At 42.7% G+C, this 57,671-nt stretch carries 44 protein-coding genes (1 of these 44 running past the window's edge); 21 read left to right on the forward strand and 23 right to left on the reverse strand.

Features of this window, described 5'->3' with window-relative positions:
• From AC4IFO_RS14485 to AC4IFO_RS14520, 8 genes are all read right to left on the reverse strand, one after another.
• Nucleotides 1-467, reverse strand: a 467-nt coding sequence (locus tag AC4IFO_RS14485; RefSeq protein WP_490735367.1) for a UDP-glucose 6-dehydrogenase family protein, incomplete at its 3' end; no start/stop codon positions are given.
• 44 nt (nt 468-511) lie between these two features.
• Complete coding sequence (locus tag AC4IFO_RS14490; RefSeq protein ID WP_490735369.1) at nt 512-1,513, reverse strand: NAD-dependent epimerase; 1,002 nt, start codon at nt 1,511-1,513, stop codon at nt 512-514.
• Nucleotides 1,514-1,733: 220 nt separating this feature from the next.
• Nucleotides 1,734-3,392, reverse strand: coding sequence for an LTA synthase family protein (locus tag AC4IFO_RS14495; protein WP_490735371.1), 1,659 nt, complete (start codon nt 3,390-3,392; stop codon nt 1,734-1,736).
• Between the two features lie 70 nt (nt 3,393-3,462).
• Complete coding sequence (gene selB / locus AC4IFO_RS14500; RefSeq protein ID WP_490735373.1) at nt 3,463-5,331, reverse strand: selenocysteine-specific translation elongation factor; 1,869 nt, start codon at nt 5,329-5,331, stop codon at nt 3,463-3,465.
• The gene (gene selA, locus AC4IFO_RS14505) at nt 5,328-6,719 is read right to left on the reverse strand and encodes an L-seryl-tRNA(Sec) selenium transferase (RefSeq protein ID WP_490735375.1); all 1,392 of its coding nucleotides are present in this window, start codon (nt 6,717-6,719) and stop codon (nt 5,328-5,330) included. Before selA ends, selB begins: the two co-directional genes overlap by 4 nt.
• A 22-nt stretch (nt 6,720-6,741) precedes the next feature.
• A complete protein-coding gene (fdhE, locus tag AC4IFO_RS14510; RefSeq protein ID WP_490735377.1) occupies nt 6,742-7,677 on the reverse strand; it encodes a formate dehydrogenase accessory protein FdhE in 936 nt (311 codons plus the stop codon).
• Nucleotides 7,678-8,558: 881 nt separating this feature from the next.
• A complete protein-coding gene (gene uxuA / locus AC4IFO_RS14515; protein WP_490735379.1) occupies nt 8,559-9,752 on the reverse strand; it encodes a mannonate dehydratase in 1,194 nt (397 codons plus the stop codon).
• A 17-nt stretch (nt 9,753-9,769) separates the two neighbouring features.
• Nucleotides 9,770-10,516: an FCD domain-containing protein gene (locus AC4IFO_RS14520; protein WP_490735381.1), complete on the reverse strand. Its 747-nt coding sequence runs from the start codon at nt 10,514-10,516 to the stop codon at nt 9,770-9,772.
• Nucleotides 10,517-10,797: 281 nt separating this feature from the next.
• Between AC4IFO_RS14520 and manD the strand changes: the two genes are divergently transcribed.
• From manD to AC4IFO_RS14545, 5 genes are all read left to right on the forward strand, one after another.
• Nucleotides 10,798-12,012 carry a D-mannonate dehydratase ManD gene (gene manD / locus AC4IFO_RS14525; protein WP_219245158.1) on the forward strand — a complete coding sequence of 405 codons (1,215 nt, stop codon included), beginning with the start codon at nt 10,798-10,800 and terminating at the stop codon, nt 12,010-12,012.
• A gap of 24 nt (nt 12,013-12,036) precedes the next feature.
• Nucleotides 12,037-13,050, forward strand: a complete 1,014-nt coding sequence (locus tag AC4IFO_RS14530) for a Zn-dependent oxidoreductase (RefSeq protein ID WP_273838802.1) — start codon at nt 12,037-12,039, stop codon at nt 13,048-13,050.
• 60 nt (nt 13,051-13,110) lie between these two features.
• A complete protein-coding gene (locus AC4IFO_RS14535; RefSeq protein ID WP_490735384.1) occupies nt 13,111-14,526 on the forward strand; it encodes an MFS transporter in 1,416 nt (471 codons plus the stop codon).
• Nucleotides 14,507-15,994, forward strand: coding sequence for a mannitol dehydrogenase family protein (locus AC4IFO_RS14540; protein ID WP_490735386.1), 1,488 nt, complete (start codon nt 14,507-14,509; stop codon nt 15,992-15,994). The genes AC4IFO_RS14535 and AC4IFO_RS14540 overlap by 20 nt, the downstream gene beginning before the upstream one ends.
• Before the next feature lie 124 nt (nt 15,995-16,118).
• Nucleotides 16,119-16,769 (forward strand): YoaK family protein, encoded by a 651-nt coding sequence (locus AC4IFO_RS14545; RefSeq protein WP_490735388.1) that lies wholly within the window; start codon nt 16,119-16,121, stop codon nt 16,767-16,769.
• Between the two features lie 52 nt (nt 16,770-16,821).
• Here AC4IFO_RS14545 and fdoI read toward each other — a convergent pair whose 3' ends face one another.
• From fdoI to fdnG, 3 genes are read right to left on the reverse strand one after another with little or no spacing between them, the layout of a single operon-like run.
• Complete coding sequence (gene fdoI, locus AC4IFO_RS14550; protein WP_219245163.1) at nt 16,822-17,478, reverse strand: formate dehydrogenase cytochrome b556 subunit; 657 nt, start codon at nt 17,476-17,478, stop codon at nt 16,822-16,824.
• Nucleotides 17,475-18,422, reverse strand: a complete 948-nt coding sequence (gene fdxH / locus AC4IFO_RS14555; protein WP_490735390.1) for a formate dehydrogenase subunit beta — start codon at nt 18,420-18,422, stop codon at nt 17,475-17,477. Before fdxH ends, fdoI begins: the two co-directional genes overlap by 4 nt.
• Before the next feature lie 11 nt (nt 18,423-18,433).
• On the reverse strand, nt 18,434-21,481 hold the full coding sequence (fdnG, locus tag AC4IFO_RS14560; RefSeq protein WP_490735392.1) for a formate dehydrogenase-N subunit alpha: 3,048 nt from the start codon (nt 21,479-21,481) through the stop codon (nt 18,434-18,436).
• Nucleotides 21,482-21,655: 174 nt separating this feature from the next.
• Between fdnG and fdhD the strand changes: the two genes are divergently transcribed.
• Entirely contained in the window at nt 21,656-22,486 is an 831-nt protein-coding gene (gene fdhD / locus AC4IFO_RS14565) for a formate dehydrogenase accessory sulfurtransferase FdhD (RefSeq protein WP_490735394.1), read from the forward strand.
• On the opposite strand, the gene AC4IFO_RS14570 is transcribed toward fdhD, so the two are convergent.
• From AC4IFO_RS14570 to rpmH, 7 genes are all read right to left on the reverse strand, one after another.
• Nucleotides 22,483-23,250 carry a GNAT family N-acetyltransferase gene (locus tag AC4IFO_RS14570; RefSeq protein ID WP_490735396.1) on the reverse strand — a complete coding sequence of 256 codons (768 nt, stop codon included), beginning with the start codon at nt 23,248-23,250 and terminating at the stop codon, nt 22,483-22,485. The genes fdhD and AC4IFO_RS14570 overlap by 4 nt on opposite strands.
• 216 nt (nt 23,251-23,466) lie before the next feature.
• Nucleotides 23,467-25,137, reverse strand: coding sequence for a trypsin-like serine peptidase (locus AC4IFO_RS14575; RefSeq protein ID WP_490735398.1), 1,671 nt, complete (start codon nt 25,135-25,137; stop codon nt 23,467-23,469).
• A gap of 463 nt (nt 25,138-25,600) precedes the next feature.
• A complete protein-coding gene (gene mnmE / locus AC4IFO_RS14580) occupies nt 25,601-26,965 on the reverse strand; it encodes a tRNA uridine-5-carboxymethylaminomethyl(34) synthesis GTPase MnmE (protein WP_219245169.1) in 1,365 nt (454 codons plus the stop codon).
• A 123-nt stretch (nt 26,966-27,088) separates the two neighbouring features.
• Nucleotides 27,089-28,738, reverse strand: a complete 1,650-nt coding sequence (yidC, locus tag AC4IFO_RS14585; protein WP_490735400.1) for a membrane protein insertase YidC — start codon at nt 28,736-28,738, stop codon at nt 27,089-27,091.
• A 2-nt stretch (nt 28,739-28,740) separates the two neighbouring features.
• Nucleotides 28,741-29,001: a membrane protein insertion efficiency factor YidD gene (gene yidD, locus AC4IFO_RS14590; protein ID WP_102140049.1), complete on the reverse strand. Its 261-nt coding sequence runs from the start codon at nt 28,999-29,001 to the stop codon at nt 28,741-28,743.
• The gene (gene rnpA / locus AC4IFO_RS14595; protein ID WP_004906229.1) at nt 28,965-29,324 is read right to left on the reverse strand and encodes a ribonuclease P protein component; all 360 of its coding nucleotides are present in this window, start codon (nt 29,322-29,324) and stop codon (nt 28,965-28,967) included. The genes yidD and rnpA overlap by 37 nt, the downstream gene beginning before the upstream one ends.
• A gap of 21 nt (nt 29,325-29,345) precedes the next feature.
• Nucleotides 29,346-29,489, reverse strand: a complete 144-nt coding sequence (rpmH, locus tag AC4IFO_RS14600; protein WP_004906236.1) for a 50S ribosomal protein L34 — start codon at nt 29,487-29,489, stop codon at nt 29,346-29,348.
• Between the two features lie 758 nt (nt 29,490-30,247).
• On the opposite strand from rpmH, the gene dnaA reads away from it, so the two are divergent.
• From dnaA to AC4IFO_RS14635, 7 genes are all read left to right on the forward strand, one after another.
• Nucleotides 30,248-31,639, forward strand: coding sequence for a chromosomal replication initiator protein DnaA (dnaA, locus tag AC4IFO_RS14605; protein WP_490735403.1), 1,392 nt, complete (start codon nt 30,248-30,250; stop codon nt 31,637-31,639).
• A gap of 5 nt (nt 31,640-31,644) precedes the next feature.
• The gene (gene dnaN / locus AC4IFO_RS14610) at nt 31,645-32,745 is read left to right on the forward strand and encodes a DNA polymerase III subunit beta (RefSeq protein ID WP_490735405.1); all 1,101 of its coding nucleotides are present in this window, start codon (nt 31,645-31,647) and stop codon (nt 32,743-32,745) included.
• A 9-nt stretch (nt 32,746-32,754) separates the two neighbouring features.
• Nucleotides 32,755-33,849, forward strand: a complete 1,095-nt coding sequence (recF, locus tag AC4IFO_RS14615) for a DNA replication/repair protein RecF (RefSeq protein WP_490735407.1) — start codon at nt 32,755-32,757, stop codon at nt 33,847-33,849.
• Nucleotides 33,850-33,867: 18 nt separating this feature from the next.
• Nucleotides 33,868-36,282, forward strand: a complete 2,415-nt coding sequence (gene gyrB, locus AC4IFO_RS14620; RefSeq protein ID WP_219245173.1) for a DNA topoisomerase (ATP-hydrolyzing) subunit B — start codon at nt 33,868-33,870, stop codon at nt 36,280-36,282.
• A gap of 382 nt (nt 36,283-36,664) precedes the next feature.
• Entirely contained in the window at nt 36,665-39,559 is a 2,895-nt protein-coding gene (locus AC4IFO_RS14625; RefSeq protein ID WP_490735410.1) for an autotransporter domain-containing protein, read from the forward strand.
• A gap of 299 nt (nt 39,560-39,858) precedes the next feature.
• Complete coding sequence (locus AC4IFO_RS14630) at nt 39,859-41,370, forward strand: phosphoethanolamine transferase (RefSeq protein WP_490735411.1); 1,512 nt, start codon at nt 39,859-39,861, stop codon at nt 41,368-41,370.
• A gap of 68 nt (nt 41,371-41,438) precedes the next feature.
• A complete protein-coding gene (locus tag AC4IFO_RS14635) occupies nt 41,439-41,786 on the forward strand; it encodes a DUF1622 domain-containing protein (RefSeq protein WP_219245175.1) in 348 nt (115 codons plus the stop codon).
• 78 nt (nt 41,787-41,864) lie between these two features.
• Here AC4IFO_RS14635 and asd read toward each other — a convergent pair whose 3' ends face one another.
• Entirely contained in the window at nt 41,865-42,971 is a 1,107-nt protein-coding gene (gene asd, locus AC4IFO_RS14640) for an aspartate-semialdehyde dehydrogenase (protein ID WP_490735413.1), read from the reverse strand.
• 331 nt (nt 42,972-43,302) lie between these two features.
• On the opposite strand from asd, the gene AC4IFO_RS14645 reads away from it, so the two are divergent.
• Nucleotides 43,303-44,475, forward strand: coding sequence for an MdtL family multidrug efflux MFS transporter (locus tag AC4IFO_RS14645; RefSeq protein ID WP_490735415.1), 1,173 nt, complete (start codon nt 43,303-43,305; stop codon nt 44,473-44,475).
• Nucleotides 44,468-45,436, forward strand: coding sequence for an HTH-type transcriptional regulator YidZ (gene yidZ / locus AC4IFO_RS14650; RefSeq protein ID WP_490735417.1), 969 nt, complete (start codon nt 44,468-44,470; stop codon nt 45,434-45,436). Before AC4IFO_RS14645 ends, yidZ begins: the two co-directional genes overlap by 8 nt.
• Nucleotides 45,437-45,520: 84 nt before the next feature.
• Here yidZ and ykgO read toward each other — a convergent pair whose 3' ends face one another.
• The 3 genes from ykgO to AC4IFO_RS14665 form a co-directional block, all read right to left on the reverse strand.
• Nucleotides 45,521-45,661 carry a type B 50S ribosomal protein L36 gene (gene ykgO / locus AC4IFO_RS14655; protein WP_004906789.1) on the reverse strand — a complete coding sequence of 47 codons (141 nt, stop codon included), beginning with the start codon at nt 45,659-45,661 and terminating at the stop codon, nt 45,521-45,523.
• Between the two features lie 2 nt (nt 45,662-45,663).
• Nucleotides 45,664-45,924 carry a type B 50S ribosomal protein L31 gene (locus AC4IFO_RS14660; protein ID WP_219245179.1) on the reverse strand — a complete coding sequence of 87 codons (261 nt, stop codon included), beginning with the start codon at nt 45,922-45,924 and terminating at the stop codon, nt 45,664-45,666.
• 147 nt (nt 45,925-46,071) lie between these two features.
• A complete protein-coding gene (locus AC4IFO_RS14665) occupies nt 46,072-46,695 on the reverse strand; it encodes a YagU family protein (RefSeq protein ID WP_219245180.1) in 624 nt (207 codons plus the stop codon).
• 275 nt (nt 46,696-46,970) lie between these two features.
• Between AC4IFO_RS14665 and nagK the strand changes: the two genes are divergently transcribed.
• The 5 genes from nagK to AC4IFO_RS14690 all read left to right on the forward strand — a co-directional run bounded on the left by nagK (nt 46,971) and on the right by AC4IFO_RS14690 (nt 56,690).
• Nucleotides 46,971-47,882, forward strand: coding sequence for an N-acetylglucosamine kinase (gene nagK, locus AC4IFO_RS14670; RefSeq protein WP_490735420.1), 912 nt, complete (start codon nt 46,971-46,973; stop codon nt 47,880-47,882).
• 312 nt (nt 47,883-48,194) lie between these two features.
• Nucleotides 48,195-48,830: a ubiquinone biosynthesis protein UbiH gene (locus AC4IFO_RS14675; protein WP_490735422.1), complete on the forward strand. Its 636-nt coding sequence runs from the start codon at nt 48,195-48,197 to the stop codon at nt 48,828-48,830.
• A gap of 76 nt (nt 48,831-48,906) precedes the next feature.
• Nucleotides 48,907-51,108 (forward strand): hypothetical protein, encoded by a 2,202-nt coding sequence (locus tag AC4IFO_RS14680; RefSeq protein ID WP_490735424.1) that lies wholly within the window; start codon nt 48,907-48,909, stop codon nt 51,106-51,108.
• Between the two features lie 78 nt (nt 51,109-51,186).
• On the forward strand, nt 51,187-56,127 hold the full coding sequence (locus AC4IFO_RS14685; RefSeq protein WP_490735426.1) for a DNA repair ATPase: 4,941 nt from the start codon (nt 51,187-51,189) through the stop codon (nt 56,125-56,127).
• The gene (locus AC4IFO_RS14690) at nt 56,124-56,690 is read left to right on the forward strand and encodes a rhomboid family intramembrane serine protease (protein WP_490735428.1); all 567 of its coding nucleotides are present in this window, start codon (nt 56,124-56,126) and stop codon (nt 56,688-56,690) included. Before AC4IFO_RS14685 ends, AC4IFO_RS14690 begins: the two co-directional genes overlap by 4 nt.
• On the opposite strand, the gene AC4IFO_RS14695 is transcribed toward AC4IFO_RS14690, so the two are convergent.
• Nucleotides 56,669-57,328, reverse strand: a complete 660-nt coding sequence (locus AC4IFO_RS14695) for a helix-turn-helix transcriptional regulator (protein WP_490735430.1) — start codon at nt 57,326-57,328, stop codon at nt 56,669-56,671. The genes AC4IFO_RS14690 and AC4IFO_RS14695 overlap by 22 nt on opposite strands.
• Before the next feature lie 74 nt (nt 57,329-57,402).
• On the opposite strand from AC4IFO_RS14695, the gene AC4IFO_RS14700 reads away from it, so the two are divergent.
• Nucleotides 57,403-57,671: the 5' end (the start) of an MFS transporter gene (locus tag AC4IFO_RS14700; protein WP_490735432.1), read on the forward strand. The gene runs 1,141 nt beyond the window's last position; the window shows 269 of its 1,410 coding nt (coding positions 1-269); the start codon lies at nt 57,403-57,405; its stop codon lies beyond the right edge, outside the window.

Consider the following 57,671-nt stretch of genomic DNA (forward strand, 5'->3'; position numbering starts at 1 on the left):
GACGGGTGCAGGTTATCCCACAATGCGCGGCCTTCACGTAGAAATTCTGGGGAGAAAATCACGTTGGTGTAACCAAATTCTTCCCGTAAACGTGCGGTAAAACCAACAGGGATAGTCGATTTGACGATAATCGTCGCAGTTGGGTTAATTTCATTCACATCGTGAATGACCGATTCCACTGACTTGGTATTGAAATAGTTAGTTTTTGGGTCGTAGTCTGTCGGCGTCGCAACAATGACGTACTGTGCGCCTGTATAGGCTTCCACTTTATCTTCCGTAGCACGGAAATTCAGTGTTTTTTCCGTTAAAAACTGTTCAATCTCCGTATCAACAATCGGCGATTGGTGGTTGTTTAACATCGCCACTTTTTCAGGAATGATATCCACAGCGACCACTTCGTGATTCTGTGACAGTAACATGGCGTTAGATAGACCGACGTAGCCAGTCCCTGCGATTGCTATTTTCAAACTTGCCTCTCAAATTCGGCTAAGGATATTACAGGTTATTGATATTATTGGTGGTAATATGAACGATACCAATCAACAAACGCCTGAACACCCTGTTCAATAGAAACTTGCGGGCGATAGCCTATTACGTTAAATAGGTCTTCAGTATCTGCCCAAGTTGTGTATACATCTCCAGCTTGCATCGGTAAAAAGTTTTTAATTGCTTCTTTTCCAAGGGCTTTTTCCAATGCGGAAATAAACTCAATCAATTTTACAGGTTGCCCATTACCAATATTATAAATGCGATATGGCGCACTGCTTTGTGCTGGTGATGTCGAATGGTTGCTCAGGTCTGCCTGAGGGATTATATCGGAAATTCGGATCACCCCTTCAACAATATCATCAACAAACGTGAAATCACGGCTCAGATTGCCGTTATTATAAACATCAATAGGTTCACCCGCTAAAATGGCTTTGGTGAATTTGAATAGCGCCATATCAGGTCGACCCCACGGACCATACACGGTAAAAAACCGCAGACCCGTTGTCGGGAGCTGGTAGAGGTGTGAATAGGAGTGGGACATTAATTCATTAGCTTTTTTTGTCGCTGCGTATAATGAAATCGGGTGATCTGTCGGCATGTCAGTGGTAAATGGCGCGTTATCTGTCACCCCATAAACAGAACTGGAAGAGGCGTACACTAAATGCTTCACTTTGGCTTGGCGGCAGCCTTCAAGAATCGATAAATGCCCCGTTAAATTACTGTCTGCGTAAGCAAATGGGTTCTCTAGTGAGTAACGTACACCCGCTTGCGCAGCAAGGTGGATGACCCTATCGAACTGTTCCTGAGTACATAACACCCTGACCGTTTCACGATCTGTCAAATCAAGATGAATAAACCGGAACAGTGAGTACTGTTCTAATAAATGTAGGCGAGATTGTTTAAGCCCCTGATCGTAATAGGCATTTAGGTTATCAATCCCAACAACTTCATGCCCATTTTCCAATAAACGCTGACACAATCTAAAACCAATAAAACCCGCACTTCCCGTCACCAAGTATTTCATATTTATCGTCTTCTAGCGTTAAACCATCTACAAAGCTCAAAAGAGCGCCGAATTTCACAGAAAAATCAACTTCATTTAAGACAAAAAAAACAAAGAATGGTTTTATTATTAAAACAATAATGCATAAAAAAGTAGGGAATTTTAAGGAAGAGTTAAGATTTTAAGCATCGATATAAGAAAAGCCGCAAGCTTTTTAAAACTTACGGCTAATAATCATAACTTACTGAGCACCTTTTTTATCTGCCGCTTCCAATGTGCGGTAAACATAATTACGGTAGCTATCTAACAGTTTTTGGTCTTCGCAATCATTGAGTTTGCCATCACATAGATGGCGCATTTTAATATTTGCCTCATAGAATGGGGAAACTTTTAAGTTTGCTCTTTCTAATAAAATACCGCCCAAAAATGAAATATCCGTTAACGCGCCTGTTTTAATTGCGGTGCCTGATTTTAAATTATCCCGCAACGTAAATTGCGTTAAATACGCAGGTGATGAGAATGGCGAGTCATACTGATTTAAGCTAATACCGGGTTGGTGGTCACCAAAATATAAAAACATTAGCGGGCGGTCGCGCTTATCAATAAACTCAGCAAAATCTCGCATTGCCCCATCGGATGCGATAATTTTTTCCATATAATGGCTAAATTCACCCGCTGCATCTTGATGCTTAATTTTATCTTTTATACCGAAATCATCGCTATGTGTTTCTTTATAAGGCCCATGTTCATACATAGTTAAAGAGAAAATAAAGACGGGTTTATCCGTTTCTTTTGCTAAGATTTCTTTGACATATTTCAGCATGTCATCTGTGCTAATAGTCCATAAGTTATCTTGTAATTTACCTGGGTAACCTAGCTCCTGCGGCTGAATAATCCTGTCTACGCCTAATGTCTCATATGCATGGCCTGAATGATAAGCCCCTTTATTAAACGGAGTCAGCACAACGGTATAGTAACCATTCGCTTTCATTTCCTTAAATAAGCTATTTTTTAAATTGTCGACGATAAAGTAAAACACACCACTTTTTTGTGCCCCAAAATCGTCACTATTTAATCCAGTTAAGGCCGAAAACTCAGATAACCAAGTGCCGCCACCAAAAGTTTGGACTCGCATTTGGCTATGGGCAATAACGCCTTCATCTTGTTGGAACATAAATAAATTAGGGAGTTTTGTGCCTTCTGGTAGATCGTAAATATGTGGGTCAACCGTAGACTCTTGCAGTAATAAAACAATATCTGGCTTTTCTGACGAGGTGCTATTGTTTAATGAGACTGTCGATGCTTTTTCGATAAAGTAGTCAGCGGTGCCCGCAAACTCAGGAGATTGGTAACTGGCGTTTTTTGCGGACATAATGATATTAGTCACTGTCCCGCGGCCTTTTGGCAACGTTTGCGACCATCGGTCATAATAGTGAGAGCTCACAAAATTAGTTCCAAAATACCCCACAACAACCAGTAGCACACCTAAAATGCGTGAAACACGTGATTTGCTCGGCTTAATTAAACGCCAGCTAATGACACCATTAACCACCAGTAAAATGAATAGCCCAACTAACGCAACACCAGCTAACCAATAATGGCTTAACGTGCCCATATTGGATGTGTCTGTCATGATATTAATATCGGTAAAGAAAAGCTGTTCTTTGTAGTAATGGACTTTTAACTGATTTAGAAATTTTATGATAATAAACAGAGTGCTGGTGATGATAGCTGAAAATAACCAACGCGCGGTTAGTACCATTAAAATACCAAATAACACAGCATATACACTGAGCGATATGAGTGCAGGATAAATTACGCTACCTTTCTCAAACACCAAGAAAAGAGAGCCAATAAAGATCAATGCCAGATAAAAGCCTGCAAATAACTTTTTCTTCATCAGTTTTACCACAAGTTTAATATGAGAGGTTTGCTATGAGGTACCACTATAGCGGATCAAAACACTCAATTTATTCAACGAAAATGCCTTTATCTCGCAAATAGTGACCATCGCCTTTACGACGAGTAAAACCGCTTTTGTCAAAAAACTCAAGAATTTGTATGGCAAGTTTTCGCCCAATGCCTAATTCATTGCGAAAATCAGCAGCAAAAATAACGTCATTATCGAGACAATAACGATGGATCAGGGATGCGAAATAATTAATTTGCTCATGGCTATAATAACGGTCGCGGACAATCGCGGTGATCAACCCCATCTGCGCTGCTTTTTTGAGTACTCGGCGCATTGTCTCTTCTTCGTGACCGATTTCTATCGCTAAATCACGTACCCACCATGCTTCATTGCGAGTCAATAACGGGGAAATTTGTTGCCAAATCACTGCCTGCTGAGCATCAAAAATCAGCCCATGTTGTGGCATATGCAACCAACCACGAGTTTGCTTAATCGCCCCATCTTCAATCAAATCATTGATAAGTTTAAAAACTAACGCATCACTCATTGAAGGCAGTGCCATACGTTTTAAACGTGCTTTTCCAACACCTATCTGGTCGCTATGTACTTCGTTGAATTTTTCAAGGACTTGAATTAATCGGTCTTTCGCAGCTTGCGCTTTAAAAGCAGAGAGAACGCTATTACCAACATGCTCTGCATCTGTTTGCGTTAATACGTTTTCAAGTGCATCAACCGTTAACTGCCGAGCCCAACCATAGTCGTGTAGGTTCAGTTCACCTTGGGGGAGCTGCAATTTGAAATGCGTGAGCTCATCACTTTCTGTAGACAGTAAAGCTAACCAGTCTAAAAATTCGGGAAGGCGCTTTCCTCGGCGCGGAGAAGTTAAACGAATCACTCTCGCTCCCCCTAGTGTTTGGCGGGCACTAATATCACGAATAATCAATCGGTCATTATCGGCTAGCCATAATGGGGTATCTAAGATTAACTCGGCAAGAATGGGGGTTTCCCCGTGCTCAACCAATAAAGAAACTCGCCCAGTGATATGACTTGCGCCATGGTATAAATGAACAGGTTGCCAATGCTTAATCAGCGAATCACACTCCAGTTCAACAATTACGCGATTAGCAATAAATGCAGGTTGTTCAGCGAGCAACCAATCACCTCGGGTGATATCTTCTTTATCAATATCACCCGAAAGGTTTAATGCAACACGGTCACCTGCTTGTGCAAAATCCGCAGGTTGGTTCTGCCGGTGGATCCCTCTGATGCGAACTTGCTTATCTGCACCAGTCACCCATAACGAGCCGCCAACTTGTACTTGGCCAGCAAGAGCCGTTCCTGTCACAACAATCCCCGCGCCTTTAACATGAAAAACACGGTCAATGGCTAAACGAAAACGACGCTGTAAATTTTCATGTAATTCGCTTTGCTGATGTAGCTGCTGCAAGTATTGGCGTAATTCATCAATACCACGCCCATCTTGGGTTGACGTGATAAACAAAGCGGTATCAGTCCAACCTTGTCGAGACAGCTCCGCTTTAACCTCTTTAGCCACCTGCTCGATGCGTAAATCATCAACGCGGTCCGCTTTCGTTAAAATGGCCGTAATATCTTGGCAACCCGCAAGCCTTAAAATAGACAAGTGTTCAAGGGTTTGCGCCATCACGCCGTCATCACACGCCACCACGAGAAGCGCATGGTTGATCCCGCCAATTCCCGCCAACATGTTGGCTAAAAATTTTTCATGCCCTGGAACATCAATAAAACCAACTGCGCTGCCATCAAGTTGCGGCCAATACGCGTAGCCCAGATCGATGGTCATTCCGCGTTTTTTCTCTTCAGGAAGATGCGCGGTATTTACACCTGTAATGGCTTGAATAAGTGATGTTTTACCATGGTCAACATGGCCTGCGGTTGCAAAAATCATGAAAGTAAAACCTGTAATAATGCATGTTCATCATCGAGGCAGCGTAAATCTAGCCACAGTTTTCCATCTTTCATGCGCCCAATCACGGGTTGAGGCAACTGACGCCAATGAGACGCTAATTGTTCCAATACACCGCCTTTACCATTTAAGGGCGCAAAGGTAATCGCAAAGCTTGGCAACCTATCAATGGGTAATGAGCCACTGCCAATTTGTGACAAGCAAGGCTCAATTTCAACGATAAACTTGTCCCCATAAAATGCCTGCAAAGCCACTAACACATTGTCAGCGCTACGGCGGATTGTTTCAGGCTCACGGGTTAACCAGCGCAGTGTCGGTAAATCACTGGTCAGTTTTTCAGGGGTAAGATAAAGCGTTAATGTGGCTTCTAACGCCGCTAGGGTCATTTTGTCGACCCGTAACGCACGTTTTAGTGGGTGTTTTTGAATGGCATCAATCCATTTTTTCTTACCAAGAATGATCCCTGCTTGTGGACCACCAAGCAGTTTATCACCTGAGATAGACACTAAATCAATACCTTTGGACAGATAGGTATGTGGCATCGGCTCAGCTGGTAAACCATACTCTGTCATGTCAATCATCGAGCCACTGCCTAAATCAATGGCGGTGGGAAGTTGATATTTTTTGCCTAGCGCAGCTAACTCATGGCCTTCGACCTCTGCCGTGAAGCCTTCAATGCTATAATTGCTGGTGTGCACCTTCATTAATAATGCAGTGTGCTCATTAATCGCATTTTCATAATCACGTAAATGAGTACGGTTCGTTGTCCCCACTTCAACAAGTTGGCATCCCGCTTGGGACATCACATCAGGCACACGAAAAGCACCGCCAATTTCAACTAACTCGCCCCGAGAAACAATCACTTGCTGGCCATTTGCCACCGTTGCAAGCAACAGTAAAACCGCTGCGGCATTATTATTAACAATACATGCATCCTCTGCGCCCGTTAGTTCGCAGAGTAAATCAGCAATCGCGCGGTCACGGTGACCACGCATTGCACCATCCAGAGAATATTCTAATGTGACAGGTGAACTCATCACTTTGCTAACTGCGTCAATCGCAGTTTTGGACATCACCGCTCGCCCAAGATTGGTATGCAACACCGTTCCCGTTAGGTTAAAGACATTTTTTAATGCGCTTTGGCCTAATTCATCGTGGCGTTTTGCTAGCTCTTTTAGCCAGTCAGTGTGCCAATCAGGTAACTTCCCTTGCTGTGAGATACACTCTCGCGCTTGCTCCTGCATTTCACGCAAGCACGCAGTAACCCAGTGCAACCCTGACTGCTCAACCAATATTTGCACTTCATCAAGCTGTAATAACTTATCAACCGAAGGTAATTGCCGATATAACGCTAAGTTTGCTTCCACCATAATCGCAATTCTCTGTTACCGCTTATTTTTCGCCGGGAAAAAGGAACGGGTTAATGCTGCTACGAGCAAAACCTTCTTCTTCCATACGTGCATCAAGAATAATTGAGGCTAAGTCATCTGCAACGGCTTCTACTTTGGCTTCTTTTTCTTGGTAAAGGATTTTGAGGTAGCTGCCACAATCACCACAGCTTTCGGCTTTAACCGCCGCATTTTCATCATCGAGTGACCAGTAATTCAATTTACCTGTTTGTTCACAGTTGCTACATTTCACACGTACCATGTGCCACTCAGTTTCACATAAGTTACAGTGTAAATAGCGCAGGCCTTGTGATGTCCCGATTTGCACAATACTGGAAACTGGCATGCTGTTACAAACAGGGCAAAAGTGGCGATGATCACCATGCTCTGCGCGAGCTTTACCCGGAATGCTTGCTGCCATTTGAGCCCAATAAACAGAAAGCGCCGCCCAGATAAACATGGATTTATCCGCTGGAACTTTTTCAAACTCTTCGTTTAATAACGCGGATGCCATGGCTTCTAATTCATTTTCAGATGCTTTATCTAAATTTTCGAGTGCAGGACGGACGGATTCAGGCACGACAGGCATTAATTCAGCAATAATCGATTTTAATAATTTATGCCAATGCGTTGTACGAGGCAGCGTTTTAGCATCCAATGGTGAATGATTGGTGTTAACTGAACGCGCTAAAATGTCAGTCATATCAACATCTAATGGATTATCATACTGCGCATTATGCTGCGCTGTCGCGACTTCAGCAGCAAAATTAAGGTAATTTGCAAAAGGATGCTCACCAATACCAAGCTCTTTCAACCTTTCAGCTCGACGTTGATATAAGCTTTTTAAGTTAGGGAACAGTACTGGCGGAATAAAACCAATGCCTTTTTCTTTTAATCTTTCTTGTCCTAACTCTTCTTTAGGAACGATACGAATACCCATTGCATTCTCACTTTTCTATTTTCTGAACGATTTTTTTGCATATAGGGTAAGCCTATACACAAATTTATCATTCCTATTTTATGCCATCAGCGTAAATTGCTGCTATATAGTGCTCAGGATAAAACAAAAATGGCTAGGTCGCTACCTTGATGCCCCTGTATCAAGACCGCTGTTTGATCTGATAAGGGTTTTGTGAGCAGCGAGAGGAAAAATGCCGACAAATTTACCTTAAGAAAACAATAATTATGATGTGCAATCACAGATAAAAAGGCATTTTCACAGATGTAAATTACCCTATTTCAGGGTCATAAATTGCTGATTATGGCGGCCTTAACATAACCTATTATTGTTAAAACCTGTGAGGTTAATCACTTTTGACAATCTAAGAATAATGAATAAGCCAATAAGTACAGCTAAATAAAGTTTTTATTGGTAGTTTAAAAGAAAGAATGACGTAGATTCGTTGGAGCAAAAATCAACTTATATTTAAGAATGCGGATTAGATTACATAATAAATGATATTTTGAATCCAACAGCAATGTATATATTAAAATTGAAAATGGTAAATAGCTGAATAAATCTCCCTATTCCAAAGCTGCCCCGTAGCAATAAAAAGATTATCGTTAAATCTTCAGCAGATTATAATAGTAAACTCATTGGTGATAGCTATGAGCTTGTTCTTAAGTCTAGAGATATATTATCTATGGCATCAAAACATGATAGGCAGGTTGTTAAGAGATAGATTTTAAGTAATCTAAAACTTATTTAATTAAATATTTATATACGCGACCAATTTATTTTGGTCGCGTATTTTCAAGCATACTTAATTCTTTGATATTTAATTCATACCAAATAGTAGAAGCAAATATGATGAAGTTAATTTATGCTTTTAATAATTCTGGATAATACATCCGTTTCAGTGCTAATTCTAACCCTCTTACTTCCGCCAGCCCTTTTAAACGGCCAATCGCGGAATAACCTGGGTTTGTCACTTTTTTCAAGTCATCCAAAATTTGGTGACCATGGTCTGGCCGCATAGGGATCGGGGCTAAGCCCGCTTCATGCCGTTTTTGTTCTATCGCTAAAATTGCTTTAACGACTTCAAACATGTCGACATCACCCGCAATGTGGTTGCCTTCATGAAAAGTATTTGGATTTTCTTCTCTCACCGTTGAACGCAAATGCGTAAAGTGAATACGGTCACCAAATGTATTAATCATTTTCACAAGGTCGTTATCTGCGCGCACACCATATGAGCCTGTACACATGGTAAAACCATTATGGATGCTATCGCAGCTTTCTTTAATAAACTGCATGTCTTCAATCGTTGAAACAATACGTGGCAGACCTAAAATAGGGCGTGGAGGATCGTCAGGATGAATCGCTAATACGACATTTTCTTCTTCACAGACAGGAACGATTTTCTGCAAAAAATAACGCAAGTTTTCACGTAATTGGTTTTTATCAATATCATTATATATCGCTAAGCGTTCACGGAACTGGTCTAGAGTATAGCCTTCTTCAGCACCGGGTAACCCTGCAATAATCGTTTTAATTAGATTATCAATATCATCAGAGGACATTGCTGCATAATATTCCGCCGCCTCTTTCACTTCTTTTTCTGAATAACTCGCAGCGGCATTTTTACGTTTTAAGATATGAATTTCAAACGCCGCAAACGCGATATTATCAAAACGTAATGCTTTAGAACCATCAGGCAACGTATAACCAAGGTCGGTACGTGTCCAATCAAGAATTGGCATGAAGTTATAGCAAATTGTTTTAATTCCACACGATGCTAAGTTGCGAATACTTTGCTGGTAGTTCTGAATGTAAGTTTCAAAATCACCCTGCTGAGTTTTAATATCTTCGTGAACAGGAATACTTTCAACGACAGACCAAACTAAACCAGCTTCCTCTATGATAGCCTTACGCTTTAATATTTCCTCAACACTCCAAACGACACCGTTTGGAATATGATGGAGAGCAGAGACGATCCCTGTCGCCTCAGCTTGTCTTGCATCACTTAAAGAAACTGGGTCATTAGGTCCATACCAACGCCACGTATGCTCCATGAGTACATCTCCTTCGCTTATTCAAAAATAGTCTGATAAGGAATTGTTTCAAATAAATAACCATCAAAATTGGGGTCATCAAAATCCGAAAGCTGCATTAGAGTATTTTTGACATTCTCTAAGTGTTGCCACATCTCTTTTTTCGCCAATTCAGGGTCACGCTTTTGTAGTGCATTTAAAATATTTTCATGATCAATCAACCACTTCTTCCGGTAAGTCGTGTTATCGATATGCTCATGTAACTTATCCCACATAGGGCTATTTCGTCTGACAGACCAAATATCATCAATAATCTTTGCCATCATGTCGTTTTTGCTTGCGCGGGCAATTAACACGTGGAATTTATGATCATTTTCATCATCACTTTCATTCTGAGCGACCTTCATCCGCTCATCTTCAAGCAAAGCACGAATTTCTTGAATATCGGCTTTTGTTGCAGATAGCGCAGCACAAGCCGCAATCGCACTTTCAATCACTTGCCGTGCTTGCAAGATTTCAAAAGGGCCGTGATCGATGTTTTTCACTTCCTCAATCAGCGAATCTGGGTGATTAATCACATAAACGCCAGACCCCTTCTTGATAGATACCAATTTTTCAATTTCTAGCATGATGAGCGCTTCACGTACCAATGAGCGGCTAACATCATATTTTTTAGCGATCTCACGTTCTGGCATTAAACGACTTCCTATCGGATATTCACCAGAAGCAATGAGCTCTTTTAACTGCTGACCTAGGTACTGGTACGAGCGGTATTGAGTTTTCATATATATGTACAACGCGTTGTCGAATTAAATTTAGTTCTTCCATTGTAGATTATCGTCACTCTCGATAATGGTCAACCAATTTATCCATTATTTTGTGCGAATTAGTTAACCAATTTGTGATCACCTTCACTTATTGTCGGCTTTTTAGTCATTGTCTTTTAATTTTATGGTTGATAGAGTGAAAAAAAGCAAATTTGGTCAACCAATAAGAAAACCAGTTAGTCAGTTTATGGCAAATTTGGTTGATCAGTTGGTTAGCATGAATAGGGATATGGGCAAAAATGAAAATCGTAAACGCAGAAGTATTTGTATGTAGCCCCGGTCGTAACTTTGTCACATTAAAGATTACGACCGATGAAGGTGTGTATGGCCTTGGTGATGCGACCCTTAATGGTCGTGAACTACCCGTGGTTTCTTACCTAAGAGATCATTTATGCCCTCAGCTAATTGGTCGCGACCCACACAAAATTGAAGACATCTATCAATTTTTCTACAAGGGAGCTTACTGGCGTAGGGGCCCTGTTACCATGTCCGCCATTTCCGCTATCGATATGGCTCTATGGGATATCAAAGGGAAAATTGCTAATTTACCTGTATACCAATTACTCGGTGGTGCATCCCGTGAAGGCGTAATGGTGTATTGCCATACAACAGGTAAAGATATTCCTGAAGCATTAGATAACTACGCAAAATATAAAGAAAAAGGCTTTAAAGCTATCCGCGTACAATGCGGTATCCCTGGAATGGCAACGACATATGGTCAAAGCAAAGGCCAAAACCTTGCTTACGAGCCAGCAACCAAAGGTCATCACCCTGAAGAACAATTTTGGTCAACCGAAAAATACCTCGACTTCATGCCAAAACTGTTTGAAGCCGTTCGTGATAAATACGGTTTCAATGAACACCTTCTGCACGATGTACATCACCGCTTAACCCCGATTGAAGCAGCTCGGTTCGGTAAACGTATTGAAGATGCACGTTTATTTTGGATGGAAGACCCAACACCCGCGGAAAACCAATCCTGCTTTAGATTGATCCGCCAGCACACCGTCACCCCAATCGCCGTTGGCGAAGTTTTTAATAGTATTTGGGACTGCAAGCAACTCATCGAAGAACAGTTGATCGACTATATCCGCACTACTATTACCCATGCAGGTGGTATTACCGGTATGCGTCGAATTGCCGATTTTGCATCACTTTACCAAGTTAGAACAGGCTCACATGGCCCATCTGACTTGTCCCCTATTTGTCACGCTGCTGCACTGCACTTTGACCTATGGGTACCCAACTTTGGTGTACAAGAATTTATGGGGTACTCCGAAGAAATGCTTTCTGTCTTTACCCCAAATTGGACATTTAAAGACGGTTACATGCACCCAAGTGATAAGCCCGGTTTAGGTATCGATTTTGATGAAAAACTGGCAGCGAAATACCCGTACAACCCAGCATACCTCCCTGTTGCGCGTCTCGAAGACGGCACTTTATGGAATTGGTAATTTTTAGATAATTCGGAGTTAAACATGAAAGCTGTAGTGATAAAAGAACCGAACACCTTATTAATTGAAGAGCGTGCGATCCCAGAACCTACTGAAAATCAGGTACGAATCAAAGTTCGCTTAGCTGGTATCTGTGGTTCTGACAGCCATATCTACCGCGGTCATAATCCATTTGCAAAATACCCTCGTGTCATCGGTCATGAATTTTTTGGTGTGATTGAAAAAGTCGGTAGCGGTGTGGATAGCAAACGTATCGGTGAACGCGTCTCTATTGACCCAGTGCTCAGTTGTGGCCATTGTTACCCTTGCTCAATTGGTAAACCAAATGTCTGTGAAACCTTAGAAGTCTTAGGCGTTCATACTGATGGTGGCTTTACTGAATATGTCACGGTACCTGCTGCCAATGCGTATACCATCCCTGATTCAATCAGTGATGAGTGTGCTGTCACTGTTGAGCCTTACTCTATCGCCGCCAACGTCACTTCACATGTTCATCCAACCAAAGATGATGTCGCCTTAGTGTATGGCGCAGGCACAATTGGACTAACATGCGCACAAGTTTTAAAAGGTGTGTACCAAGTCAAAACCTTAATTGTGGTTGACCGCGTTGCTGAGCGATTAGCCAGAGCGACAGCTTGTGGGGCAGATATCGTGATTGATAACTCGCAAACGCCACTTCCTGAACAACTCAAGGCTTTAAACCTACGCCCAACGGTTGTGTTAGATGCCGCTTGCCACCCTGCTATTTTACAAGAAGCGATTTTGATTGCTTCTCCAGCGGCGAGAGTATCTATTATGGGATTCTCGAGCGAGCCAAGTTCCGTGACACAACAGAGCATTACCAGTAAAGAGATTTCCCTATTCTCTTCACGCCTAAATGCGAAAAAATTCCCAGAGGTGATTAGCTGGATTGAGTCTAATAAGATTGACCCAACCAAAATCTTAACCCATCAGTTTCCATTCACTGAGGCACAAGACGCAATTTTGACCTTTGAGAAAGACCAAAAAACCTGCTGTAAAATTCTTTTAACCTTTTAATTTTATTACAAAAAAATAATTATTTTAAATACTACCCGACGTGATTAATAGGATAATAATATGAATACTCAGTCGATAGACCAATCAGGGAAAGTCGAACGTAGCTCTGGGGACCTCACCAAAGCTGCTGTTTCTGGTTGGCTTGGAACCGCCCTCGAATTTATGGATTTTCAGCTTTACTCGCTAGGCGCAGCACTTGTTTTCCACGAAATTTTCTTTCCCGAGCAATCGGCTTCAATGGCATTAATTCTTGCGATGGGTACTTATGGTGCAGGCTATGTGGCTCGTATTGTAGGTGCGGTATTCTTTGGTCAGATGGGTGACAGAATCGGTCGTAAAAAAGTGTTATTCATTACCATCACTATGATGGGGGTGTGTACCACCTTAATTGGCGTATTACCAACTTATGCACAAGTAGGTATCCTTGCGCCACTACTGTTAGTTCTCTTGCGAATTGTTCAAGGCTTAGGTGCTGGTGCCGAAATTTCAGGTGCAGGAACCATGCTCGCTGAATATGCACCAAAAGGCCGCCGCGGTATTGTCGCTTCACTGGTTGGTTTGGGAACAAACTGCGGTACACTGAGCGCAACGGCTATCTGGGCATTCATGTTCTTCTGGTTAGACAAAGAAGACTTACTGGCTTGGGGCTGGCGTGTACCATTCTTAGCAAGCTTTGTTGTGATGCTGTTTGCTGTCTGGCTGCGACTGAACCTCAAAGAAAGCCCAGTGTTTGAGAAAGTACAAAATGCGGAAGAGCAAGAAACTCAAGCTGCGGTTCAAGCTCCGCCAAAAGAAAGTTTCTTTGCGATGTTCAAAACGAAAGCATTTTGGCTGGCAACAGGTATTCGTTTTGGTCAAGCAGGTAACTCAGGGCTTATCCAAACATTCCTTGCGGGTTATTTAGTTCAAAGTCTATTATTCGATAAAAGCATTCCAACTGATGCGATCATGATCAGCTCCGTTGTCGGGTTCCTCACCATCCCTGTGATTGGCCTGCTATCGGATAAATTTGGTCGCCGTATTCCTTATATTATCCTTAGCTTATCCGCGATGCTGCTCGCCTACCCGATGCTTTCTGTCATCGTTAACGGGGCCAACAGTGTCAGCTTAATCACCATTTGTATTATTATTGTTCACAACTGTTCAGTTCTCGGATTATTTGCGCTTGAAAATATTACGATGGCTGAAATGTTCAACTCACGTAACCGCTTTACTGGCATGGCTGTCGCGAAAGAAATTGGTGGGTTAATTGCATCCGGCTTAGGCCCTGTACTTGCAGGTATCTTCTGTAGTATTACAGGAAGTTGGTGGCCGATCGCTATCATGATCGTTATCTACTCAGCTATCTCATTAATTACCGCCATCATCATGCCTGAAGTAAAAGACCGTGACTTAACCAGCCCACTGGATGCGGTTGAAGAAGTTGAGCAACAAAAAAGTAAAGGTAAGGCCAAATATGCAACTGTCAATCAATAACCTAAATCAACTCCCTGCGACTATCAAAGTGCCTAACTACGATAGAAATCAGGTTAACGTTAAAATGCTTCACTTGGGTTTCGGCGCGTTTCACCGCGCCCATCAAGCCATCTTTGCAGATATTTTAGCGGCGGATCACCAAAGTGATTGGGGATTTTGTGAAGTTAACTTAGTGGGTGGCGAGCAGCAAATCGAAGATTTACTGGCTCAAGACTGTTTGTATAACGTTGTTGAAATGCAAGGTGATAACTGGCAAACCCGTACCGTTGGCGTCGTTAAAGAGGCTCTACACCCAACCATTCACGGTATTGAGGCTGTTATCAATCGAATGTTAGACCCAAATATTGCTATCGTTTCAATGACGGTCACCGAAAAAGGGTACTGCTACGTTCCATCAACTGGGTCGATTGATTTTGATAACCCCGCCATTGCACATGATTTAGTGTCCCCTGAAGCACCTAAATCATTGCCTGGCGTGATTGTTGAAGCGCTTCGTCGCCGCAAAGTATTAGGGTTAGCACCATTTACCGTGATGTCCTGCGACAATATGCCCGAAAATGGGCATATTACAAAAAATGTTATCCTTGCGATGGCGGCAAAGCGTGACCCAGCGTTAGCCAAATGGATTGAAGATAATGTGACGTTCCCTTCAACCATGGTAGATAGAATTGTGCCTGCAATGACCCCAGAAACCGCAGAGAAAATTCAATCTCAGCTCGGTTCTGTTGTCGATAAAGTCGCGATTGCCTGTGAGCCTTTTAAGCAATGGGTGGTAGAGGATAACTTTGTTGCAGGCCGCCCAGAATGGGAAAAAGCGGGAGCTCAGTTAGTCACGGATGTTATCCCATTTGAAGAAATGAAACTGCGCATGTTAAACGGCAGCCACTCATTCCTTGCTTACTTGGGATACTTAGCAGGCTATCAGTACATTAATGAATGTATGCAAGACAGTGCTTATGAAAAAGCGGCTTACCACTTGATGGTGAATGAGCAAGCATCGACACTTTCCATTAAAAATGTCGATTTACCTCAGTATGCGAACGCGTTAATTGAACGCTTCAAAAATACGGGGCTCAAACACCGCACATGGCAAATTGCGATGGATGGAACCCTAAAACTATCTCAACGTTTGTTGGATTCGATTCAAATTCATCTGAAAAATGGTCAATCATTTGATTATTTAGCATTAGCCGTTGCAGGGTGGATGCGATATGTCAGTGGGAAAGACGATCAGGGTGCAGATATTCAAGTAAGTGATCCACAGGCCACTAAACTGGCTGAACTGGTGGCGCAAAGTCAGGATGATGAAAACCGCGTTAACGCATTGCTTTCACTGGAAAGTTTGTTTACCCAAGAGTTGGTCAACAACCCGTTATTCACTGAAAAAGTGACTGCGTTTTATCTGTCACTGCGTGATAACGGTGCGAAAAAAACCATTGAAGCATTAAACCGCGAACATTCGCTGTAATTATTTGTTCATAAGCGTCGTTAACTCTCAAACCTGATACTCTGCGTATCAGGTTTTTTTATTATTTCTCAAATAATGCATATACTCACCATCACTATCTATTTTGATGAGCGGCAAAATAACCATGTCATTATTCCAATTTGAAGCCAACTCCCATACGCCCTTTTTCCTCTTACTGGCCTTTATTGGCGGGTTTGTGGATGCGTGCTCTTTCGTTATTTTCGAGGTTTTCACCGGGCATCTGACAGGGAACAGTATTTTAAGCATGGTGTACCTCGCCAAGTTGGATTGGCCAATGCTACTGCTTTCTGCGGTTTCTATCTGCGGCTTTTTTCTAGGAACTTGCTTTGGCTCATGGCAACGGTTAAAAAATAATTCACTGCGTGATTACCGTTTTCTGATTGGTTTATCACTTTTATTATTTACTGGGGTGTTTACGCTCTATTTCTTCGCCCATGCCTTATATTCAGACAATATCGTCATATTTATCATTAGTTTATCCATGGGGCTACAAAATGGCTTTTTTAACAAGGCCGGCTCGGTAGGTATTCACTCAACCTATGTCACAGGGATGACGACATCCTGCATCAATGCCTTTTTAAAAAACGTGCAAGGTGATAGCAGCAAAAAAGTATTATTCCTCGCCGTGTTATCTTTTGTTTTAGGAGGATTAACGGGCGGGGTGTTATCGGTCAATTACCAATTCCTCGGTTTTTCTTTTGTGTTGATACTGTTGGCACTGGCTTTTGTCTATAGCCTAACCATAACCGATTAATAGATAAAAAAAAGCCCACAATTGTGGGCTTTTTAAACAGAAAAGATAAAACTTAGTTTTTCTCTTGCTGTTGTTTTTCTTGCTTTTCTTTTTCAAGAAGTTGGCGGTACCACAGTGGATGGTGCTTTCTTGCCCAACCACGGGTCACCCAACCTTCGACCATCGCACGAACCGAGCCTTTCACCCAAATCGCCGCGTAAGCGTGAACCACAATCATAATGATCAGCGCAATCGCAGAGAGTGAGTGGATCAGAATCGCTGCACGATAAACAGGGATTGGGAAGTATTCAGCAAAATAGGGGCGCCACATAATGACACCAGTGACCACCAGCGCCAATAAGCAGATAGTGACTACCCAATACACCCCTTTCTGACCGAGGTTATATTGGCCTACATCGCCCGCTTCTTCATTTTTCAGCACTTTACCGATATTTTTTGCCCACTTGATATCTTCTTTATTAATGAAGTTATGGTGGAAATAACGGAAGAACATGAAGACGAACAGCAAGAACATCGCCGTACCCACGAATGGATGCAAAATACGCGACAGCTGTGGCGTGCCTAAAATGTTCATGAACCAGTTTAGCGATGGGAAGAAAAACCCTAACCCACTGATTGCAGTGAACAAGAAGCAAATCACAACCGCCCAGTGATTGATCCTTTCAATCGGCTTATGACGGATAATTTTGTCGTTATCATCTGGTATCATTTCTGATCCTCCCCTTCTTTTGATTTGGAAGTGTCATCAGATGACATTACGTTATGCAAATCTTCTAACGCTTCTTCTTCATCTTTTTTGGAGACGCGGTTTGGACCAATACCCACATAGTGGAAAATGGCCGCTGCAAATGTTGCAGCAAAACCAACCGCAGCTAACGGCTTCCAGATACCTTTCCAGAAAGTGACTGTTGGGCTGATTGTCGGGTTTTCCGGCAGTCCGTGATACAACTGAGGTTTATCTGCGTGGTGCAAGACGTACATCACGTGCGTACCACCAACACCCGCAGGGTCGTATAAACCTGCATTTGCATAACCACGAGTTTTCAGCTCTTCAACACGCTCACCCGCCATGCCAATCATGTCTTCTTTGGTACCGAAGTGAATAGCACCCGTTGGGCATGTTTTCACACACGCAGGTTCTTGACCCACTTCAACACGGTCAACACACAACGTACATTTGTATGCACGGTTATCTTCTGGATTGATACGTGGTACATCAAACGGGCAACCCGCGATGCAGTAACCACAACCAATACAGTGCTCTGATTGGAAATCAACGATACCGTTTTTGTACTGAACAATCGCGCCTTCTGAAGGACACGCCTTCAAACAACCCGGGTCAGCACAGTGCATACAACCATCTTTACGAATTAGCCACTCGAATTTATCGTTCTCTTCAACTTCAGAGAAACGCATTACCGTCCATGACTTCGCGGTTAAATCCGTTGGGTTGTCATACACCCCAACGTTGGTGCCGATTTTGTCACGGATATCGTTCCATTCGGAACACGCGACCTGACACGCTTTACAGCCGATACAGGTCGTGACGTCGATAAGCTTTGCGACTTCTTCCTTATAATCCCGCACCTGAGGCGCGGGAGTCAGGGAATTGGTGGCAGAGCGACGAATAATGTCCTGAGATTGCATTGACATAATTTATCTCCTTACACCTTTTCCACGTTAACAAGGAATGATTTAAATTCCGGCGTTTGTGTATTCGCATCACCCACATACGGTGTTAGGGTGTTCGCAATAAAGCCTTTCACGGCCAAACCTTCAAAGCCCCAGTGAATTGGAATACCGATGGTATCGATATCTTTCCCAGCCACTTTCAGCGTATGAATACGTTTGGTGACCACCGCTTTCGCTTTGATGTAGCCACGTTTAGAGCTCACTTTCACCGTATCACCTTGCTCAATGCCTTTTTCTTTCGCCAAGCGCTCACCAATTTCGATAAACTGCTGTGGCTGAATGATGGCATTCAACAGGGCGTGTTTTGTCCAATAGTGGAAGTGTTCTGTTAAGCGATAAGTCGTTCCCACATAAGGGAATTCGGTCGCTTTACCCATTTGTGCCCAGTCGTCTTTAAACACACGAGCCGCAGGGTTAGATACCACATTTGGATGCAGTGGGTTGGTATCCAACGGCGTTTCGATAGGTTCGTAGTGCTCTGGGAATGGGCCTTCGGCCATTTTATCCAGTGCGAACAGACGTCCCATACCTTCAGGCTGCATGATAAACGGACCAACACCACTTCCTGGAGGCGCATTGCTATAGTCAGGAATATCCATCCCTGTCCATTTGCTGCCATCCCACTCAAGGATTTGACGTTTCGGATCCCACGGTTTACCCATTGGGTCTGCCGATGCACGGTTATAAATGACGCGACGGTTTAGAGGCCATGCCCATGCCCAACCTAATGTGTTACCCAGACCTGTTGGGTCAGAGTTATCACGGTTAGCCATTTGGTTACCTTTCGGTGTCCAGCTACCGGCAAAAATCCAGCAACCACTCGCCGTTGAACCATCGTCACGCAACTGGGCAAACGAGCTCAGCAATTCACCTTTCTTCACAATGACGTTGCCGTCAGCGTCTTTCAGGTCAACTAGTGCGTAACCATTGTTTTCACGTGCCACTTCTTCCGGTGTTGGGTTATCACTATCTAAGTAATCCCATGTCATGCTCAGTACTTGTTCAGGTACTGCGCCACCTTCTTTTTCATACATTTGGCGTAAACGGTGGAAAATACCCGACAGGATTTCACCATCACTGATGGCTTCACCCGGTGCATCTGCACCTTTCCAGTGCCACTGTAACCAGCGCGCTGAGTTAACAATCGAACCATTTTCTTCCGCGAAACAACATGAAGGCAGGCGGAATACTGTCGTTTGAATTTCCGCTGGGTTCACATCGTTCATTTCGCCGTGGTTTTGCCAGAAGTTCGAGGTTTCCGTATTCAATGGATCAACGGTAATCAAGAATTTCAGTTTTGACAGTGACTTAACCACTTTGTTTTTGTTCGGGAATGATGCTAACGGGTTAAAGCCTTGGCAGATATAGCCATTCACTTCGCCCTTATCCATCATCTCGAAATAACGCAGTACGTCGTAGCCTTGGTCCCACTTCGGCAGGTAATCAAAGCCCCAATTATTTTCTTTCTGCGCTTTATCACCGTAGAACGTTTTCATCATACTGACGAAAAATTTCGGGTAGTTGCCCCAGTAGTTCACTTGGCCTGCAACTGTTGCTTTTGGTGTATTTGCTGCTAAATAGGTTTCTAACGTGGTTTGTTTTTCTGACGGTAATGTCATATAACCTGGCAGGCTTTGTGACAATAAACCTAAGTCAGTTAAACCTTGAATGTTCGAGTGACCGCGCAGTGCGTTAACACCACCACCTAACATCCCCATGTTACCTAACAGCAATTGGATCATCGCCATCGTACGGATGTTTTGCGCACCCACCGTATGTTGAGTCCAACCTAACGCATATAAGAACGACGTTGTTTTATCTTTTACGCTGGTTTCTGCAAGGTATTCACAGACTTGTAAGAAATCTTTGATTGGCGTACCGCAGATATTATTCACCACTTCTGGCGTATAACGGCTAACGTGTTCTTTTAATAAGTTCAGTACACAACGTGGGTGTTTCAGAGTTGGATCGCGCAGCGCAAGGCCGTTTTCGTCCATCTCATAGTTCCACGTGGTTTTATCGTATTGGCGTTTTTCTTCATCATAGCCTGTGAACAGGCCATCATCGAAACCAAAGTCTTCACGGATAACTAAACTCGCATTGGTATACGCTTCCACGTATTCACGCTGAATTTTTTCATTATCCAGTAAGTATTTGATAACACCTGATAAGAACGCAATATCAGTACCAGAACGGATAGGCGTGTAGAAATCCGCCACTGCCGCAGTACGGGTAAAGCGTGGGTCAATTACGATTAGTTTGGCTTTGTTATGGATTTTAGCTTCCATCGCCCAGCGGAAACCGACTGGATGCGCTTCTGCCGCATTACCACCCATAACAACGATTAGGTTTGCATTTTTAATGTCAACCCAATGGTTGGTCATCGCACCGCGACCAAATGTTGGAGCAAGACTTGCTACCGTTGGTCCGTGTCAGACACGCGCTTGGTTATCAACGGCAAGCATGCCGAGAGCGCGGGTGAATTTTTGTGTTACAAAGCCTGTCTCATTGCTTCCAGCTGATGCACACAACATACCGGTGGTTAGCCAACGGTTAACTGTGACACCCTCTTTATTTTTTTCAATGAAGTTCGCATCGCGGTCTTCTTTCATCAACTTAGCGATACGATCAAATGCGTCGTTCCACGTGATACGTTTCCACTCATTGGTACCCGGCTCACGCACTTCTGGGTATTTTAAGCGGCTTTCACTGTGGATGAAATCGATAAGTCCAGCACCTTTCGGACAAAGTGCACCACGGTTTACCGGATGATCCGGGTCCCCTTCAATATGGAAAATGCTCTCTTTCGCATTTTTCGCGCCATCACCGAGGCTGTACATTAACAGCCCACAGCCGACAGAACAGTAGGTACAGGTATTTCTGGTTTCCTTCGCACGCAGTAATTTATACTGGCGCGTTGACGCTAATGCGGTTGCAGGTGCAAAACCTAACGCCGCTGCCGTCGTACCTGCCATACCGCCAGCGCAGATCTTAAAGAACTGCCTTCTGCTGACTTGCATGGGGATCTCCTCATTTACATTGCTCATGTTTACCTAACGTCAATCGCGATAATCAGGTAAACTGTTTTTATTCAACGTCTTCCTTACGTACCCAGGTTCATTGCCCGGCAAATGGTGTAAATTCTTTTTACCCATAATTAATATTATGTATCATTAATGCTAGGAATTCATCTAATGTATGAAACAAATACTACAAATGACTCCAAAATTACCCAAATGATTGGCTTAAATAGCACAATCGTGCAACAAAAAGGTAACCTCAACGCGCCAGTAAAAGATTACGTTGCAGAAGAATATCCTGTTGCATTAGTGTTCAATGGCATATCCCATGTGGTAATGATGGCAACCCCAAAAGATCTTGAGGATTTTGCTGTCGGGTTTTCGCTTTCCGAGGGAATAATACAGTCCAGTGATGAAATTCGCGGAATTGATATCGTTGAAGGCTGCAATCGGGGAATTGAAGTTCACGTGGAATTATCCAGCCGCCGCTTCATGGAACTCAAAGAACGTCGCCGTAACTTAGCGGGTCGTACGGGCTGTGGGATTTGTGGTACAGAGCAACTTGATGAAATTTTTAAACCTATCGCACCACTGCCTTTTACCCAAACTTTTTCTTTGTCGCATCTCGATAATGCCCTGCATGAACTGAAAAAAGTGCAAGAAATTGGCGCCCTGACAGGTTGCACCCATGCCGCTGCATGGATATCCCCAGAAGGCCAATTAGTGGGTGGATGTGAAGATGTAGGCCGCCATGTCGCCCTTGATAAACTTTTGGGGATGAAAAGCCGCCATCAATGGCAACAGGGGGCTGTGTTAGTTTCCAGCCGAGCCAGTTATGAAATGGTGCAGAAAGCCGCTAGCTGCGGCGCAGAAATTCTGTTTGCCGTTTCCGCTGCTACCGCACTGGCTATTGAGGTTGCTGAAAAAGCCAATCTAACGCTAGTTGGCTTTTGCCGCCAAGGTAAAGCCACGGTATTTACCCATGGTAGCCGTATTACGGATTAACGTGTTGAGCCTGAAAGTGAATGCAGCATCCACAGATTAGGCTCGATATACTCACCTTGCTGGCGTTCCACATCAATAATAACTGGCACTAATGCATTAGGGACAATGTATTTGCCTGACTGCGGAAAACGCATTCCTGTCCACGCTTCCCAATTGATAATTGCACTTTTGATCACCATCGAACGATAAACTGGCCCTAAAACAGTCGCTCCTAATCGCCAATGTGTACGGATCCACGGGTCAAAAGGCTCCCCCTGCGCATTTTTCCACGTACAGTATGAGTCAAAATCCTGTAATGGGTATCGGTGCTTCAAAGTTGGACGAACAGGAACGATAATCGCTTTTGCCCCGTAGGCTTTTGCGGCATGTTTTAATGCATTGATCAATAAATCAGGGATTTGATGGCCTCGATATTGTGGGTCGACGGTCACGGATAACGCAGAAATATACGATTCACCGCCGCATTGATTTTCCATCGCAAAGTTGAAGATATCATCCCATCCCATCTCTGCCAGCTTAGTGAAATCATCATCTACCCATAAAAATGGCACGGAACGAATAATGCCAATCACTTTTTCCTCGTCATTGTCATTCACTGTGGCAATAAATTGAAACTGGCTATTTGGCTCATTATCAAGCCTTTCCCAATATTCATCACTCACGGCGGACTCGTTCATAAACTGAGGCCACAGTTTATCGAGAAATTGCTCACACTCATCAAGAAGATCAGGGCGTTGGGCGTAGCTAGAGATGTTAATTAACATTTTTCTGCTCATCCGTTTTTATAGATTATTTCATTAAGCGATATACTATAGGAAAAAAACAAGGGAAGGATTAATAGCAGATTAAGGCACTCATATTCGAACTTGGCCTCAATAAACAGTGCATACACTAAATTTCAGCTAATACACTGGATGACAATATTGATTTACTAAACACCTGAATTCATTTAAATACAGAGAAGTATTAAATCACGGCAGTTATTCAGACTGCAAAGAGACCTTAATTAAAATGTTTTTGCTGGGTTCCCCTTGCCATGATTTGGCCTGCAACGGAATGATCCCTTCATAAACACTATTTTCTAATACAAGGTGTGGGTTATCTTTAGGAAAATACTCCAATACCAGCCGAGAGAATTTATTCTGGGAAGAACATGAAGCAGCCGTATTCATTGAGTTCGTAGCGCACTCTGTTTGGCGAGAAGCTCTGAAATTAACCAGGACTTCATCACCAAATGAATTCTTTAACAGCCCCTTTACCTGTGAGTATGCTTTTTCAAACCAGACCAAAGATAGTGGTCCCTGCCCGCGGTATAACGCAACAAACCCGTAATAATCATTGCCATTTACCGTGTAGCTTGTCGCATTTTTTTTATCTTGGCTAAGGTTCAATGCTAACATTTCAGCAGTTTCCATATCAAATGGAGCCACATACGGATCATATCTATCATAAATCAACCGGATAACGTGATTTTTAATATTTTGATTATCATTAGATATTTTGAATGCAATCCAACATTTCACTAATTTTTCAACTTCAATATCAAAATGATAGAGCTTTAAGAAAACATCTCCGGTGATCTCATCATCATGGAGATGTGTTTGATGCCCCTCTTTCACTAAACTTGCTTTAAATGACAACGGGAATATCTCATGAGTCACTAAATCAATAGCATCAACATGCATTATTGAATAGTTTTCATAGTCTTGAATTTTCACCGTATCAAAAGGAATAATACGACTCCCTTCATTCAGCGATATCGGTATTAATGTTTCTAACGCATTAATGGAATTTAGTTCCAAGTTGGTTGATGCAACATGACCAAGCCCAATAACGGGTATATTGCTATTTCCAATCAACCCGCCTAATTCAGCATTCAAATTTTGAACTGCGACACCCACATTGACACTCCCGCCCCCCCAATGTAATCCAATAATTTGATTACTGGCTCTTGATATAACAGGGGAACCTGATGATCCCCCTTGGGTATCAGCATTATGAACTATTTTATTGCCATTATTTTCAACGTTTAATATCTCAGCAAATTTGCCATTTTTTATATCGCCAATATGCATTGGGCGTAAACCACCATCACCATATTGTGGAATATAAATATTCTCGCCTTTAACCGGATTACTTTGACTTAATGCTAGCCCACCAAATAATGCTTTCACATTAGAATTTAAATAGTCAAATTCATCTAAGGTAAATAATGCATAGTCATTATCGCTAGCACTGATCCCCCGTTTTAATACCCTGCCCGGCTTTAAACGAACAGGTTCAGTCACTGGGGATGTTGAACTACAAGTCTCATTAAACCAATTAAACCATATTTCGCCATTGATTAAATTAGGATCACTTTCGACAACGTGGTTATTAGTGAGAACATGGTTTTCACTACCAATTAAGGAACAAGACCCCCACCCACCAATACGCGCTGCTGCACTTGATAATGCATACTCAGCAATGGTGCTTCCTTCATGACACATATAAGGTTTTCGTTCGTCTTGGCCGATAATCACCCTTGAGTTATTATCGTGCTCAATCGAATCTAGGTAAAACGAAAAAACACTTTCTAGATCAGTGAGTAATGGTAATCTAACTCGGATATTAACGCCGCTACTCGGGATAGTTACTACCGTCTCATTCATCTGATAAAAATTTTCTCGTTGTATTACGTTATCCCCATATTCAAATTCAACATAACTATTTTGTGGTAGATTAATCCGTGAGAAATGCAATTTTAAAAAATTCGAATGAGTACGTTCTAAAAAAAATGAATGAAGCGTTTCTTTACTATTTTTTTTTATAATATCAATATTAATTTTTTCATTAACATTTTTTACATCATATATTTCCATCATTGAGCCCTTTTATTTAAAAATTAAATTACAGCGCTAATGATAGTTTTTTTATTCACGTAAAAAATAACATAAAAATTAATATTGTTTTTTATTATTTAATTAAAGTAAAAATAACAGAGCAAATAACAATTTTAGTCGTGGTTTAATATTAAAAAGTGAATGATGACTTATATGTAATGCGTTGCTCAGCTGTTTTCAGGTCAGGTATCAGCTCGAATTCAATAACAGGCTGATACCCTCTCGAATTTAACTATTTCCCAATACAGAAACTGGAGAAAATACGCCCTAATAGGTCGTCAGAGGTAAATTCACCCGTGATTTCACTCAGCTCTTGTTGAGCTAAACGTAATTCTTCTGCCAATAACTCACCGGAGCGAGCATTCACTAACTGGTCATAGCCCTGTTCTAGGTGAATGGCCGCTGCATTCAGTGCTTGTAAATGACGACTACGCGCAAGGAACCCACCTTCCGTATTGCTGTTAAACCCAATGGTTTCTTTCAGGTGATCGCGCAGCAAATCAATCCCTTTTTCTTCACGGGCAGACAAACGAATTAATGGGTAACGGGTATCATTGATAAACTCAACAGGCTCCCCCGTCATATCCGCTTTATTGCGGATCACTGTAACAGGTAATTCATCGGGCAAACGCGCCATAAACTCAGGCCAAATCTCTTGCGGTTCCGTAGCGTTGGTTGTGGTGCTATCCACCATAAACAGCACATGGTCAGCTTGTTCAATTTCTTTCCAAGCACGTTCGATACCAATACGCTCGACTTCATCGCTTGCTTCACGTAACCCTGCGGTATCAATGATATGCAGTGGCATCCCATCGATATGAATATGTTCACGTAAGACATCACGGGTCGTTCCTGCAATATCGGTGACAATTGCCGCTTCACGCCCCGCTAATGCGTTCAGTAAGCTCGATTTACCCGCGTTTGGGCGCCCTGCAATCACCACTTTCATCCCTTCACGCAACAAACTGCCTTGGCGAGCTTGGGAGCGGACCTGTTCTAAGTCTGCCACCACTTCATTAAGCTTGGCTTCAATTTTACCATCAGATAAGAAATCAATTTCTTCATCAGGAAAATCAATGGCAGCTTCCACATAGATCCGTAAGTGAGTGAGTGCTTCCACCAATTGGTGGATATGGGAAGAAAATGCGCCTTGCAGAGAATTCATCGCCGAACGTGCGGCCTGCTCTGAACTCGCATCGATTAAGTCAGCGATGGCTTCTGCTTGGGCTAAGTCGAGCTTGTCATTCAAAAATGCACGCTCAGAGAACTCCCCAGGATTCGCGATACGAATACCTTCAATAGCAAGAATTCGTCTTAGTAATAGGTCTAGAATGACGGGGCCACCATGCCCTTGTAACTCAAGGACATCTTCCCCAGTAAAGGAATTCGGACCCGGAAAATAAATGGCAATACCTTGGTCAAGAACAGCCCCTTCCACATCACGAAAAGGGAGATAATCCGCATAACGTGGCTTAGGGAGTTTCCCGAGAACCGTTTCGGCAACCAGTGCCGCTTTCGGGCCAGATACACGTAAAATACCGACACCACCACGACCGGGAGGTGTTGCCTGTGCGATGATAGTATCGTTAATCAGCATGATGTTTCTCTGTCTTTGACTTGAATTTTTTTTGAAAAGAATAAGGCGACCTTATTAGGTCGCCTTAATAGTACTATACAATTTAGCTTTGTGAAGCCATTCCCATGTTACTGAGAACCGAGATTATTTTTTCTCTTTTTTATCGCGACTGTGCAGACCACGTTTTTCCAGACCACGGTAAATCACTTGTTGCTGGATGATAGTCACTAAGTTACTCACGATATAATACAGTACCAGACCTGATGGGAACCACAGGAAGAAGATGGTGAACACGACAGGCATGTACGTCATAATCTTCTGCTGCATAGGGTCAGTTACAGCGGTTGGTGACATTTTCTGAATCACAAACATCGTCACACCCATTAATACTGGTAGGATGTAATACGGGTCTTGTGCAGACAAGTCTTGGATCCAACCGAAGAACGGTGCATGACGCAGTTCAACAGAACCCATCAACATATAGTAAAGTGCAAGGAAGATAGGCATTTGGATAAGCAGCGGTAAACATCCACCCAGTGGGTTTACTTTTTCTGCTTTATACATCGCCATCATTTCTTGGCTCATACGTTGTTTATCGTCACCAATACGCTCACGCATTGCAGCCAGTTTCGGTTGCAGTAAACGCATTTTCGCCATGGAGGTGTACTGCGCTTTAGTCAGCGGGTACATGATACCACGAACGATAAAGGTGATAACGATGATGGCAATACCCCAGTTACCCACGAAACCGTGAATAAATTTCAGCAATTTAAATAATGGCTGAGAGATAAACCATAACCAACCGTAATCAACAGTTAAGTCTAAGTGTGGTGCAACTGCCGCCATCTCAGACTGAATTTCTGGACCAACCCATAACGTTGATGAATAAGTACCTGCGCCATTAGCGGCAATCGTCATTGGCTCACTCTTATAACCAATGATGGCAGATTTTTTATCAAGGTCGATGGTATAGAACGTGCTTTTCTCTGCGCTTGCTGGGATCCAAGCTGTCGCAAAGTATTGTTGTAGCATCGCAACCCAGCCGCCTTTTGTGCTCAGGCTCAGGTTTTTATCTTCGATGTCACCAAAACTATATTTTTTATAGTTGTTTTCATCAGAAGAGTACGCCGCACCACGGTAAGTGTGCAGAGCAAAGTTGCTGCTACCAGTATCACGTTCTTTTGGTAATTCGATAGTTTGTTTTAACTGACCGAAAAACGCCAACGTCAACGGTTGTGCTGTTGGGTTTTGGATACTGTATTCAACTTCAACAGTATATTGGCCGCGTTTCACAATGTACGTTTTTTGGTAAACAACACCGTTGTTATCCGTAAATGACATTGGGACGCGTAATACGTCTTGGCCGTTCGCTAAAGTGAAAGTTGCAGAATCTGCAGAGTATAGCGGACGTTCGCCGTTATTATTTGCTGGGTTGTCTGGGCCATGAGGGCCAATCAAACCACTTTGTGCCTGGTAGACAAAGCCTGGGTTAGTTTCCAGTAAACGGAAAGGGTCTTCCGAATGAAGGGTCGCAGGATAGGCTAACAGGTCAGCCTCATCGATATCACCACCACGAGTATTGATGCGAATATCCAGTACATCAGTTTTAACGGTGATGAGCTTACCTTGCCCACTGCTAGTTACTGCTTGGGCATCACTGCTTGGCATATCCGCTTGTTGCGAAGTTTGAACAGTTTTAACGTCCTGAGCAACTTTATCGCTCTCCCAGGCCTGCCAAACTAAGAACGACACGAACAACAAAGCGATGAGTAGAAGATTGCGTTGCGAATCCATCGTTATAATTCTCTATTATCATCAGTTTTTCTGGGTGGGACAGGATCATCTCCACCAGCGTGTAAAGGGTGGCATTTTAATACGCGTTTCGCCGTTAACCAACTCCCTTTTAGCATACCAAACCTGCGCAATGCCTCAATTCCGTAATTTGAGCAAGTAGGATTGAAGCGACAACGAGGCCCTAACAACGGGCTTATCGCCAGTTGGTAGCCTCTGATCAGCATGATCAGGATTTTTGAGCCAAGCGACGATGACGACGCCATAACTTATCCAATGCTTCCGTGATCTGTTGATTGTCGAGATTGGCAACCCCTTTCCTTACCAATACCACAAAGTCCATTGAAGGCAACTCGTGTTGATGCAGACGAAAGTATTCACGCGCTAATCGTTTAATACGATTTCGCTCATGGGCTCGTTTAACATTTTTTTTGGCGATGGTAAGACCGATGCGGGGATGCCCCAGCTCGTTTAGGCGACCAAGGATTGTTATCTCTGGGGAACTCGCCCTCTGCGGCTGCTTAAAGACATTATCGAAATGCCTGGGAGTTAACAAACGTAACTCCCGGGTAAAAGCGAGCGTAACCACTGGAATAGAGGGCTAGCTTTATTACTTAGATGAAACGGTCAGACGAGCGCGGCCTTTAGCACGACGGCGAGCCAGAACCTGACGACCATTTTTAGTGGCCATACGAGCACGGAAACCGTGTGAACGGTTGCGCTTCAGTACGGACGGTTGAAAAGTGCGTTTCATAACGATTTCTACCTAACTTTTAAATTTATTACTGATTCAGTAAACGCGTTGGCAACCAGTGGAAACTGATTTACACCTGTGCCTCTATCGCAACAATATAGAAAGAGGCAGGATTGTAATAAAACATAGGGGGTCACGTCAATAAAATGACGCAATCAAACCACTTTTATTTATAGCCTGACTGACCGGTTTGCCGACATATGCTGTGACAGTCAACTCATGATTCTATTTTCATACTGACTGACAACCTGCTTTTGCCTGTATTCATCCCTAACCTTTAGTTAGAACTGAATAAAGAACCCAACAAGTATACCGCAGTTTCGTGTAAAAATCACATCAGCACTGTACACAGGGAGGAAGATTATACGGACTCCGCCCCAAAGCGCAAGGATCTTCCCGCGATCTGAAAATATTTTTTGATCTTAAGGAATATTTTAACTAAATCGTCTAAAGTTATCCCCAGCCATGTGGAAAAAATAACAAAAATTCAGATCCCCCAGCTAACTTCTTCCTTATAAGCGATGCCTTATCACATTTGCCTGTGGATAAAAAGCATAAAAACTGTGTAAAAGAATGAAGATCTCTGGTGAATTTTGCGGTATGATCACGGGTCTATTTCTGATCCACAGATCAGCAATATATAGTGAGTTAGTGTTAATCAAAAATGACTCAGAGCCGTTTTAAAAATGGCTCTTAGAAAATTCTGTGTTTACATCCGTACTTCTTTGTTCCATTGACCTTGTTTAGGGGAGTCCAACGTGTCACTTTCGCTTTGGCAGCAATGTCTTGCCCGATTGCAGGATGAACTACCTGCCACAGAATTCAGTATGTGGATACGCCCCCTTCAAGCTGAATTAAACGACAATACACTGGCACTTTATGCCCCAAATCGTTTCGTTCTCGACTGGGTTAGGGATAAATACATCAATAATATCAATGAATTATTGAATGACTTTTGTGGAACTGACGCACCTGCACTACACTTTGAAGTAGGCAATAAACCGATTACCGTCGCACCGGCAGCACCTCAAGCACGTACCACTCACGAAGTACCTGCTTTTGCCGTACCGTCAGCGCCCGTAAAACCAAGTTGGGACAACTCAGCCAAAGTACAACCTGATGTCGCTTACCGTTCAAATGTGAACCCTAAGCACACGTTTGATAACTTTGTTGAAGGTAAATCAAACCAGTTGGCTCGCGCAGCAGCGAGACAAGTGGCTGAAAATCCAGGTGGTGCTTATAACCCGCTATTCCTTTATGGTGGAACCGGTTTAGGTAAAACCCACTTATTGCACGCTGTGGGCAACAGCATTATGCAACACAAGGCCAATGCACGTGTCGTTTACATGCACTCTGAACGTTTTGTTCAAGATATGGTCAAAGCTCTACAGAACAATGCTATTGAAGAGTTCAAACGCTATTACCGTTCTGTCGATGCATTATTAATTGATGATATTCAATTTTTTGCCAATAAAGAGCGCTCTCAGGAAGAATTCTTCCACACGTTTAACGCGCTGCTTGAAGGCAATCAGCAAATTATTTTAACCTCCGACCGTTATCCGAAAGAAATTAACGGGGTGGAAGATCGCTTAAAATCACGCTTTGGTTGGGGCTTAACGGTCGCGATTGAACCACCAGAACTGGAAACGCGTGTGGCGATACTAATGAAAAAAGCCGATGAAAATGAAATCCAGCTTCCGGGTGAAGTGGCCTTTTTCATCGCAAAACGCCTGCGTTCCAACGTCCGTGAATTGGAAGGCGCGTTAAATCGTGTGATCGCCAATGCAAATTTTACTGGTCGTGCGATTACAATCGATTTTGTTAGAGAAGCACTACGTGACCTATTAGCACTACAAGAAAAGCTGGTAACTATTGATAATATTCAGAAAACAGTTGCTGAGTATTATAAAATTAAAGTCGCTGATTTACTTTCAAAACGCCGTTCTCGTTCTGTCGCACGTCCGCGTCAGATGGCAATGGCACTAGCGAAAGAGCTGACTAACCATAGTTTACCTGAAATCGGGGATGCCTTTGGCGGCCGTGACCATACCACGGTGTTACACGCTTGTCGTAAAATTGAACAGTTACGGGAAGAAAGCCATGACATCAAAGAAGATTTTTCTAATTTAATCAGAACATTATCATCTTAATTGCTATGAAATTTATAATAGAACGCGAGCAGTTATTAAAACCGTTACAACAGGTTAGTGGTCCTTTAGGTGGGCGTCCAACTCTGCCTATTTTAGGTAACCTTTTATTACAGGTAAAAGAAGGCACCCTCCAACTCACTGGAACCGACCTTGAAATGGAGATGATGGCCAATGTCACCCTAACAGGGGAACACGAAGTTGGCGCAACAACGGTGCCTGCACGCAAATTTTTCGATATTTGGCGTGGATTACCTGAAGGTTCTGAAATTCATGTAGAGCTCAATGATGACAGATTGCTCGTTCGTTCTGGACGTAGCCGCTTCTCATTATCGACTTTGCCTGCGGCTGATTTTCCAAACTTGGATGACTGGCAAAGCGAAGTTGAGTTTTCTCTTCCGCAATCAATACTGAAACGTTTAATTGAAGCAACTCAGTTTTCAATGGCACACCAAGATGTTCGTTATTATCTCAACGGTATGCTATTTGAAACAGAAGACCAAATGCTCAGAACCGTTTCAACCGATGGTCACCGTTTGGCGGTTTGTGCGATGGATATCGGGCAATCTCTACCGTCTCACTCCGTGATCGTGCCGCGTAAAGGCGTAATTGAGTTAATGCGCTTATTAGACGGTGGTGATGCACCTTTGCAATTACAAATCGGCAGCAACAACATTCGTGCCCATGTCGGGGATTTTATCTTCACCTCTAAATTAGTGGATGGTCGTTTCCCTGATTACCGCCGTGTATTACCGAAAAACCCAGACAAAACATTAGAAGCGCGTTGTGACATACTCAAGCAAGCGTTTTCCCGTGCCGCAATTTTATCGAATGAGAAATTCCGCGGTGTTCGTCTGTATTTCAGCGAAAACCAATTACGCATTACAGCCAATAACCCAGAGCAAGAAGAAGCTGAAGAAATCGTTGATGTCAGCTACCAAGGCACTGAAATGGAAATTGGCTTTAACGTTAGCTATATCTTAGACGTCCTCAATGCACTGAAAAGCGAAAATGTGCAACTGTTACTCACAGATGCGGTTTCCAGTGTACAAATTGAAGATGCAGAAAGTAAAGCGGCAGTGTATGTCGTCATGCCAATGCGTTTGTAATCAGTATTTATGATCCTTTCGCGTTTATTGATCCGCGATTTTCGAAATATAGAAAATGCGGATCTCTCCTTAGCTAATGGGTTTAATTTTCTCATTGGCCCAAATGGGAGCGGCAAAACCAGTATATTGGAAGCGATATACACTTTAGGTCATGGTCGTGCATTTCGCAGTATTCAAGCGAACCGCGTTATCCGCCATGAACAAGAACAATTTATTCTTCATGGTAAATTGAGCCACATAGATGAAACGCGTAACGACCTTTCATTAGGCTTAAGTAAAAACCGTGAAGGTGACAGTAAAGTCCGAATTGACGGCACTGATGGTCATAAAATTGCCGAACTGGCAAAATTATTGCCAATGCAGTTGATTACCCCAGAAGGTTTTACCTTACTCAATGGCGGCCCTAAGTACCGTCGCGCATTCATTGATTGGGGCTGTTTTCACAACGACCCACTGTTTTTCTCTGTTTGGTCAGATTTAAAACGGTTATTAAAGCAGCGAAATGCTGCTTTACGGCAAGTCACTCGTTATGAGCAAATTCGCCATTGGGATGCTCAGTTAGCACCGCTTTCAGAGCAGATAAGTCAATGGCGCCAAGACTATATTTCCGGTATTGCAGAGAATATAGAGCAGACTTGCCAACAGTTTTTACCCGAATTTTCATTATCTGTCTCCTTCCAACGTGGTTGGGATAAAGAAATTGATTATTCAGAGCAACTAGAGCGCCAGTTTGAGCGCGATAGAGCGCTAACTTATACCGCGTCAGGGCCGCATAAAGCGGATTTACGGATCAGAGCCAATGGTACTCCCGTTGAAGACATGCTTTCACGGGGTCAGCTCAAGCTATTGATGTGTGCACTTAGGTTAGCGCAGGGTGAGTTTTTCACCCGTCAGAGCGGGCAACAATGCCTGTATCTGCTGGATGATTTTGCCTCCGAACTCGATGCGGGTCGCCGTCAATTATTGGCAGCTCGCCTCAAAGCTACGCAAGCACAGGTGTTTGTCAGTGCCATTACACCCGAGCAAGTTAATGATATGATAGATGCAAATAGCAAGATGTTTAGCGTAGAACATGGCAAAATAGAAGTTCAACCTCAGGAATAGAAAGAGCAGGAAACGTTGATGTCGAATACATATGACTCCTCAAGTATCAAGGTATTAAAAGGACTGGATGCGGTGCGTAAGCGCCCGGGCATGTATATCGGTGATACAGACGATGGAACAGGTCTTCATCACATGGTTTTCGAGGTTGTCGACAATGCTATCGACGAAGCCCTCGCAGGCTTTTGTGACGATATCGTTATCACTATCCATGCCGATAACTCTATCTCCGTACAGGATGATGGACGTGGTATTCCAACCGGTATCCATGAAGAAGAAGGTGTCTCTGCTGCAGAAGTCATCATGACCGTTCTGCACGCAGGGGGTAAATTCGATGATAACTCCTATAAAGTTTCCGGCGGATTGCACGGTGTCGGGGTATCGGTTGTTAACGCCTTATCTGAAAAATTAGAATTAGTCATCAAACGTGATGGCAAAGTTCACGAACAAATCTACAAACACGGCGAGCCACAAGGCCCTTTAACTGTTGTTGGTGAAACTGACCAAACGGGGACACGCGTCCGCTTTTGGCCTAGCATGGACACCTTTAAAGGCGTCACTGAGTTCGAATATGACATATTAGCGAAGCGTTTACGTGAGTTATCCTTCTTAAACTCGGGCGTTTCTATCAAACTCATTGATAAGCGTGATGGAAAAGAAGACCATTTCCATTATGAAGGTGGTATCAAAGCGTTTGTTGAGTATTTAAGCCGTAACAAAACCCCAATCCACCCATCTGTATTCTATTTCTCTACAGAAAAAGACGGTATTGGCGTTGAAGTTTCAATGCAGTGGAATGATGGTTTCCAAGAAAACGTTTACTGCTTTACCAATAACATTCCACAACGCGATGGTGGTACTCACCTTGCAGGTTTCCGTGCCGCGATGACGCGTACACTGAACAACTACATGGAAAAAGAAGGTTATCAGAAGAAAAGCAAAGTCAACGCAACAGGTGACGATGCCCGTGAAGGTCTGATTGCTGTTATTTCTGTAAAAGTACCGGATCCTAAATTCTCATCACAAACCAAAGAAAAACTGGTGTCATCCGAAGTGAAAACTGCGGTTGAAACGATGATGAATGAGAAACTGGTTGAGTATTTACTGGAAAACCCAAATGACGCCAAAATCGTCGTTGGGAAAATTATTGATGCAGCACGTGCACGTGAAGCAGCACGTAAAGCCCGTGAAATGACACGTCGTAAAGGCGCGTTAGATTTAGCAGGCTTACCGGGTAAACTGGCGGACTGCCAAGAACGCGACCCCGCATTATCCGAACTGTACCTTGTGGAAGGGGACTCAGCGGGCGGCTCAGCAAAACAGGGCCGTAACCGTAAGAACCAAGCCATCCTACCACTGAAAGGTAAAATTCTTAACGTTGAAAAAGCGCGTTTTGATAAAATGCTTTCTTCACAGGAAGTTGCCACCCTGATTACCGCATTAGGTTGTGGTATCGGTCGCGATGAATATAACCCAGACAAACTGCGTTATCACAGCATTATTATCATGACGGATGCCGACGTCGATGGTTCGCACATTCGTACGTTACTGTTGACCTTCTTCTATCGTCAAATGCCTGAAATTGTTGAGCGTGGCCATATCTTTATCGCTCAGCCACCACTGTACAAAGTGAAACGTGGTAAACAAGAACAGTACATTAAAGATGACGATGCGATGGACGATTACCTGATTTCTATCGCCCTTGATGGTGCGGAACTGCATTTAAGTGCCGATGCACCAGCCATGAAAGGTGAAGAATTAGAAAAACTGGTTGTCGAATACAACGCGGCTCACCGTATTATTCGTCGCCTTGAGCGCCTTTACCCACAAGCGTTACTCAATAGCTTGGTTTATCAGTCTACCCTGACGGAAGATGATTTAAAAACCAAAGAAAAAGTTGAAGAATGGGCAAAAACGCTTGTTCAGCGCTTAACGGACAACGAACAATTCGGTAGCACCTACAGCTACACCATCAACGAAAACCGTGAACGTCAATTGTTCGAGCCAACCATCCGTATTCGCACCCACGGTGTTGATACTGATTACAACCTCGACTTTGATTTTGTACACGGTAGTGAGTACCGCCGTATCACTCACTTAGGTGATATCATTGGTGGGCTGATTGAAGAAGGCGCTTACATCCAACGTGGTGAGCGCCGTCAAGATATCAGTAACTTCGAAGAAGCACTGGCTTGGTTAACACGTGAATCACGTCGTGGCCTGTATGTACAGCGCTATAAAGGTCTTGGTGAAATGAACCCAGAACAACTTTGGGAAACCACCATGAACCCGGAAACTCGTCGTATGATGCGCGTGACAGTGAAAGACGCTATCGCCACAGATTTGCTCTTCACCACATTAATGGGCGATGCTGTTGAACCACGTCGTGCCTTTATTGAAGAGAATGCCTTAAAAGCCGCAAATATCGATATTTAATTATTATATTGGCGTTATTTATAAAACCCCTGATATGCAAATATCAGGGGTTTTTATTTAAATATTAAATAGTATTAAAATTATATTTTTTCACTTTAATCATTAGATTGAAAAAATAAATTTAGTCTTATTTTTAACTTATCGACCATCTAACAAAACACCGTTATCCAACACAGGTGAAATAAAGTAAAAATCACTTAAAATCAAGTGCATAGATACACCAAAAGTAAAAGAAAAATAAAAATAAAAAAACAAATTAATGCATATCTAAATCAAAAAAAATAACCCTATTATTTTTATTTCCTTCGGCATAAAACAGATTACGTTCTGAAAACAGAATATCGCTAATTTAAACCTCACTAAATAAGCCTGTAGGAATATAATGAAAAGCCCATTAAAATCAGTCTCCATTATATTGGTATCAATATTTTATGCTTATCCTTCATTGGCATTAAAAGGCTATGAAGATACAGAAAAGCAAATTTTAGATAAAAGAAATGACTGGCTTCAAGGCATTAAAAATGAAGCAATCACACCCCCACCCTCTGAAAACTCCCCCGCAGCAGAGAAAGACAGGGTGATTTACCATGAAAAAAGAAAAATAACGGGCGAGCGAAAAACACTCGCAGAAGCGGATAAAAACCAAAAAAAAGATTATTTATCAAGTACATTTGATAAAGTTATATTCGGTGAAAATAAACAGAACATTGATTTAGCAGAGAATCGCCCCTTCAAAAAACTGCAATCTTTATTTAACCAAGGCCATACCACTCAACTAGACCCTAAACAGCCCGAAAAGGCGATGGAATTTAGTTTAAAAGACCATTTTCTTCGCGGTCGGCCAAAACACGTTCTCGACCATAATGGTGAATACCTGCCTGATTATTCAAAAGTAACAGGCTCATCGTATCCAAGTGGCCATGCGTGGAGTGCTTATAAACAAGCAGCGACTTTATCAATGCTGTTCCCTAAGAAAATAAAAGCGATAGACAGCCGAGCTGCTGAATATGGTGAAAGCAGAGTCATCGTTGGGGCGCATTTCCCAACTGATATCATCGCTTCGCGAACAGGGAATTATTATTTACTTGCCCAACACTTAGCAGATGACAAGGTTGCCAAATCATTTGCCATCTTAGCCAAAGATGCCTATTCCAGCTTACCCAGTCAATGCCGGCATTCTCTCAATAACTGCTTTGCTACCGACCCCAAAGACAGCCCCAAAGTTGGAAATGCCTACACCGTACCCACACTCACCCCCGATAAATTTCCTAAATTAGCCAATAACTTACTGCGGATGCGCTTTGCCTATCTGACCGAAGAACAACGGCTAAGTATTATCGCCAACACCGCCTACTCCCCTGAATCTATTTCTGGTTGGAATATCAACAAAGATGACCCAAATACCTATTGGGGGTTAATCAATCTACCTGAGGCTTATGATGGCCCGACTTATTTCTATGACGACTTTATGATTAGCCAAAACAAAAGTGCGTATAGCTTAGATACATATTTAACTAACGATGAATGGAAAAAAAACCTTCATGGCCCTGGGAAATTAATCAAATCCGGCACTGGCACACTCATTTTATCAGGCAACAATCGCTTTGCTGGCCTACACCTCAACGAAGGTTATATCACTTTAGCTGGCGAAAATACTTACGCAACACGGTCATCCGTCAATGGTGGAGAGCTAACCATAAACGGTAGTTTGAATTCCCCATTAGACATACACACAGGGCTCGTTATCAATAATGGGAAAATGCACGATGTCAGTATTCATAATGGAGGGCTACTTAAGGGTAATGGACCAATTCGCAACTTAACCGTAAAAAGCGGTGGGGCGATTACTCCCGGTAAAAATAAAGCCGTGACTATCGAGATTGCCGACGCTGTCACATTTGAACCCAATAGCTTATATCCTGTTGAAATTACAGAGGATGGAAAAAGTGACAAGATTAATAGCCAAGGCTTGGCAGTGTTAAATGGAGGGGCTGTCAGTGTTACGTTTCAGGGTAAAAAAACCGCGCTCACCGCAGAACAAATCGTTCAGTTGTTGGATAAAGAATATGTCATCTTGAGTGCAAAAAAAGGGGTAAAAGGCCAGTTTGATTCAGTACAGCCCGGCTATACCTTTGTTAAATCTAAACTCATGTATTCACCAAATGACGTCATCCTAAACTTTTCACGCAGTGAAATTCCATTTGCTTCTTTCGCTGAAACACCAAACCAAAAAGCCATTGCAACCGTACTTGATACTTTGCCAAAGCAGCACCCGTTATATACCAGCCTGATTTTATCTGATGAAAACACTGTGAAAGATACAATATATGAATTATCCAAACCAATTCATGCACATATATTATCAAATAAAATCAACAACACGCTGCCTATTCGACAAAAACTGCTTGAGCAGGTTCGCGCCTCCGAGTCATTAAATCAGGTCAATGAGAATAAAAGGGACTTCTGGCTGAGCACGCTATTCCAACAAGAAAATAGGCCCAGTGACAATAATTCGACCAGCTATAACGCCTCTGCAAATGGTGTGTTCATCGGCCTAGGTCAGCGGTTTTATCATGATAGCATTATGGCGGGCATCGCCTTAGGTGCTACTCAAGGTTCATTATCCAGCGCGGGTAACACGAGTGATAATGTCAGCTACCACATAGCAGCTTATGGCGGCGCGCACATAAAACCGATTGTTCTTCGAGGTGGTTTTGAATATAGCAGCACTGCCATCGATATAAAAAGATATGTGAACCTGCAGATGTCTACAGATACCAATACATCGACCTACGACATTGCATCAAGCCAAGCTTTTATTGAAGCGGCTTATCCTTTCACAACGTCTTTCATGAATATTGAGCCTTTTACAAATTTTGCCTATATCAATACACACAACAAAGCCATGTATGAAGATGGGACTCGCTCAATATTAAGCGCTGACAAGCAAAGCACTGCCACCTTACTCTCCATGTTAGGGCTGCGTATTGATAACCGTTGGGTTCTCAATAGCCAGTTCCAACTTGGCCTATATGGTGAGCTTGGCTGGCAACACCAATATGGCAACCTAGAACGAAAGATAAACTTAAAGTTCCCACAAACGGGTGCTGAGTTTGTTTCACAAAGCGTATATGCCCCTCGGGATAGTGTGACTGCAAGGGTTGGGGCAAACTTAGACATTGGTGACGGTTATAAAGTATCTGTCGATTACAGCAAGCTAAAATCTAACGATTACGACAATAACAATGTTAATGCCAAATTTTCCTTGTCGTTTTAACCCTAGTTAATGACTAAAAGCTCCTAATAGTTGCATTATCAATTATATGGAGCTTTTTCTGACTCAACCTCACGCTCTTTTACATTCATTTACGCCACTCTTTTGATTATCTTATATTTTTTCATGTTATAAACAGTTAATACGTTTGGTTAATAAAATGTTAGCCAATAAAAAACCTTTTTCATTCTTCAGCAAGGCAAGGTTCAAATACATAAAAGATAATAATGATTATACGACAACTAATTGCTTTAACTTATTTTTTAGCTTTTTCGACACTCCCTGTTTTTTTGAGTGGGGATGTGAACACAGCAACAGATATCGCTATCATCTTCTCGGGTTTATTGGTGATGGTGCTGTGTGCAAGTACCTATCGAACGCGACTCGGTAAAGTATTCACCACTGTTATTGCACTTTTTTGGGCACTTAATCTATCCATCTCCTTCTTTTTCTACCAAAAACACGACATCCGTTTTTCATCCTCGATTGCCGAAACCTTCATTAACACCAATAGCAATGAAACTGTGGGGATGTTGTCGTATAACATAGGTTATGTTGCGTTTTATCTAATTGTTTTTACTTTGTATTTAGTTAGCATTCATCGATGTTCAAAATACATTTCACCTCGTGTAACCAAATTGAATAAGGCATTGGTGGCTGGCTTTCTAGTTTCTATTCCTATTTATTATTCATCGTTACTTAAACAGCCCGATAGCCATTTATTAGTTGGGGAAAAATACCTGCAAAACTCCCCCTTTTATAATGCGGCAGCCTTACTGAAAAATTTTTATGAAAATAGGGAAATAGAGCAGATATCATCGCAGAAGGTCTCTTTTCATTACGACAAAACCCCCAGCGACACACAAATTTATGTGTTAGTGATTGGCGAGTCGCTACGCCGCGACCATATGAGCCTATATGGTTATAATTATGACACAACACCAAACCTGAAAAGCCGCCAAAACCAGATGCAAGTATTCACGCAAGCTTACTCCCCTGCTCCGGTGACCATCTTGTCTGTGCCGATTTCACTTGCCAATATCCAACTCACACAAATACAGCATAAAAAATATTATGCGGATAACATTATTTCACTAGCAAACCATGCTGGGTTCAAAACCTATTGGCTCAGTAACCAAGGTAAAACCAATAAAAAAACGAGTGTGATATCCGCAATAGCCAGTATGTCGCAAGACAAAAAATGGAACGAATTTGTAGGTTATGATGATGAATTAATTGATGATTTCGAGAACGCGATTAATGACAATACCTCAAAGAAAAAGCTGATTGTTTTGCACACTTATGGAAGCCATGAGCCTTCTTGTAACCGTTTCCCAGAAGATCAACTCAAAAAAATGAGCGGGCAAGAGGATGATGACTGTTATGACAGCTCCATTGCCTATACCGATGCATTTATTGAAAAACTATTGCAGAAAATAGACGGTAAACCCGCCACACTGATGTTTTTTGCTGATCACGCCCTTCAGCGTTTAGACAGTGATGGTGATATTCATTACCACCATGGTGTGAATAATCCGAGAAAAGAAGCTTATGAAATCCCATTATTTATTTGGTACAGCCGAAGTACGTCAGAATATACATTAACGGAAAAAGCGTTAAATAGTCCCTACTCAACGGCGAATAACTATTGGTTAATCAGTGATTGGTTAGGTATACGCCATCAAGTCTCGCAAGGCTGTTTATCGCCCCTACGTGAATGTTATCAACTGGATAAAGACATTCACGTAATTGATGGTAACCGAAACTTATTATCCATAAATCAATTACCAACAGAAGCGATAGACCCACAATAAAACTCGATATTTTGCTAATCTTTGCCCATAGTTAACACATTGAGTTTCATCTAAATATCGAGGCTTTTATGTTTGAGTTAACTTTTTTACGTGAATTATTAGGCTCTAGTGTTCACGTGCTTCAATTGCTATTAGAAGCTATTTCGGTTATCTGTGTGATTATTGGATTAATCAAAACATTGATTGTGTGGTTCCGTGTCAAAATCGCGCGAACTGCACGTTATTGTTTTGGTGACTGGCTAGCTACTGCGTTGGAATTTCAGTTAGCCGCAGATATTTTAGCGACCACGGTTGACCCTGATTTAGACAGCCTGATCAAATTAGGTATCATCGCCGTGATCAGAACGTTCCTGAACTATTTTTTAGCAAAAGAATTAGAGCACCAGCCACAACAGCATACTCACAAAACACAATAAATTACCGAGCCCCTTTAACGAAAAAAGCCTGCACAACATTCATGTGCAGGCTTGATAAAACTCGGTATTCGTTTGTAATTACAGTAAAATTCTCAACATACGACGCAGCGGTTCAGCCGCACCCCATAACAGTTGGTCACCAACTGTAAAGGCAGACAAATACTCTGGGCCCATGTTCAATTTACGCAGGCGCCCTACAGGCGTGCTTAGTGTGCCAGTAACTGCCGCGGGTGTTAGCTCGCGCATAGTAATTTCACGGTCATTCGGCACTACTTTCACCCAGTCATTATGAGAAGCCAGCAGCTGCTCAACCTCTTTTAATGGGATATCTTTTTTCAGTTTTAAGGTGAAAGCTTGGCTATGACAACGCAGTGCGCCAACACGAACACATAAACCATCTACTGGAATGATGTTATTACCTGTTGCTAAGATTTTGTTGGTTTCCGCTTGGCCTTTCCACTCTTCACGGCTTTGGCCGTTTTCCAGCGCTTTATCAATCCACGGAATTAAACTGCCCGCTAATGGCACACCAAAAGCATCCGTTGGCATTGTGCCGCTACGGGTAAAGTCGGTCACTTTTTTCTCGATATCTAAAATTGCGGATGCTGGGTCTTGCAGTTCTTTTGCCACTTGCGTGTGTAATGAACCCATTTGCGCTAACAATTCACGCATATTACGTGCACCTGCACCTGATGCCGCTTGGTAAGTGGCAACAGATGCCCATTCAACCAAATTATTGGTGAATAAACCGCCCAGAGACATTAACATCAAGCTCACCGTACAGTTACCGCCAACAAAGGTCTTAACGCCTTTATTTAATCCATCTTGGATGTGTTGGTTATTCACTGGGTCTAAAATAATAATCGCATCATCTTTCATACGTAATGAAGATGCCGCATCAATCCAATAGCCATTCCAGCCAGATTCACGCAGTTTCGGATAAACATCATTGGTATAGTCACCACCTTGACAGCTAATGATAATATCCAATGCCTTTAGTGCGTCAATATCAAACGCATCTTGTAACGTACTGCGGTGGCCGCCGTAAGTGGGTGCTTCTGCACCATGTTGTGAGGTCGTAAAGAACACAGGACGAATTCCATCAAAATCACGCTCTTCAACCATTCTCTGCATCAGTACAGAGCCAACCATTCCTCGCCAGCCAACAAATCCTACATTTTTCATTTCTATTCACCCTGTTTGTTTAATATTTTACCAAGAAATTTCCAGTTCCGACTCAAGCCCTCTTAGATGCTGCCATTTTTATCATTCATCGGGCATTCTCATAAGTTGAAGCTAGAAATTTTTCGGATGTATTAAACCTGACAAAATATGCCCCAGTGTGCAAGTGAATTTCATCACTATTAACTGAATGATTAGTAACAAAACTAATGATCGACGAAATATCTGAATATTTTTTCCAAATTGGAAAATTGCCTTTCACCATTTATCCCTACATAGAGCCTACTCAGACAAGTAAAATCAAGCTAATTATCATAGAAATGGGTCTTGCACGATGAACAAATATGTCCTTTTTAGTTTTTGGATAGTGTTAATTTATCCAATTGGCGTTGACCTGCACCTACCAGGCCTTCCCCTTATTGCTGCGGACCTAAAAGCCAGTGAAAACCAACTACACACGACATTTTCCATTTACCTAGCGGGTATGGCATCAACCATGCTCATCGCCGGCTGGTGTGCCGATCATATAGGCAGAAAACCCGTTCTCTTGATTGGAACACTGCTGTTTACCATTGCATCCTTAATGGTGGGCACGGCATCAACCGTTTCTGTCTTTCTAGGCGCTCGTTTTTTGCAAGGGATTGGGGCAGGTTTCTGTTATGTCGTCACCTTCGCATTATTACGTGACGTCTTGCCGGCTCAGGCAAGAACTCAGATTTTATCTGCAATGAATGGTATCACGTGCATTGCTCCTGTCCTTGCCCCAGTTATCGGTTTTATTCTTTTACTGTTCTATCACTGGTCCGCAATGTTCTATTTCATGGCAGCTTATGCAGCACTCAGCTTTGTTTTCTGCTTGGTTTCTATTAAAGAGACTAAACCTGTAATTTCCACAATGGAAAAGTTACCACAATCAAATGAGCAATTATTTAATCAATTATTTCTTTCTCGTTTAGTTATATCCTGCCTCGGAATGGCTGTTATTCTAACCTATGTCAATGTTGCACCTATCATCTTAATGACTAACATTGGTTTTACGGCAGGGGAATTTTCAACGTCAATGGCGTTACTGGCTGTAGTCAGTATGGTGACATCATTCTCAATGCCTAAATTAATTTCCTTATTTAAAAACCAATCCATACTATATGCTGCGCTCAGTCTATTTTTACTTAATGCATTAATACTATTAGTCTTTATGATGTATCTTAACCATATAGCCCTGTTATTTATCGTATTTGCATTCTGTGGTGCTGGGTTTTCAATGTTATTTGGGATCATTATGAGCCAAGCCTTATCTCCCTTTACTCAGCGTGCTGGATTGGCCAGCTCAGTATTAGCTATAGGGCAATTAAGCTTTGCGTCATTGTATATTTGGATAATGGGTTGGGTTGGCATATCGTCTTTAAATATGCTTTTAATTATCTTATTAGCGACAGGTATGATTGGGTTCACATTACTCAAAATACCTGTTTCCCAAGCGAAGAGTGAGGTTGCTATCTATGAATAAGATATTGCATCGATTAGACTTAAACTTACTGATTATTTTGCAATATCTTCTTGAAGAACGTAGTGTTAGCTTAGTGGCGAACCGCTTATCTGTTACGCCTTCTTCAGTGAGTAAGTCATTGGCAAAACTACGTGATTGGTTTGGTGACCCCTTATTTATTCGAAGTCCGCAAGGGTTAGTTCCAACCCCGCTAATGCACCAAATTGAAAAGTCACTACCTGAATTTTTAAATTTATCAAACTATATAGCCAATATTCGCGATACAGAAAAACCCAAAGGGATCAACTTCCGTCTAATGATGGAAGCGCCTCTTAATCTCATCATGCTACACGACTTATCATTAAAAATATTGAATCAATACCCTGAATCAAGTGTAAGAGTCCATGATTGGGATTATAACTCCCTTGCAAGTATCATTGCTGGTGATGCTGATATCGGTGTTTTAGGTCGGGAAAGTCATCACAAATCAAAAGAGTCCATTAAATTAATTCCAGATATTCTTAATTTTGAAATACTCTTCACTGACAGGCCTCTCGCTTTTGTGCGGCGGGACCATCCACTTCTAAAGGAAGAATGGAATTTAACTAACCTTCTGAAATACCCACATATTAGCACTGAATACAGCAACCGCATTCCTTGGGCTTTAGATGACCTACTGCAAAGTATACAGCTCGCTCGTCATATTCATTTATCATACTCATCATTTGAACAATCATTATTAATGGCATCTCATTCAGGGCATTCATTGGTCACCTGTGCGCCAAGTTATTGCCAACATTATGTCAATCAATTCAAACTCAATTTAGTATGCCTTCCGATCCCTATCGACGAAAGTTTGTACCAACAACTCGATATTCCTTTTTTAATGTTGTGGCATAAACGAAATGCCTATAACTCCAAGACATTATGGTTAAGAGAGCAAATTAAAACGGGCGTTTCTGCTTTTATGAATGGAATATAACTGATTGATATTTAAAAGCTGAGATGTACGAAATATATCCATACATCCCAACTTTATCAAAATACAGGGAAATGAAACGCAAATTTAACGTTTTTTCTTACAGCCTTGTACTGCTTTAAAACGCGGATTGGTTTTACAAATCACATACACTCGCCCACGGCGGCGAACCACTTGGCAATCTGGGTGGCGTGTTTTTGCTGTTTTTAATGAACTCAACACTTTCACGTTTACTTATCCTCTGTTTGCAGAAAACGCCCAAAACGTTTCTGAAATTGCGCGGTTTTCCCTTCTTGGGAAATTAATTTCTGTTTTCCGGTATAGAACGGATGGGATTGAGAAGAGACGTCCAGCGTGACATACGGGAAGGTTTCGCCTTCAAATTCAATCGTTTTTTCAGTTTTAATCGTTGAACCCACTTTGAAATAGGCATCCGCACTGGTGTCATGGAAAACCACTGTGCGATATTGAGGATGGATCCCTTGTTTCATAATAACCACCTAAATGTAATGTTATAATATAACAATACACCGTTTAAAAATGGCGTGCAATTATTTTCTTTATCTAAAGAGAAAAGAGAAGAAGACTGGCGTTATTTTTCTAATAACGCCAGTGAGTTGAGGTGAAAATCAAAAACCTTAACGATAACCTTGTGATAGCGGAACTTCAGGATCTGGCTCACCGGTGATACGGTTTCTTAAATCGCGACGAATAATCTCAATTGACCAAAACCAAATTAAATGGCCAAAAATTTCAGAGACATTTTCGTACCAAGGTAAGTCTAAAAGTGGTGGTGTTAAGCCCATTAAAGGGAATGAAATCATATGGACAAACAACTGAGCTAATGCCCCAGCTAACAAGCCTTGCCATAATTTAATTTTTGGAAAAATCTCAGCAACGATGCAATAACCTATCGCAAAGACTAATGAAAATAGAATATGCGTCACGCCAACCCAATTAAAGACATGCCCCGCAAAGGTGTACACGGCGGCATTGGGATCCACCATCCCCAACCAGTCCCTTAAAAAAACATACGGTGGATTGAGGAAATTACGCGAGCAATCAACTTGCTCTGCAACGCGGATCAGCGTTTCAGGTGAACAAGCCACATTAAACATGTCAGTTGGGCTGCGTGGAGGCAAAGGCACTTCAGCTCCCCATTTCACAAATGCAGAAACAATCCCACTGATAATACCGACAAAGAAAGCAACACCATAACGGCGACGTTTTTTTTCTGTGATATAAAAGAATCCCCGAGCCATAGAACCTCTTTATTTGACTTAAGTTTTTGAGATCCATTTATTCTCTTTTTATGAACATCCGTAAATGATGTAAATCAATAAAATAATAATCACTGATAGAAATAATTACCGCCCTAATTGCACCTCTAGTTCACTGAACAAAAATAAAAACCAAAACGATAATTTCTCTAGCCATAATCTTTTGTATAATTAAACCATCACATACGATCATTTAATTGTTTATCAAGTGGATACGTCATTACCGGTGATAAACACACCATTTGGGGAAGATGAAAATGTATTACGGCTTTGACATGGGCGGAACCAAAATTGAACTGGCAGTCTTTGATGATGAACTTAATCAAGTCTGGCAAAAACGCGTTCCTACCCCCAAAAATGACTACCAAGCGCTGCTGGATGCCTTTCTTGTACTCACCCAAGAAGCCGATGAAAAATTCAATTGCCAAGGGAAAATTGGCGTTGGTGTTCCCGGCATTGTGAATCACGCAGAAGGCACCGTATTTACCACTAACGTCCCTGCTGCACAGTACAAGCCGCTGATCCATGACTTAGCCAATACTTTACAACGCCCGGTAAAAGTAGAAAACGATGCCAATTGCTTTGCCTTATCCGAGGCTTGGGATCCTGAATTTAAGCGCTATCCAACCGTGCTAGGGTTGATTTTAGGTACCGGAGTTGGTGGTGGATTTGTCATTAATGGCAAAGTGCTATCAGGGAAAAATGGTATTGCAGGCGAGATTGGTCATATGAATCTCAGTATTCGTGCCGCAAAATTATTAGGTGACACGGTTCCTGAAATAACCTGCGGCTGCGAACAGACAGGTTGTTTCGAGACTTACCTTTCAGGGCCTGGGTTTGAACGTATTTATGCCGCATTTACTGGGGAAAAACGTTCTGCGATTGAAATTATTGAGCGATACCATCAACAAAGCCCTGAAGCGGTTGAACACGTTGAGCGCTATATGTCTGTGCTCGCGATGTTTATGGGGCAGGTCATTACAGTTTTTGACCCTGATTTAGTCGTCTTCGGCGGTGGGTTGTCGCAATTTGAAGAGATTTACCAACGTTTGCCTGAAGTACTTCCTCAATACCTATATGGCATTGCCACTTTACCTGCCATTGAAAAAGCCCGCTATGGTGATTCTGGCGGGGCTCGTGGCGCGGCTTTCCTCAACTTAATCGACTAGTTTTCCTTTCTGACTCCTTGGCAATTGTCTGCCAAGGAGTATATTTACCTTTATTTTTAGATGATAATCATTATCATCCATTTGCGAATGGTGATAAAATAAACCAATATCAGTAGGTTTGGTTATCGTTACCATTTTAAGAATAACCTCAGAAAATTATAACGAGAAAACAGCAAGATATTATTAAATATCGGCGATAAAGACTTGTCTGATACAGCTTTTGGCTAAAAACGCTATTATTGCGTTACATACAATGAGGCCACAAACAAAGCATCTGCCATTAACCCGAAACAACAATAAAGAGAATATCTTATGGGATTGTTTTTCCAGAGTAGTTTGATGTTTCCCACCATTATTTTTAGTGGTTTGCTCATTATTGTTCTTTTTTATTGGCTATGTGCCGCGTTCGGCTTACTTGATATTGATGTCTTCAACATCGATACTGAATTTGATGCAGGGCTCGACGCTACGGGCTTTGCTGGCTGGCTCACTAAACTGGGCTTAGCCGGAATTCCGGTCACCATTATTCTAACCTTATTTACGCTATTTGGCTGGGTAATCAGCTACTTCTGCGTTTATGGTTTTATCCGTTTTATTGATTCAACTTTATTACGCTATCTTGTTGGCTTTGCTGTATTTGCCATCACACTGTTTATTTCCCTTCACCTCACCGCCTTATGCTTAAAACCCGTTCGTAAAAAACTCGTTAGCCTTAATAAGCCGAAAACTGTACATCAGCTTATTGGCAAATTAGCAACCGTGCGTTCAGGATCAGTGAGTGAACAAAATGGGGAAGCAACGCTGGAAGACGGCGGTGCAGGGTTAATTTTACAGATACGCGCACCGTCAGACGAGAATTTAAAACGGGGCGATCGGGTTGTCATTATTAGTTATGACGCGCAGTCCCACAGTTACCAAGTCGTGACGGAAGATGAATTTCGTCATTAATTTTCACGATATAGACAATAAACCTTTGCTTGCCTATTTAAAATAACGACCACGTCGGAACCTATGGAGAAGAAATATGGATTTGGCTGCATTAATGCCCTTTTTAACCATTATTGGCGGGATCATCGTCATTATTTTAGGCTTCTTTGGATTATTTAAAGCCTTCTATATCAAAGTCCCACAAGGTACCGCGTTGATTGTGAACGATATGTCGTCACAACCCAAAGTGCATTTCACTGGAGCGCTGGTTTACCCTGTTATCTACAAAAAAGAATTTATGCGCATTTCCCTTCTCACGTTAGAAGTGGATCGCCGTGGTAAGGACGGTTTGATTTGCCATGATAACTTGCGTGCAGATATCACCGTTGCCTTCTACTTACGTGTAAATGAAACCACCGAAGACGTCCTAAAAGTGGCAAAAGCCATTGGGGTCGACCGCGCTTCTGACCACCAAGCTGTTAGCACCTTATTTAGTGCAAAATTCTCTGAGGCGCTAAAAACAGTCGGTAAGCAGTTTGATTTAGCAAAACTTTTCGAAGACCGCCAAAACTTCCGTGACCGTATCGTTGACGTGATTGGTAAAGACCTTAATGGCTATGCATTAGAAGACGTTGCCATTGACTACTTAGAGCAAACACCAAAATCTGCCCTTGATCCAAACAATATCTTTGACTCCGAAGGTATTCGTAAAATCACTGAAATTACCGCTATCCATAACATTGAAACTAACCAAAAAGAACGTGACCAAGAGTTAGCGATTCAAAAGAAAAATGTGGAAACGCGTGAAGCGAGCTTAGCCTTAGAGCGCCAACAAGCCGATGCAGAAGCACGTCAAAAACGTGAAATTGACAATATTCGTTCTCGTGAACAAGCAGAAACACTGCGTGTTCAAGAAGAAGAGCGCCTAAAATCGGAACAAGCACGTATTCAAACTCAGCAAGAAATTGAAATTCGTGAAGAAAACCGCATGCGTGAAGTTGAAGTTGCTCAACAAAACCGCACCCGTGCCGTTGCCATTGAAGAAGAGCGCGTTAGCCGTGCACGTGAGCTAGAAATCGTTGCCCGTGAACGCGAAGTTGAACTGCAACGCATTGAAAAAGAAAAAGCCTTAGAAGAAGAACGCAAAAATATCTCGAATGTGATCCGCGAACGTGTTGCCGTTGAAAAAACCGTGGCACAAGAAGAAGAGCGCATTAAAGAAGTCCGTGAAGTTTCTGAAGCTGAACGTATGCGCCAAGTCACGGTCATCAATGCACAAGCAGAAGCAGAAGAGTTATTAGTTCGCCAAGTGAAAAGAGCTGAAGCCGATGAAGCCAGCGCGAAACACAAAGCGGAAGAAATCAGCACCATGGCACAAGCTGAATTAGAAGCCTCCGCCAAACAAGCGGAAGCGAAAAAACGCTTAGCAGAAGGGATTGAGGCAGAACACGCTGCGTTAGGTTTAGCCGAAGCACGCGTTCGCCAAGCAACTGCTGAAGCCGAAGAAAAAGAAGGTTTAGTGCTTGCCAATATCACCGCTGAGAAACTGTTAGCCGAAGCCCGTGGTTTGAAAGAAAAAGGTTTAACCGAAGCGCAAGTGATGGAAGCCAAAGCGAAAGCAGAACAGCAACAAGGCCTTGCGGAAGCGAAAATTCTCGAAGAGAAATTAGCGGCACAAGCGCGTGGTGAAGAGCAACAAGCTAACGCGAAAGAAAAATTAGGTTTAGCAGACGCGAAAGTCCTTGAAGAGAAACTCGCTGCACAAGCACGCGGTGAAGGCCAATTAGGTTCAGCACAAGCAGAAGTTATCCGCCAGCGCCTGAAAGCCGAAGCTGACGGTTTAACCGACAAATTCAAATCTATGGATCACCTCAGTGACACCGCGCGTTCCCATGAAGAATTCCGTATGCGCCTTGAAAAAGAATTTGAGCAATCCATGGCCTCTATTGATGCAAACAAAGAAATTGCCCGTGAGCAGGCAGATGTCTTGGCCGCAGCGCTTAGCAAAACTAACATCGAAATTGTCGGTGGCGATGGCAGCTTCTTCAATACCTTCTCTAAAGCACTTAGCCTAGGTAAGGCTGTTGATGGCTTCATGGATAAAAGCAGCTTCGCTAAAGAAAATGTCGAAAAGCTGATTAACCGCAGCAAAGAAGATAAAAAAATCGATGTAGCGGCTTTACTGAAAAACCCTGAAGTTCAAGACCTTATCAATGGTTTTATGGCTGCTAAAGGCGCAGGCCAATTAGCAAAAACGGTAACGGCGAAACCCGTTCCACCCACTGATGACCAACTTTAGTTAATCAAAATCTGAGGGGGCTTTTTTGCCCCCTATTGCCTTTGTTTTTTAATCCATCTTAAGGGAATTCGCTGCACCATGTCAGATTTTCAGGAAACGGATCGCGAGCAAGAAATACTCGATAGCGCTGTTGCAGAAGGGGGCGCTTATGAAATATTACGTAAGCGACTGACCGAACAAGGCCAGCAACTTCATCAAAAAGCGACACAGCTCAATGAAAAACGCTTAGAAGAATTTGGCCAAAGCCAAATGGATATTATTGGGCGTATTCGTATTCGTACTGAAAATAACTGCCAAGCCCGAGATATTATTCGCGTGGGTGAATGGTTGTTATTTGGTTATAACGTTTTCCTTGGATTAAAAAAAGAAACGCACCTTGATGATGTGTTTTCATTGTATCGTTTGATTGAAAATGACGGTGAATTTGACGTTGAAACCGTCGACAATGAAGATACCTTTTTAAATGACACCCGCTTTGTTCAGGATTTTACTGAGCTCTATACCTATTATAAAAACACCCAATTACTGCAACTTGTTGAGCGTGATGGCAAGCTGTTAGCGAGCTTCCAAATAGGCGAGCGCATTACCGATGTACGCGTTTTTCGTTGGTCGATTTCAAGCGATAAACAGCGTATTGAATACATTGATAATCGAGGGGAGCGTGATATCGCCCTCCCTCCTGCTTATGACTTTGAGTGGCAAAAAACCACTCGCGAAGATACCGTAAATGGCCGTTACCCGCACATTAATATCCTCGATACCGTATTCGTTGAAACCATCGGTGGCGACTTAACAATCAAGTGTGAAAATAACACAGAAGATGGTTTAGGAATTTACCGTGAAGTGGTGCTGGATAAAAACCAGTCCCTCGATGATGCGCAAATTGAATATGCCCAAACGGGCAGTTTGATTATTTTAAAGATTTTGCCTTATCGGGAAGAAAGCTGGCGTTATCTGGTTTACAACACTCTGACCCAGTCTGTGCAGCGCATTGATGCCATTGGGCAGGCTTGTGTTCAACTCCCTGAAGATCACGGTATTATTTTCCCCGGTGGCTATTACCTGCAAAATGGTGAATACAAAACCTTTGAGCAACCAATGGATGGTATGCGTTTTCGCCGTTTACGTCGCTCACCCAATGGGGAAGACGTTTTATACGTTTTTTATTCGCCGAACCAAGGCCGTATCGCACTTTTCAACTATAACCTGATTGAACGTACCCTGTCCGTTCCATTGATTGGACACGGCTATGCCATGCTTGAAGATGGCAAAATGGTGCTGTTTGAAGGTGAGGGAGAAGAAGCCACCCGCGTACACCCAATGCAAGTATGGCAAACGCCTTTTTACTCCGATGAGTTTGCGGACAAACAGCCTGCTCGAGGGGGCTTTTTTGGCCGAATTGGTAATGCAGATTTAGTACGCGGTATTTCTGAAATATTGCATGTTGCCAAAGAGATTGAAGGCAATCAGGTCTCTATCACCCGCTATGAGCAGCTCAGCCAGCAACCTAAAAACTTGTTGGATTTGTACTACTGGTTTAGCGATGAGCAATGTTTAGAAATTGGTAAGTTACTCAAAGAAATCACGCAAACCAGTGAATTAGTCCTCGATGAGTATGAAAAGGTGGAGAGCATCCGCCAGCAGTCAGCTAAATCGATGAATGAGGCCGTTAGCCGGCAAAAATCGCTCTTAGCACTCACATTACCCGACAGCTGGAATGATATTCAGCAATTTGTAGATGGTTTAAATGCCCTAAACGCACAGCGTGGGCACTTGATTTCGCTGCGTGAATTTCGCTATATGGATTTAGATAAACTCAGCGAAATGGAAGGCGAAATTGAAAAAAATCAACAATATGTCTCCCAAGAAACCGCCGTTTTTCTCGCTAGCGATAAAGCACTACAACCTTTCAAAGCACAATTAACGGTTTTTGAAGAACAAACTGAAAAAGCGCAAAACAGCGCCCAATTAGATATCCCAATGAACGACATGGAAAAAATGTCAGCTGATTTGGATATGTTATCGAATTTAATGGCATCACTGTCATTCAATGATGTGACGCAGCAAACCCATATCATTGATTCTATTTCACAAATTTATGCGCAGTTGAATCAGTCACGGGCTCGCTTACAACAAAAGCGTAAGTCCCAAACCAGCGTTGAAACTGTGGCGCAATTTGGCGCACAATTCCGCTTATTTAGCCAAGGGATCACCAACGCATTGTCCCTTGCGACAGACCCAGAGCGTTGTGATGATCAGCTATCAAGATTACTGGTTCAATTAGAAGAGTTGGAAAGCCAGTTTAGTGGCCACGATGAGTTTCTTGATGATATCTTAGCCAAGCGCGAAGAATTACTCGAAACCTTTGAATCCCATAAACAAATTCTCATTGATGACCGCCAGCGCCGCGCACAAAACCTATTAACGGCCGCCGATCGCCTACTCGATAGCTTGCAACGCAGAACAACCCGTCTGCAATCTCAAGATGAGCTAAATGCCTTCTTTGCCTCAGACCCGCTTGCGTTAAAAACGCGAGAAATCATCGAAAAACTGCGGGAAATTAACGACAACGTTAAAGCTGATGATATCGATGCACGCTTAAAAGCGTCTCGCGACCAAGCGATCCGCATTTTGCGTGATAAAACCGATATTTTTGAAGATGGCGGTAACGTCATCAAATTGGGTCGCCACCGCTTTAGCGTCAACACGCAAGAGTTAGACCTGACTATTTTGCCTAAAAATAACCAACTTTGGGTATACCTCACAGGCACCGATTTTCAAGAACCAATTGAAAATGCAGAACTCGCGCAGTTACAGCCCTATTGGACAGCAACATTAGAATCTGAGTCAGAGACGGTTTATCGCGCTGAATACCTTGCTTATTCAATTATTTACTCAGCCGCTAAGCGCCAAGATGAACTCAGCATGGCGTTGTTAACCAGTGCGTTAACGTCCCCTGAGAAGCTGGAAAAAATCGTGCGCGATTTTGCAGGCCCGCGCTATAAAGAAGGCTATGAAAAGGGTATTCACGACCACGATGCCATTGCTATCTTAAAAAAATTAATTCCAATTGGTGAGAGCGCCGATCTCCTGCGTTATAGTCCTACTGCTCGGGCAATTGCCGCTATTTACTGGGAAACCGCTCAAAACGAAGAGTTTCCCGCACTTTGGCCTGAACGTGCCAGAACCGCGATGAATATTCATCAGCTGTTCCATAATGATAATGCCTTGATTGACCTACAAGCGGAAATTGAAGCCAATATCAGTTTGTTTTTACAAGATAATCCAATCCAGTGCCAAAGTTATGAACAAACACAAGCTGCGGAATACCTCAGCTTTGCATTAGCACGGACACCGATTGAATTGGTCTACAGCAAATATGCAAAAGAACTGGTTTTAGCATTACAAGACCGCTTAGAAGAAGCCCACATGTGGCTTGATTTCAATCGTTCCCAGCAAAATTTAGGTACGCGCTACGCTCAACGTTGGTCATTGATTCAAAATTGGCTGCAAGGGCTGTGCTCAACCCCTGAATTTGCACATCTGGTGCCTTATATACCGGGTGCAATTGCCATTATCATCTTAGATAAAGTGGCTTCAGCCCGTTACAGTGAAGCAGACCTTTACTTTAAAGTCAGTGGCTTACTGGGGGAACACCCAACCATTGAAAACCAAACACTGTCACTCAGTTTGGATAATTACTTTAGTCGGATGCGCGGGCAGCGAAAACGCTTTATCCCTGAGTTCCGTCAATACCAAGCTTTGCGCCAACGTATCGTCACAGAGGAACGTAGTCGCTTAAAACTGCATGAGTTTAAAGCGAAGCCATTAAGTTCATTCGTCCGTAACAAGCTAATTAATGACGTCTATTTACCAATTATTGGCGATAACATGGCGAAGCAAATTGGCGCACTCGGTGAAGGGAAACGTACCGACCTCATGGGGCTCTTGTTAATGATTTCCCCACCAGGTTACGGTAAAACCACCTTAATGGAGTACGCAGCCGATCGCTTAGGGCTGATTTTCATGAAAGTGAATGGCCCTGCTCTGGGTCATGATGTGCTTTCCCTTGACCCTGCACAGGCACCGAATGCCACCGCAAGGCAAGAGCTGGAAAAACTCAATTTAGCCCTCGAAATGGGAAATAACGTCATGCTGTATGTGGATGATATCCAACATACACACCCTGAATTCTTACAGAAATTTATTTCCCTGTGTGATGGAACACGGCGTATTGAAGGGGTTTGGAAAGACAAAACCAAAACCTACGATATGCGAGGTAAGAAATTCTGCGTCGTAATGGCGGGGAACCCCTATACCGAATCAGGTGAAGTGTTCCGTATCCCTGATATGTTAGCCAACCGTGCCGATATCTATAATCTCGGGGAGGTATTAGGCGGGATGGACGATGCTTTTGCATTAAGTTATATCGAAAATAGCCTGACTTCGAACCCCGTTTTAGCCCCTTTGGCACTAAGAGATCTCAATGACTTGTATCTTCTTGTGGATAAGGCCATGGGTAAATCGGTTTCAACCAATACACTGAGCTACCCTTACTCCGATGCTGAAATTAATGAAATCACTTTAGTCATCAAACAATTAATTAAGCTTCGTGACATTGTATTGAAGGTTAATCAACAATACATTGCCAGCGCCGCTCAGTCGGATAAATACCGCACTGAGCCTGCATTTCGTTTGCAGGGCAGTTACCGAAATATGAATAAACTCAGCGAAAAAGTCTCTTCTGTTATGAATGATGAAGAGCTAGAGCGGCTATTAGATGACCACTACCTCGGTGAAGCCCAATTGCTGACTACGGGTGCAGAGGAAAATTTACTCAAACTCGCAGAGTTACGAGGAACACTGACCGAAAAAGAAGCCGCACGTTGGCAGCAAATCAAGAAAGACTTTATGCGCCATAAAGCCCTTGGTGGTGATAATGCAGATATTGGTGATCGGGTGGTTGTCCAGCTCGCCTCTTTAGTCGAAAGCGTTCAAGCATTAGGTAAAGTGGAATGAAATACCCCCGCGTGACGCTATTAGTGGCTTTAGTTGCCCTATTAGTTGGCATTCAGCTGGTTAATAGCTTAACCGCGGGTGGGCTAATTCATTTTGGTATTATCCCTCGCACTGTCAACGGGCTGGTGGGTATTCTGTTTGCCCCTTTTATTCACGGAAGTTGGGATCACTTACTCAGTAACCTTCCCCCACTGATTATACTCAGCGCTCTATTACTCCACCGCACCGTCAAATTTTATCTCGTTACATCGCTCTTTATTATTGTTGTGGGAGGTTTGCTGGTGTGGCTAGTGGGTCGCAATGCCGTGCATGTCGGTGCAAGTGGCTGGGTTTTTGGCTTATGGGGGCTGTTGATTGCCCAAGGTTTTTTACGCCGAAAATTCGCTGACATCGCCATCGCATTGTTAGTGCTATTTTATTTTGGTGCAATGGCGAGCGGCTTATTACCCGTTCATCAGTATATTTCGACAGAATCCCATATTGCTGGCGCGTTATCAGGTATTTTGTTTGCTTGGATAATCACTAAAAGGGGAAAAAGCCGTCAGCGCACTGAAATACGGTAAACACAGCGCCCAGCTCCCTCTAACAAATACTGTTCACGTTCAATACTTACCTCTTTACCTATCACTTCTTGAAAGAGCGCTAATTCCGAGCGGCAAAAATTTTGGCAAGCCGTTGCGGCGGCGCAAATCGGGCAATGGTTTTCAATAAAAAGCCAATCTTCTCCCTCTTGCTCCACTTTTGCCATGTAGCCTTCTTCGCTGCGTACTTCAGCTAATGCGGCAAGGCGCTCTGCTAACGGTAAGTTTAGGCAGCGGGTGATATATTTTTCACGGCTTTCAATCTCTCGTTGGTGAATAAGTTTTTCCAAGCCATCATCACCAAAAATAGTCCGAACAGAATCAATCAGCTGCAACGCAAGCTGAGCATGGGTGTCAGGGAAACGCTGATGCCCCAATTCGGTTAACACCCAATTTTGCCGCGGCCGACCAGCGCCTGTTTGTGATAAACATTGGGCGCCTTCAACTAACCCCATCGATGTCAGTTTTTGAATATGTTGCCTTGCGGCTTCCCCTGTCATATTTAAATCGTTGGCTATCACTGACGTCGAAATCGGCCCTTTGGTTTTAATACAAAACAGCACTTTATCGACGGCTTGTGTTAGATTTAAATTATCAAAGTAATTACTTGCATTAATCATTATGCGACTCTATTATCCAAGCTGTTACTTGGATAATACCTCTTTTTTCCCTATTCCGTCTAGCGGGTCTCTTTATGAGCAATGAAACATCGACCTTACCACAGGCTAAGTGGGCTGATTTACTCAGCGGTACCAATGCATTACTGACTATCGCCCTTACCGGGGGCGTTGCCTTACATGCTATCAATATTTATATCGTCACCACAATCTTACCCAGTGTCGTTAATGATATTGGTGGTCTCGAATATTATGCATGGAATACGACCTTATTTGTAGCCACCTCAATTGTCGGATCTGCGCTTTCAAGCAAAGTACTCAATAGCTTTGGGCCCAAGTTGGCGTA

This window comes from Providencia sp. UF-224 (assembly GCF_058245955.1).

Excerpts from the sequence above, each read along its gene's own strand:
- gyrB (WP_219245173.1), top strand. The coding sequence starts at position 33,868 with ATGTCGAATACATATGACTCCTCAAGTATCAAGGTATTAAAAGGACTG.
- AC4IFO_RS14660 (WP_219245179.1), bottom strand. The coding sequence starts at position 45,924 with ATGAAACAAGGGATCCATCCTCAATATCGCACAGTGGTTTTCCATGAC.
- fdoI (WP_219245163.1), bottom strand. The coding sequence starts at position 17,478 with ATGATACCAGATGATAACGACAAAATTATCCGTCATAAGCCGATTGAA.
- manD (WP_219245158.1), top strand. The coding sequence starts at position 10,798 with ATGAAAATCGTAAACGCAGAAGTATTTGTATGTAGCCCCGGTCGTAAC.
- selA (WP_490735375.1), bottom strand. The coding sequence starts at position 6,719 with ATGGTGGAAGCAAACTTAGCGTTATATCGGCAATTACCTTCGGTTGAT.
- uxuA (WP_490735379.1), bottom strand. The coding sequence starts at position 9,752 with ATGGAGCATACGTGGCGTTGGTATGGACCTAATGACCCAGTTTCTTTA.
- AC4IFO_RS14570 (WP_490735396.1), bottom strand. The coding sequence starts at position 23,250 with ATGTTAATTAACATCTCTAGCTACGCCCAACGCCCTGATCTTCTTGAT.
- nagK (WP_490735420.1), top strand. The coding sequence starts at position 46,971 with ATGTATTACGGCTTTGACATGGGCGGAACCAAAATTGAACTGGCAGTC.
- AC4IFO_RS14675 (WP_490735422.1), top strand. The coding sequence starts at position 48,195 with ATGGGATTGTTTTTCCAGAGTAGTTTGATGTTTCCCACCATTATTTTT.
- asd (WP_490735413.1), bottom strand. The coding sequence starts at position 42,971 with ATGAAAAATGTAGGATTTGTTGGCTGGCGAGGAATGGTTGGCTCTGTA.
- fdxH (WP_490735390.1), bottom strand. The coding sequence starts at position 18,422 with ATGTCAATGCAATCTCAGGACATTATTCGTCGCTCTGCCACCAATTCC.
- dnaN (WP_490735405.1), top strand. The coding sequence starts at position 31,645 with ATGAAATTTATAATAGAACGCGAGCAGTTATTAAAACCGTTACAACAG.
- AC4IFO_RS14680 (WP_490735424.1), top strand. The coding sequence starts at position 48,907 with ATGGATTTGGCTGCATTAATGCCCTTTTTAACCATTATTGGCGGGATC.
- yidD (WP_102140049.1), bottom strand. The coding sequence starts at position 29,001 with ATGGCGTCGTCATCGTCGCTTGGCTCAAAAATCCTGATCATGCTGATC.
- AC4IFO_RS14520 (WP_490735381.1), bottom strand. The coding sequence starts at position 10,516 with ATGAAAACTCAATACCGCTCGTACCAGTACCTAGGTCAGCAGTTAAAA.
- AC4IFO_RS14535 (WP_490735384.1), top strand. The coding sequence starts at position 13,111 with ATGAATACTCAGTCGATAGACCAATCAGGGAAAGTCGAACGTAGCTCT.
- AC4IFO_RS14530 (WP_273838802.1), top strand. The coding sequence starts at position 12,037 with ATGAAAGCTGTAGTGATAAAAGAACCGAACACCTTATTAATTGAAGAG.
- AC4IFO_RS14695 (WP_490735430.1), bottom strand. The coding sequence starts at position 57,328 with ATGATTAATGCAAGTAATTACTTTGATAATTTAAATCTAACACAAGCC.
- yidZ (WP_490735417.1), top strand. The coding sequence starts at position 44,468 with ATGAATAAGATATTGCATCGATTAGACTTAAACTTACTGATTATTTTG.
- selB (WP_490735373.1), bottom strand. The coding sequence starts at position 5,331 with ATGATTTTTGCAACCGCAGGCCATGTTGACCATGGTAAAACATCACTT.
- fdhE (WP_490735377.1), bottom strand. The coding sequence starts at position 7,677 with ATGGGTATTCGTATCGTTCCTAAAGAAGAGTTAGGACAAGAAAGATTA.
- AC4IFO_RS14685 (WP_490735426.1), top strand. The coding sequence starts at position 51,187 with ATGTCAGATTTTCAGGAAACGGATCGCGAGCAAGAAATACTCGATAGC.
- AC4IFO_RS14690 (WP_490735428.1), top strand. The coding sequence starts at position 56,124 with ATGAAATACCCCCGCGTGACGCTATTAGTGGCTTTAGTTGCCCTATTA.
- fdhD (WP_490735394.1), top strand. The coding sequence starts at position 21,656 with ATGTATGAAACAAATACTACAAATGACTCCAAAATTACCCAAATGATT.
- AC4IFO_RS14635 (WP_219245175.1), top strand. The coding sequence starts at position 41,439 with ATGTTTGAGTTAACTTTTTTACGTGAATTATTAGGCTCTAGTGTTCAC.
- rpmH (WP_004906236.1), bottom strand. The coding sequence starts at position 29,489 with ATGAAACGCACTTTTCAACCGTCCGTACTGAAGCGCAACCGTTCACAC.
- AC4IFO_RS14665 (WP_219245180.1), bottom strand. The coding sequence starts at position 46,695 with ATGGCTCGGGGATTCTTTTATATCACAGAAAAAAAACGTCGCCGTTAT.
- AC4IFO_RS14545 (WP_490735388.1), top strand. The coding sequence starts at position 16,119 with ATGTCATTATTCCAATTTGAAGCCAACTCCCATACGCCCTTTTTCCTC.
- AC4IFO_RS14625 (WP_490735410.1), top strand. The coding sequence starts at position 36,665 with ATGAAAAGCCCATTAAAATCAGTCTCCATTATATTGGTATCAATATTT.
- recF (WP_490735407.1), top strand. The coding sequence starts at position 32,755 with ATGATCCTTTCGCGTTTATTGATCCGCGATTTTCGAAATATAGAAAAT.
- AC4IFO_RS14495 (WP_490735371.1), bottom strand. The coding sequence starts at position 3,392 with ATGAAGAAAAAGTTATTTGCAGGCTTTTATCTGGCATTGATCTTTATT.
- AC4IFO_RS14645 (WP_490735415.1), top strand. The coding sequence starts at position 43,303 with ATGAACAAATATGTCCTTTTTAGTTTTTGGATAGTGTTAATTTATCCA.
- AC4IFO_RS14490 (WP_490735369.1), bottom strand. The coding sequence starts at position 1,513 with ATGAAATACTTGGTGACGGGAAGTGCGGGTTTTATTGGTTTTAGATTG.
- AC4IFO_RS14575 (WP_490735398.1), bottom strand. The coding sequence starts at position 25,137 with ATGAATGAGACGGTAGTAACTATCCCGAGTAGCGGCGTTAATATCCGA.
- AC4IFO_RS14540 (WP_490735386.1), top strand. The coding sequence starts at position 14,507 with ATGCAACTGTCAATCAATAACCTAAATCAACTCCCTGCGACTATCAAA.
- yidC (WP_490735400.1), bottom strand. The coding sequence starts at position 28,738 with ATGGATTCGCAACGCAATCTTCTACTCATCGCTTTGTTGTTCGTGTCG.
- mnmE (WP_219245169.1), bottom strand. The coding sequence starts at position 26,965 with ATGCTGATTAACGATACTATCATCGCACAGGCAACACCTCCCGGTCGT.